Annotated in this window: 56 protein-coding genes, 1 tRNA gene and 1 pseudogene (2 of these 58 running past the window's edge); 25 read left to right on the top strand and 33 right to left on the bottom strand. The window is 73.6% G+C overall.

What is annotated here, in order from left to right; all coding sequences use genetic code 11:
- Together cobT and cobC are read right to left on the bottom strand one after the other, a co-directional pair.
- A protein-coding gene (gene cobT, locus ACIQG9_RS21700) for a nicotinate-nucleotide--dimethylbenzimidazole phosphoribosyltransferase (RefSeq protein ID WP_400405212.1) crosses the window boundary here: on the bottom strand, positions 1-418 show its 5' portion. The gene continues 674 nt to the left of window position 1, outside the view; only the first 418 of its 1,092 coding nucleotides appear in the window; its start codon is at positions 416-418; its stop codon lies off the left edge, out of view.
- Positions 418-1,521 (bottom strand): Rv2231c family pyridoxal phosphate-dependent protein CobC, encoded by a 1,104-nt coding sequence (gene cobC, locus ACIQG9_RS21695; protein ID WP_400405151.1) that lies wholly within the window; start codon positions 1,519-1,521, stop codon positions 418-420. Before cobC ends, cobT begins: the two co-directional genes overlap by 1 nt.
- A 134-nt stretch (positions 1,522-1,655) precedes the next feature.
- On the opposite strand from cobC, the gene ACIQG9_RS21690 reads away from it, so the two are divergent.
- Positions 1,656-3,788, top strand: coding sequence for a transglycosylase domain-containing protein (locus ACIQG9_RS21690; RefSeq protein WP_400405148.1), 2,133 nt, complete (start codon positions 1,656-1,658; stop codon positions 3,786-3,788).
- 172 nt (positions 3,789-3,960) lie between these two features.
- Here ACIQG9_RS21690 and ACIQG9_RS21685 read toward each other — a convergent pair whose 3' ends face one another.
- Both ACIQG9_RS21685 and ACIQG9_RS21680 read right to left on the bottom strand, forming a co-directional pair.
- Complete coding sequence (locus ACIQG9_RS21685; RefSeq protein WP_400405145.1) at positions 3,961-4,530, bottom strand: GNAT family N-acetyltransferase; 570 nt, start codon at positions 4,528-4,530, stop codon at positions 3,961-3,963.
- Entirely contained in the window at positions 4,527-5,903 is a 1,377-nt protein-coding gene (locus ACIQG9_RS21680) for a cobyrinate a,c-diamide synthase (RefSeq protein WP_400405142.1), read from the bottom strand. Before ACIQG9_RS21680 ends, ACIQG9_RS21685 begins: the two co-directional genes overlap by 4 nt.
- A gap of 171 nt (positions 5,904-6,074) precedes the next feature.
- Between ACIQG9_RS21680 and ACIQG9_RS21675 the strand changes: the two genes are divergently transcribed.
- On the top strand, positions 6,075-6,890 hold the full coding sequence (locus tag ACIQG9_RS21675) for an SURF1 family protein (RefSeq protein ID WP_400405139.1): 816 nt from the start codon (positions 6,075-6,077) through the stop codon (positions 6,888-6,890).
- Between the two features lie 29 nt (positions 6,891-6,919).
- Here ACIQG9_RS21675 and ACIQG9_RS21670 read toward each other — a convergent pair whose 3' ends face one another.
- From ACIQG9_RS21670 to ACIQG9_RS21655, 4 genes are all read right to left on the bottom strand, one after another.
- Entirely contained in the window at positions 6,920-8,503 is a 1,584-nt protein-coding gene (locus tag ACIQG9_RS21670) for an ATP-dependent DNA ligase (protein ID WP_400405136.1), read from the bottom strand.
- Between the two features lie 55 nt (positions 8,504-8,558).
- Entirely contained in the window at positions 8,559-8,765 is a 207-nt protein-coding gene (locus tag ACIQG9_RS21665) for a hypothetical protein (protein WP_400405134.1), read from the bottom strand.
- 77 nt (positions 8,766-8,842) lie between these two features.
- Positions 8,843-10,195, bottom strand: a complete 1,353-nt coding sequence (locus ACIQG9_RS21660; protein ID WP_400405209.1) for a dipeptidase — start codon at positions 10,193-10,195, stop codon at positions 8,843-8,845.
- Positions 10,196-10,231: 36 nt separating this feature from the next.
- Entirely contained in the window at positions 10,232-10,894 is a 663-nt protein-coding gene (locus ACIQG9_RS21655; RefSeq protein WP_400405131.1) for a uridine kinase, read from the bottom strand.
- A gap of 113 nt (positions 10,895-11,007) precedes the next feature.
- On the opposite strand from ACIQG9_RS21655, the gene ACIQG9_RS21650 reads away from it, so the two are divergent.
- A complete protein-coding gene (locus ACIQG9_RS21650) occupies positions 11,008-11,409 on the top strand; it encodes a rhodanese-like domain-containing protein (protein WP_400405207.1) in 402 nt (133 codons plus the stop codon).
- A gap of 146 nt (positions 11,410-11,555) precedes the next feature.
- Here ACIQG9_RS21650 and ACIQG9_RS21645 read toward each other — a convergent pair whose 3' ends face one another.
- From ACIQG9_RS21645 to ssb, 3 genes are all read right to left on the bottom strand, one after another.
- On the bottom strand, positions 11,556-13,100 hold the full coding sequence (locus ACIQG9_RS21645) for a cobyric acid synthase (RefSeq protein ID WP_400405128.1): 1,545 nt from the start codon (positions 13,098-13,100) through the stop codon (positions 11,556-11,558).
- On the bottom strand, positions 13,097-14,182 hold the full coding sequence (locus ACIQG9_RS21640; protein ID WP_400405205.1) for a cobalamin biosynthesis protein: 1,086 nt from the start codon (positions 14,180-14,182) through the stop codon (positions 13,097-13,099). The genes ACIQG9_RS21645 and ACIQG9_RS21640 overlap by 4 nt, the downstream gene beginning before the upstream one ends.
- Positions 14,183-14,318: 136 nt before the next feature.
- Entirely contained in the window at positions 14,319-15,101 is a 783-nt protein-coding gene (gene ssb, locus ACIQG9_RS21635) for a single-stranded DNA-binding protein (RefSeq protein ID WP_400405126.1), read from the bottom strand.
- 339 nt (positions 15,102-15,440) lie between these two features.
- On the opposite strand from ssb, the gene ACIQG9_RS21630 reads away from it, so the two are divergent.
- On the top strand, positions 15,441-15,857 hold the full coding sequence (locus tag ACIQG9_RS21630) for an HPF/RaiA family ribosome-associated protein (RefSeq protein WP_400405123.1): 417 nt from the start codon (positions 15,441-15,443) through the stop codon (positions 15,855-15,857).
- 181 nt (positions 15,858-16,038) lie between these two features.
- Positions 16,039-17,046: pseudogene (locus ACIQG9_RS21625) on the top strand (alpha/beta hydrolase); the annotation flags it as partial.
- A 422-nt stretch (positions 17,047-17,468) separates the two neighbouring features.
- Here the strand turns inward: ACIQG9_RS21625 and ACIQG9_RS21620 are convergent.
- On the bottom strand, positions 17,469-18,149 hold the full coding sequence (locus ACIQG9_RS21620) for a hypothetical protein (protein ID WP_400405121.1): 681 nt from the start codon (positions 18,147-18,149) through the stop codon (positions 17,469-17,471).
- 148 nt (positions 18,150-18,297) lie between these two features.
- On the opposite strand from ACIQG9_RS21620, the gene ACIQG9_RS21615 reads away from it, so the two are divergent.
- From ACIQG9_RS21615 to murF, 3 genes are all read left to right on the top strand, one after another.
- Positions 18,298-18,370, top strand: a tRNA-Arg gene (locus tag ACIQG9_RS21615).
- A 429-nt stretch (positions 18,371-18,799) separates the two neighbouring features.
- Entirely contained in the window at positions 18,800-19,060 is a 261-nt protein-coding gene (locus ACIQG9_RS21610; protein ID WP_400405118.1) for a hypothetical protein, read from the top strand.
- 291 nt (positions 19,061-19,351) lie between these two features.
- Complete coding sequence (gene murF, locus ACIQG9_RS21605) at positions 19,352-20,743, top strand: UDP-N-acetylmuramoyl-tripeptide--D-alanyl-D-alanine ligase (protein ID WP_400405116.1); 1,392 nt, start codon at positions 19,352-19,354, stop codon at positions 20,741-20,743.
- 11 nt (positions 20,744-20,754) lie between these two features.
- Here the strand turns inward: murF and murC are convergent, their stop codons facing one another.
- Entirely contained in the window at positions 20,755-22,200 is a 1,446-nt protein-coding gene (gene murC / locus ACIQG9_RS21600) for a UDP-N-acetylmuramate--L-alanine ligase (protein WP_400405113.1), read from the bottom strand.
- Between the two features lie 727 nt (positions 22,201-22,927).
- Between murC and ACIQG9_RS21595 the strand changes: the two genes are divergently transcribed.
- From ACIQG9_RS21595 to ACIQG9_RS21580, 4 genes are all read left to right on the top strand, one after another.
- On the top strand, positions 22,928-24,205 hold the full coding sequence (locus tag ACIQG9_RS21595; protein ID WP_400405108.1) for a helix-turn-helix domain-containing protein: 1,278 nt from the start codon (positions 22,928-22,930) through the stop codon (positions 24,203-24,205).
- A gap of 2 nt (positions 24,206-24,207) precedes the next feature.
- The gene (locus ACIQG9_RS21590; RefSeq protein WP_400405103.1) at positions 24,208-24,546 is read left to right on the top strand and encodes a PPC domain-containing DNA-binding protein; all 339 of its coding nucleotides are present in this window, start codon (positions 24,208-24,210) and stop codon (positions 24,544-24,546) included.
- A gap of 125 nt (positions 24,547-24,671) precedes the next feature.
- On the top strand, positions 24,672-25,481 hold the full coding sequence (locus tag ACIQG9_RS21585; protein ID WP_400405098.1) for a hypothetical protein: 810 nt from the start codon (positions 24,672-24,674) through the stop codon (positions 25,479-25,481).
- 7 nt (positions 25,482-25,488) lie between these two features.
- Entirely contained in the window at positions 25,489-26,166 is a 678-nt protein-coding gene (locus ACIQG9_RS21580) for a potassium channel family protein (RefSeq protein ID WP_400405094.1), read from the top strand.
- A gap of 150 nt (positions 26,167-26,316) precedes the next feature.
- Here ACIQG9_RS21580 and ACIQG9_RS21575 read toward each other — a convergent pair whose 3' ends face one another.
- A complete protein-coding gene (locus ACIQG9_RS21575; RefSeq protein ID WP_400405087.1) occupies positions 26,317-27,225 on the bottom strand; it encodes an aminoglycoside phosphotransferase family protein in 909 nt (302 codons plus the stop codon).
- Between the two features lie 248 nt (positions 27,226-27,473).
- On the opposite strand from ACIQG9_RS21575, the gene ACIQG9_RS21570 reads away from it, so the two are divergent.
- The 5 genes from ACIQG9_RS21570 (at position 27,474) to ACIQG9_RS21550 (ending at position 31,979) form a co-directional block, all read left to right on the top strand.
- The gene (locus ACIQG9_RS21570) at positions 27,474-28,058 is read left to right on the top strand and encodes a DUF4240 domain-containing protein (RefSeq protein ID WP_400405081.1); all 585 of its coding nucleotides are present in this window, start codon (positions 27,474-27,476) and stop codon (positions 28,056-28,058) included.
- An 83-nt stretch (positions 28,059-28,141) separates the two neighbouring features.
- Entirely contained in the window at positions 28,142-29,320 is a 1,179-nt protein-coding gene (locus tag ACIQG9_RS21565) for a sensor histidine kinase (RefSeq protein WP_400405076.1), read from the top strand.
- Entirely contained in the window at positions 29,310-30,488 is a 1,179-nt protein-coding gene (locus ACIQG9_RS21560; protein WP_400405071.1) for a hypothetical protein, read from the top strand. The genes ACIQG9_RS21565 and ACIQG9_RS21560 overlap by 11 nt, the downstream gene beginning before the upstream one ends.
- On the top strand, positions 30,458-31,174 hold the full coding sequence (locus tag ACIQG9_RS21555; protein ID WP_400405067.1) for a response regulator transcription factor: 717 nt from the start codon (positions 30,458-30,460) through the stop codon (positions 31,172-31,174). Before ACIQG9_RS21560 ends, ACIQG9_RS21555 begins: the two co-directional genes overlap by 31 nt.
- Positions 31,175-31,250: 76 nt before the next feature.
- Complete coding sequence (locus ACIQG9_RS21550) at positions 31,251-31,979, top strand: hypothetical protein (protein ID WP_400405063.1); 729 nt, start codon at positions 31,251-31,253, stop codon at positions 31,977-31,979.
- On the opposite strand, the gene ACIQG9_RS21545 is transcribed toward ACIQG9_RS21550, so the two are convergent.
- From ACIQG9_RS21545 to ACIQG9_RS21535, 3 genes are all read right to left on the bottom strand, one after another.
- Complete coding sequence (locus ACIQG9_RS21545; protein ID WP_400405061.1) at positions 31,934-32,905, bottom strand: GlxA family transcriptional regulator; 972 nt, start codon at positions 32,903-32,905, stop codon at positions 31,934-31,936. The two genes, ACIQG9_RS21550 and ACIQG9_RS21545, sit on opposite strands and share 46 nt — an antisense overlap.
- A gap of 5 nt (positions 32,906-32,910) precedes the next feature.
- Entirely contained in the window at positions 32,911-33,600 is a 690-nt protein-coding gene (locus ACIQG9_RS21540) for an isochorismatase family protein (RefSeq protein ID WP_400405059.1), read from the bottom strand.
- A 160-nt stretch (positions 33,601-33,760) separates the two neighbouring features.
- Positions 33,761-34,513 carry a lysophospholipid acyltransferase family protein gene (locus ACIQG9_RS21535; protein WP_400405057.1) on the bottom strand — a complete coding sequence of 251 codons (753 nt, stop codon included), beginning with the start codon at positions 34,511-34,513 and terminating at the stop codon, positions 33,761-33,763.
- An 83-nt stretch (positions 34,514-34,596) separates the two neighbouring features.
- Between ACIQG9_RS21535 and ACIQG9_RS21530 the strand changes: the two genes are divergently transcribed.
- Entirely contained in the window at positions 34,597-34,962 is a 366-nt protein-coding gene (locus ACIQG9_RS21530; protein ID WP_400405054.1) for a VOC family protein, read from the top strand.
- A 116-nt stretch (positions 34,963-35,078) separates the two neighbouring features.
- Here ACIQG9_RS21530 and ACIQG9_RS21525 read toward each other — a convergent pair whose 3' ends face one another.
- From ACIQG9_RS21525 to ACIQG9_RS21485, 9 genes are all read right to left on the bottom strand, one after another.
- Positions 35,079-37,139, bottom strand: a complete 2,061-nt coding sequence (locus tag ACIQG9_RS21525) for a glycogen debranching N-terminal domain-containing protein (protein WP_400405051.1) — start codon at positions 37,137-37,139, stop codon at positions 35,079-35,081.
- The gene (locus tag ACIQG9_RS21520) at positions 37,139-37,510 is read right to left on the bottom strand and encodes an SCP2 sterol-binding domain-containing protein (RefSeq protein ID WP_400405048.1); all 372 of its coding nucleotides are present in this window, start codon (positions 37,508-37,510) and stop codon (positions 37,139-37,141) included. The genes ACIQG9_RS21525 and ACIQG9_RS21520 overlap by 1 nt, the downstream gene beginning before the upstream one ends.
- 168 nt (positions 37,511-37,678) lie before the next feature.
- Positions 37,679-38,095 (bottom strand): CBS domain-containing protein, encoded by a 417-nt coding sequence (locus tag ACIQG9_RS21515; RefSeq protein WP_400405045.1) that lies wholly within the window; start codon positions 38,093-38,095, stop codon positions 37,679-37,681.
- A gap of 146 nt (positions 38,096-38,241) precedes the next feature.
- Positions 38,242-38,682: a PPOX class F420-dependent oxidoreductase gene (locus tag ACIQG9_RS21510; protein WP_400405042.1), complete on the bottom strand. Its 441-nt coding sequence runs from the start codon at positions 38,680-38,682 to the stop codon at positions 38,242-38,244.
- A 98-nt stretch (positions 38,683-38,780) separates the two neighbouring features.
- Entirely contained in the window at positions 38,781-39,806 is a 1,026-nt protein-coding gene (locus tag ACIQG9_RS21505) for an aspartate-semialdehyde dehydrogenase (RefSeq protein WP_400405039.1), read from the bottom strand.
- A gap of 380 nt (positions 39,807-40,186) precedes the next feature.
- Positions 40,187-41,533: a M16 family metallopeptidase gene (locus ACIQG9_RS21500; protein ID WP_400405036.1), complete on the bottom strand. Its 1,347-nt coding sequence runs from the start codon at positions 41,531-41,533 to the stop codon at positions 40,187-40,189.
- On the bottom strand, positions 41,530-42,822 hold the full coding sequence (locus ACIQG9_RS21495; protein ID WP_400405033.1) for a M16 family metallopeptidase: 1,293 nt from the start codon (positions 42,820-42,822) through the stop codon (positions 41,530-41,532). The genes ACIQG9_RS21500 and ACIQG9_RS21495 overlap by 4 nt, the downstream gene beginning before the upstream one ends.
- Positions 42,823-43,133: 311 nt before the next feature.
- On the bottom strand, positions 43,134-43,349 hold the full coding sequence (locus ACIQG9_RS21490; protein WP_400405030.1) for a hypothetical protein: 216 nt from the start codon (positions 43,347-43,349) through the stop codon (positions 43,134-43,136).
- Between the two features lie 439 nt (positions 43,350-43,788).
- Entirely contained in the window at positions 43,789-44,943 is a 1,155-nt protein-coding gene (locus ACIQG9_RS21485; protein WP_400405027.1) for an alkaline phosphatase PhoX, read from the bottom strand.
- Between the two features lie 316 nt (positions 44,944-45,259).
- Here ACIQG9_RS21485 and ACIQG9_RS21480 point away from each other — a divergent pair, with 316 nt between their 5' ends.
- The 3 genes from ACIQG9_RS21480 to ACIQG9_RS21470 are packed head-to-tail and all read left to right on the top strand — an operon-like array spanning position 45,260 to position 46,849.
- Positions 45,260-46,345 carry a 3-deoxy-7-phosphoheptulonate synthase gene (locus ACIQG9_RS21480; RefSeq protein ID WP_400405025.1) on the top strand — a complete coding sequence of 362 codons (1,086 nt, stop codon included), beginning with the start codon at positions 45,260-45,262 and terminating at the stop codon, positions 46,343-46,345.
- A 36-nt stretch (positions 46,346-46,381) separates the two neighbouring features.
- A complete protein-coding gene (locus ACIQG9_RS21475) occupies positions 46,382-46,606 on the top strand; it encodes a hypothetical protein (protein ID WP_400405022.1) in 225 nt (74 codons plus the stop codon).
- Positions 46,607-46,639: 33 nt separating this feature from the next.
- Positions 46,640-46,849, top strand: coding sequence for a hypothetical protein (locus ACIQG9_RS21470; protein ID WP_400405020.1), 210 nt, complete (start codon positions 46,640-46,642; stop codon positions 46,847-46,849).
- Between the two features lie 58 nt (positions 46,850-46,907).
- Here ACIQG9_RS21470 and ACIQG9_RS21465 read toward each other — a convergent pair whose 3' ends face one another.
- Genes ACIQG9_RS21465 through ACIQG9_RS21455 form a run of 3 tightly spaced genes read right to left on the bottom strand, consistent with a single transcriptional unit; the run spans position 46,908 to position 48,125 of the window.
- Positions 46,908-47,450 (bottom strand): DUF1360 domain-containing protein, encoded by a 543-nt coding sequence (locus ACIQG9_RS21465; RefSeq protein ID WP_400405017.1) that lies wholly within the window; start codon positions 47,448-47,450, stop codon positions 46,908-46,910.
- Positions 47,451-47,493: 43 nt separating this feature from the next.
- Positions 47,494-47,808 (bottom strand): hypothetical protein, encoded by a 315-nt coding sequence (locus ACIQG9_RS21460; protein WP_400405015.1) that lies wholly within the window; start codon positions 47,806-47,808, stop codon positions 47,494-47,496.
- Positions 47,808-48,125, bottom strand: coding sequence for a DUF6158 family protein (locus tag ACIQG9_RS21455; RefSeq protein WP_400405012.1), 318 nt, complete (start codon positions 48,123-48,125; stop codon positions 47,808-47,810). The genes ACIQG9_RS21460 and ACIQG9_RS21455 overlap by 1 nt, the downstream gene beginning before the upstream one ends.
- A gap of 129 nt (positions 48,126-48,254) precedes the next feature.
- Between ACIQG9_RS21455 and ACIQG9_RS21450 the strand changes: the two genes are divergently transcribed.
- Positions 48,255-48,680 (top strand): hypothetical protein, encoded by a 426-nt coding sequence (locus ACIQG9_RS21450; protein WP_400405010.1) that lies wholly within the window; start codon positions 48,255-48,257, stop codon positions 48,678-48,680.
- A gap of 24 nt (positions 48,681-48,704) precedes the next feature.
- On the top strand, positions 48,705-49,031 hold the full coding sequence (locus tag ACIQG9_RS21445; protein ID WP_400405008.1) for a DUF3817 domain-containing protein: 327 nt from the start codon (positions 48,705-48,707) through the stop codon (positions 49,029-49,031).
- Here the strand turns inward: ACIQG9_RS21445 and ACIQG9_RS21440 are convergent.
- Positions 49,021-49,542 carry a DUF6232 family protein gene (locus tag ACIQG9_RS21440; protein ID WP_400405006.1) on the bottom strand — a complete coding sequence of 174 codons (522 nt, stop codon included), beginning with the start codon at positions 49,540-49,542 and terminating at the stop codon, positions 49,021-49,023. The two genes, ACIQG9_RS21445 and ACIQG9_RS21440, sit on opposite strands and share 11 nt — an antisense overlap.
- A 482-nt stretch (positions 49,543-50,024) precedes the next feature.
- Here ACIQG9_RS21440 and ACIQG9_RS21435 point away from each other — a divergent pair, with 482 nt between their 5' ends.
- The gene (locus ACIQG9_RS21435; RefSeq protein ID WP_400405004.1) at positions 50,025-51,002 is read left to right on the top strand and encodes an NlpC/P60 family protein; all 978 of its coding nucleotides are present in this window, start codon (positions 50,025-50,027) and stop codon (positions 51,000-51,002) included.
- 161 nt (positions 51,003-51,163) lie between these two features.
- Here ACIQG9_RS21435 and ACIQG9_RS21430 read toward each other — a convergent pair whose 3' ends face one another.
- The 3 genes from ACIQG9_RS21430 to ACIQG9_RS21420 form a co-directional block, all read right to left on the bottom strand.
- Positions 51,164-52,153, bottom strand: a complete 990-nt coding sequence (locus ACIQG9_RS21430; RefSeq protein ID WP_400405002.1) for an RNA polymerase sigma factor RpoD/SigA — start codon at positions 52,151-52,153, stop codon at positions 51,164-51,166.
- A gap of 453 nt (positions 52,154-52,606) precedes the next feature.
- Positions 52,607-53,581: an N-acetylmuramic acid 6-phosphate etherase gene (murQ, locus tag ACIQG9_RS21425; RefSeq protein ID WP_400405000.1), complete on the bottom strand. Its 975-nt coding sequence runs from the start codon at positions 53,579-53,581 to the stop codon at positions 52,607-52,609.
- The gene (locus ACIQG9_RS21420; RefSeq protein ID WP_400404998.1) at positions 53,578-54,492 is read right to left on the bottom strand and encodes a MurR/RpiR family transcriptional regulator; all 915 of its coding nucleotides are present in this window, start codon (positions 54,490-54,492) and stop codon (positions 53,578-53,580) included. Before ACIQG9_RS21420 ends, murQ begins: the two co-directional genes overlap by 4 nt.
- Positions 54,493-54,652: 160 nt before the next feature.
- Here ACIQG9_RS21420 and ACIQG9_RS21415 point away from each other — a divergent pair, with 160 nt between their 5' ends.
- Positions 54,653-55,189 carry the 5' portion of an SDR family NAD(P)-dependent oxidoreductase gene (locus tag ACIQG9_RS21415; protein ID WP_400404995.1) on the top strand. The gene runs 156 nt beyond the window's last position, so only the first 537 of its 693 coding nucleotides appear in the window; the start codon lies at positions 54,653-54,655; its stop codon lies beyond the right edge, outside the window.

Genomic DNA, 55,189 nt, shown 5'->3' with positions numbered 1-55,189 from the left:
CCAGCCGGGGCACCACCGCCCCGGCAGCACCGGCGGCGGGCGCGGGGTCGGGGGTGAACGGCAGCGGGGTGGCCACCCCGACGTCGACCACGGTGACCGAGGCGCCGGCCTGGCGGGCGAACGCGTTGACCACCGCCCCGCCGGCCAGGAAGTTCCCGATCATCTGGGCGGTGACCTCCTGCGGCCACGGGGTGACACCCTGGGCGTGCACGCCGTGGTCACCGGCGAAGATCGCCACCGCGGCCGGTTCGGGCAGCGGCGGCGGGCAGGTGCCGGCCAGGCCGGCCAGGCGTACCGAGAGGTCCTCCAGGGCGCCGAGCGAGCCGGCGGGCTTGGTGAGCCGGCCCTGCAGGTCCCGGGCGGCGGCCATCGCCGTTCCGTCGAGCGGCCCGATCGCCGCGAGCGTCGTCTCCAACATCATGCCTCCAGGATCTCCGCCAGCACCTCGATGAACGCGTCGGTGGTCGCCGGGTCGCGCACGGCGATCCGCACCCAGTCCGGCCCCAGCCCGGGGAAGGTGTCGCCGCGCCGGACGGCCCAGCCGCGCCCGCGCAGGGTCTCCCGTACCCGGTCGGCGCCGGCCAGGTGGACCAGCACGAACGCGCTGGCCGGCCGGCCCGCGACGCGTACCCCGGGCAGGGCCGACAGGCGGGCGACCAGGTGGTCGCGGTCGGCGGCGAGCCGCGCGGCGATGGCGCGCTCGGCCGCGACGGCGGTCGGTGCCGCGACGGCGGTGGCGGCGGCCAGGGCCGGGGTGGAGACGGCCCACAGCGGTTGGCCGGCGGCGAACCGGTCCAGCAGCGCGGCCTCGCCGAGCAGGTAGCCGATCCGCAGGCCGGCCAGCCCCCAGGTCTTGGTGAGGCTGCGCACCACCACCAGGCCGGGCAGGTCGCGGCGGCCGGCCAGGGACTCCGGCTCGCCGTCGACGCCGGGTGCGCCGGTGGTGTCGGCGAACGCCTCGTCGACCACCAGGACGCGGCCGGGCCGGGCCAGTGCGGCCAGGTCGGCGGCGGGGTGCAGCACCGAGGTGGGGTTGGTCGGGTTGCCGACCATGACCAGGTCGGCGTCGGCCGGCACCCGGGCCGGGTCGAGCCGGAAGTCGTCGGCGTCGTCGAGCAGCAGCCGCTCGACGGCGTGACCGGCGGCCCGCAGCGCGGCCTCCGGCTCGGTGAACTGCGGGTGCACCACCACCGGCCGGCGTACCCCGGACAGGGCCCGGGCGATCAGCACGAAGCCCTCCGCGGCACCGGCGGTGAGCAGTACCTCCTCCGGCGGGCGGCCGTGCCGGGCGGCGACGGCGGCCCGGGCGGGACCGGGGTCCGGGTACGCGGCCAGGTCGGCCAGCGCGCCGACGACCGGGTCGGCCAGCCAGTCGGGCATCGGGTCCCGGCGGACGTTGACCGCCAGGTCGACCAGCCCGGGGGTGGCCTCGGCGTCCCCGTGGTGGGTGAGGTCCGGTTCGGACCGGGAACTGGCCGGTTCCCCGGCGTCGGGCTCCGCCCGGAGCAACTGACCACGCATGTCCGCGATCCTGCCGGGAAGCCGCCGCGTGGGACAGCGGATCCCGCCGTGGGCCGCGTCACGGCACTCGACCAGCCTTCGGAGGTTTATGGATTTTTCTCATTTCCGAATCGGAAATGTCATAACTTGACCAGGTGAGCAATCGACTCTTTGCCACCGCAGGTCGTTCCGTTCCTCTCCTCCGCGCCGGGCTGATCGCCGGCATCGTGATCGCCGCCGTCGCGTACCCGCTGGCCGCCTTCACCGGTCTCGGGGCCAAGGCCACCGCGCACGCCGTGGAGCAGAAGACCAACCTCCTGCGGACCGCGCTGCCCGCCGAGACGTCCTACCTCTACGCCCCGGACGGCAAGACGATCCTGACGATGTTCTACGAGGAGTACCGGCAGTACACCAAGTTGTCGGACATGTCGCCGAACATCCAGCAGGCCATCGTCGCCGCCGAGGACAACCGCTTCTACCAGCACCGGGGCGTCGACCCGAAGGGCGTCGCCCGGGCCTTCGTGGCCAACGCCCGCTCCAGCGGCGTCTCCCAGGGCGCCTCCACACTGACCATGCAGTACGTCCGGATGGCGCTGCGGGACAGCGCGCAGACCCCGAAGGAGGTCCAGGAGGCCACCCAGCAGACCAGCCTGCGCAAGGTCAAGGAGATGCGGATGGCGCTGGACATCGAGAAGGAGCTCACCAAGGAGCAGATCCTGGAGCGCTACCTCAACTCGGCGTACTTCGGCCACCGGGCGTACGGCATCTACGCCGCGTCGCAGATCTTCTTCTCCAAGACCCCGGCCACCCTCAGCCCCGTCGAGGCGGCCACCCTCGCCGGCCTGGTCAAGTCCCCCTCCGAGTACGACCCGATCAGCTCGGACCAGAAGGAGGCCACCGGCCGGCGCAACTACGTGCTCGACAAGATGTCCCAGCTCGGCTACCTGTCCCCGGACGCCGCCGCGGTGGCCAGGACCGAGCCGATCCGGACCAGGGTGACCAACCCGCCCAACGACTGCGCCTCGATCCCCGACAAGTACACCACCTGGGGTTTCTACTGCGACTACGTGAAGAACTGGTGGAGTTCGCAGCCCGCGTTCGGCGAGAACCGGCTGGAACGGATGGACAAGCTCCGCCGGGGCGGCTACCGGATCGTGCTGGCCCTGGACCCGAAGATCCAGGCGGCAGCGGAGAACAACGTCGGCGCGAAGGACAGCACCGGCAGCCCGTTCGCCAACGGCATCGTGGTCGCCGAACCGGGCACCGGCCGGATCAAGGCGATGGCGGTGAACCGGAACTACTCGCTGGACCTCAGCGAGAACGGGCCCAGCTCCAACCCCGAGGCCGGACCGAAGGTGAAGGCGAACTACCCGAACACCGTCGCCCCACTGCTCGGCGGCGGCAGCCTCCCCGGATACCAGGCCGGCTCGACGTTCAAGATGTTCCCGATGCTGGCCGCCCTCGACGCCGGGATGACGCTGTCCACCGCGTTCGACTCGCCGTACCGGTACCAGTCCGCGATCTACAACGGGTGGGCGCCGTCCAACGCCAGCGCCGCGATGACCGGGCGGCAGACCATGTGGTCCGGCTTCGGCAAGTCGGTCAACACCTACTTCGTCCAGCTTGAGGAGAAGATCGGCGCGGACCGGGGCGTACACCTCGCCGAACAGCTCGGCCTACGCTGGCGCACCGACGTCGACAAGGACCAGGCGTCCCCGTCCAAGGCGAGCAAGTGGGGCGCGTTCACCCTCGGTGTCTCCGACGCCACCCCGCTGGAGATGGCCAACGCGTACGCCGCGATCGCCGCCGACGGCCGGTACTGCGAGGCGATGCCCGTCACCTCGATCACCAACCGGGACGGCACCCCGACCACCTACCGGACGGCGGGTGGCATCGAACGGGAGGTCGCCAAGCCGCGCTGCCGGCAGGTGGTGAGCGCCGACGCGGCCCGGGCCGCCACCGACGCGGCGCGCTGCCCCACCGGCGACGCCCCGGCGAAGGGAAGCTGCGGCGGCTGGTCGACGGCGGACAGCGTCCGGGGCACGGTGGGCCGCCCGGTGGCCGGCAAGACCGGCACCACGGACAGCACCCGGTCCGCCTGGTTCGTCGGCTACACCCCGGAACTGGCGGCGGCGAGCTTCATCGCCGACCCGGACAACCCGTTCAACGCGGTCGGCGACGGGCAGTCCCAGGTACCGGTCAACGCGGTCGCCCAGACCCTGCGGGACGGGCTGAAGGGCACCCCGACCCGCCAGTTCGCCCCACCGTCCGACGCCATCGTCGGGTGACGGACCCGCCGTCCCCGGCTCCGCCAGGCCGGGGACGGTGAGCAGGAAGCTTCGCGTCAGGAACGGTGCGGTTCCTGACGCGAAGCTCCGGGCGGCACCCGCCGGCGGCCCTGGCCGCCCTCGACTGGGCCCGCAGCCGGCGGGGTGCCGGCGGCAGCGGGTGCGCGACGGATCAGTGCAGGTCGGCGGTGACCAGCGACCACAGCTCCAGGTCGACCCGGGCACCCCGGACGAAACCCGCGTTGCGCAGCAGCCCCTCGTAGCTGAAGCTGGCCTTCTCGGCCACCCGGCGCGACGCCACGTTCCCCGGCGCCACCCGCAGCTCCACCCGCTGGAACCCGTGCTCCAGCAGCAGCGCGATGGCCAGCGCGTCCACCGCCTCGGCGGCCAGCCCGTAGCCACGGGCGTGCGGGGCGAGGGCGTAGGACACCTCGGTCAACCGGGCGCCCCAGTCGGTGCGCCGGGTCCACAGGCAGCCCACCACCCGGTCGTCCTCCCGACGCACCACCGCGTAGTGGTCGCCGTCGCCGCTGTCCCGCCGCTGCCGGGCCAGGTCGGTGCACCAGGCATGGCCCTCGATCTGCCCGGACGCCTCGGCCAGCGGCAGCCAGCGCTGGGTCTGCCGGTCGGCGAAGACCTCGTCCACCGCGTCGGCGTCGGCGGCGACCAGCGGCCGTACCTCGGTGCGCGGGGTGGAGACCGTCAGCGCCGGGAACCGCCGGACGGCCACCTGCCCGATCACGCCGACGCCCCGACGCCCTCGACCCCCGCCGGCAGCGCCGCCGCCGTCACCAACCGGGTCGCGATCTCCGGATGCGCCCCCCAGTGCAGGCCGAGTTGCGAGGCGTGCACGCCCCGCCAGACGAAGCCCTCGGGCGCGCCGCCCTCCCAGCTCCACGCGGCCCGCTGCCCGGCCCGCGGGGTGAGCACCGCGCCGTGCTGCTTGTAACCCACCACCGTCGCCCCGGTGCCGGCGACCACGCTGTCGGACCGGGCGGTCGCCTCCCGGTAGCCCACCACCAGGCCGTCCCGGCTGGCGCCGATCGCGTCCAGCACCCCGCACATCGGCAGGCCGTCCAGCTCACGGGCCAGCCAGAGCAGGCCGGTGCCCTCGGCGACCACCGGCCGCCCGGTGCGGGCCAGCTCGGCCACCGCGATGCAGAGCCGGCGGTTGGCGGAGAGGTCCCGGGCGGACGACTCGGGCAGGGCCGCGCCCACGACCAGTGCCCGGGTGCCGGCCGGCAGCGCCTCGTCGCGCAGCGGGTCGACGGTCACCACCTCGGCGCCGGCGGCGCGCAGCAGCTCGGCGGTCTCGGCGTGGCCGTAGCTGCCGCCGGGACCACCGGCGAGCGCCACCACCGGGGCGTCCCCGGCCGGCGCGGCGGACGCCGGCGACCAGGGCTCGAAGGCCAACGCCGGGGCCGACCGGGCCAACGCGACCAGCCGTTCCAGGTCGACCGTGCCGGCGACGGCCTCACCGAGACGCCGCACCGCCCGGGACGCCTCGGCGTCCCCGGCGACCACCGGCACCACGCCGTGCCGACGCGACGGCAGCACCCGGGGCAGCTCGTGCCGACGCAGCGCGCCGTAGACCGGCACCCCGACGTCGTCGAGCGCCTCGCGCAGCATGGACTCGTGCCGACCGGAGGCGACCTGGGTGAGGATCACCCCGCCCAGCCAGAGCTGCTCGTCGTAGGAGCGGAAACCGTGCACCAGGGCGGCCACCGACTGACCCATCGCCGCCACGTCCACCACCAGCACGACCGGGCTGCGCAGCACGGTGGCCACGGCCGCCGTGGACTCCGCCTCGGGCCGGCCGGCGACCGAGTCGTACAGGCCCATGGTGCCCTGCACGACGGCCAGCGCGGCGCCCTCGGCCCCGTGCGCGAAGAGCGGCCCGAGCCGGTCCGCGCCGACCAGCCGCGGGTCGAGGTTGCGGCCGGGACGGCCGGCGGCCAGGCCGAGGTACGCGGCGTCGACGTGGTCCGGGCCGACCTTGAAACCGGCGACGTCGAGCCCCTGGTCGACCAGCGCCGCGAGCAGGCCGATGGCGAGCGTGTTGGTGCCGTGACCGGAGGAGGGCGCGCTGAGCACGAGGCGCGGCACGGCGGTCATCATCGACTCCTCGCTGGCGACGGGGATGGCGCGCGGACGGCCGGGAGGAACGCCGACGGCGATCCGCTCGCGTGACGATACTCGCCCGCACCGACGCGCGTCGGCCGCCGATCGCCCGGTCCCACGGGCCGTCGCGGCGGGTGGCGCGGGTCATACGGGTAGCCTCGTGCTGTGTACCGGTTCCTGCTGACCCCACGCTGGCTGGGCATCCTCGCGCTGACCCTGGTCGCCGCCGCCGTGATGGTGCTGCTCGGCAACTGGCAACTGGACCGCTACCGGGAACGCACGGCGGTCAACGAGCGCATCGACGCCGGCAGCCAGGGCACCGCCGTACCGCTGCGCGACGTGCTGCCCGCACCGGCCGGCGGCGCGGGCACCGTCGGCCCGGCCCCCGCCGAGCAGGTCGAGTGGAGCCGGGTCACCGCCACCGGCCGGTACGACGCCGCGAACGTCGTCCTGGTCCGGGGCCGGACGGTGGAGAGCAAGGTCGGCTTCGAGGTGCTCGCCCCGCTGCTGCTCGACGACGGCACGGCCGTGCTGGTCGACCGGGGCTGGGTCCCGCCCGCGCCCGGCGGGGCGATGGCCATGCCGCAGGTGCCCGCGCTGCCCACCGGCGAGGTGACCGTGGTCGGCCGGGTACACCCCACCGAGACCGGCGGGAACGGCGTGGACCGGCGCGACGGCCGGCTGGAGACCCGTCGGGTCACCGTGGCCAAGCTGGCCCGGGAGCTGCCGTACCCGGTGCACGGGGCATATCTGCTGCTCGACGGGCAGACCCCGGCCAACGACCCGGCGTTCCGGGCGGTGCCGATCGGGCATGCGAACAACTGGCAGAACTTCGGGTACGTCATCCAGTGGTGGCTCTTCGCCGCGATGACGCTCTTCGGGTACGGCTGGGTGGCCCGCCGGGAGGCCCGGCGGATGGCCGGGCTGGACGCGCCGAAGCTCCCGGTCGACCGGGCCGCCGAACCCGTCACCCCCGCCTGACGCGGGCCCACCGGGGAGGGTAGGGGCGTTCAGCCGCCGGCACGCCCGGCGTGCAGGGCCCGGACCATGTCGATGGTGTCGGCCTCGGCGGCCGACTTGTCGGCGCGGTACCGCACCACCCGGGCGAACCGCAGGGTCACTCCGCCTGGGTAGCGGGAGCTGGTCTGCACCCCGTCGAAGGCGATCTCGACCACCTGCTCGGGCCGGACCCGCACCACCCAGTCGCCGTGCTCCACGGCCAGCCCGAGGAAGCGTTCGGTCTGCCAGCGCAGGAGTTCGTCGGTGAGCCCCTTGAAGGTCTTGCCGAGCATGACGAAGTCACCGGTGCGGGGGTCGCGGGCGCCGAGGTGGAGGTTGGAGAGCCAGCCCTGCCGCCGGCCGCTGCCCCACTCGACCGCCAGCACCACCAGGTCCAGGGTGTGCCGTGGTTTGACCTTGACCCAGGACGCGCCCCGCCGGCCGGCGTCGTAGGGCGCGTCCGGTGACTTGACCACGACCCCCTCCTGGCCGGCGTCGAGCGCGGCGGCGAACGCCGTACCGGCCTGCTCGGGGTTGTCGACCTCGACCCGGCCGACCAGCAGTGACTCGTCGACCGCGCCGGCCAGCGCGGCCCACCGGTCCCGGCCGGGCAGGTCGATCAGGTCGTCGCCGTCGAGGTGCAGCAGGTCGAAGAAGTACGGCGTGAGCACCGTCGCGTCGGTGGTCTCGGCGGCGGCGAGCACGGCCGGGGCATCGCGGGTCACGTCGGGGGTGATCCGCCGGGCGGCCCGGCTGGAGGTCTGCTGGAACGGCAGCGGCCGACCGGCCGCGTCCAACCCGATCGCCTCGCCGTCGAGCACCAACTCCCGGGCGGGCAGCGCACGGACGGCGGCGACCACCTCGGGGACCCGGGTGGTGATCTCGTCCAGGCTGCGGGTGAAGACGGCGATGTCGCTGCCGGAACGGTGCACCTGGATCCGGATGCCGTCGAGCTTCACGTCGACCACCGCCGGGACGCCGGTGGCGTCGAGCGCGGCGTCGACCGACGGGGCGCTCGACGCCAGCATCGGCGCGAGCGGACGGCCCACCTGGAGCCCGAACCCGGCCAGCGCGGCAGCCCCGCCGGAGCGGGCGGCCACCGCGACCGCACGCAGGTCACCGGCGAGCAGCAGGGCCCGGCGGACCGCCGCCACCGGCACCTCGGCGGCCTTGGCGACAGCGTCGGCGAGCAGCCCGGCCTGAGCGCCCTGGCGCAGCTCGCCCCGGAACAGGCCGACCAGCAGCCGCTGTTCGTCGGCGGTCGCGGCGGCGAGCAGCGCGTCGAGCAGGTGCCGGCGGCGGGCCTGGGACCCGGGGCCCCGGATCGCGGCGATCTCGTCGACCGCCGCGTCCACGGCGGCCACGGTCAGGGTCGGCTCGGCCGCCGGTGGCGGCAGGTCACGCAGGCTGGCCCAGCCCACGCCGGTCTGCCGCTGACGCAGCTCACCGGCGAGGTAGCCGGACCCGGCCGACACCTCGGCCGGGTCGAGCGCCCGCAGCGCACCGGCGAGCAGCTCCACCTTGGCGCGCCGGCCAGTGGTGGCCGAGACGGCCGCGGAGGTGGCTGCCAGGTCGAGGAACCGCACGCACCTCATCCTGCCAGCCACCTCCGACATCACCCGGGTATTGCCGTACCCGGGCCGTACCCGGTCAGGCCGGGACGGGCTCCTCGATGCGCAGGCCACGGGCGCGGACCTCGTCGGCGACCCGGGAGAGCACCCCGTCGAGAGCGACCAGCGCGGCCGAGAGCTCGCCGAGCTGTTCCTTGAGCGTGGCCTCGGGCCACGCGGAGACGTCGACGTCCCCCAGAGCACTCACGGCGGCTTCCAGCCGCGTCATCACGTCGTTCGTACGCATGTTCGAAAGGCTATAACAAGGTGCTCCCCGACACGCCGCAAACTCTGACATCGACCCCGAAGTTATGGTTCCGCGACCTAACCGGCCTGCCGGCCCGCCTCGGCCACCTTCGCCAGCAGCAACGCCTCGGCGAGGCAGACCCGGGCGAACTCGCCGAGGTGCAGGCTCTCGTTCGGGCCGTGCGCCCGCGCGTGCGGGTCCTCCACGCCGGTGACCAGGATCGCCGCCCGGGGGAACATCTCCTGGAAGGTGGCGATGAACGGGATCGAGCCGCCGACCCCGATGTCCACCGGATCGGTGCCGTCCCAGGCGGTACGGAAGGCCGAGCGGGCCGCGTCGAACATCGGTCCGGCGGCGTCGATGACGCACGGGTCCCCGTCGTGCTCGAAGGTGACCGTCACCTGGGCACCCCACGGGGCGTGCTTCTCCAGGTGGGTACGGACCGCGTCGTACCCGCGCTTCCGGTCGTCGCCCGGCGCCAGCCGTACGCTCAGCTTGGCCTTCGCCGCCGGGACCAGCGCGTTCGGCGCCTCGCCGGTGGCCGGGGCGTCGACGCCGAGCACCGCCAGCGCCGGCTTGGTCCACAGCCGGTCGGTGATCCGGCCGGTGCCGAAGAGCGAGACCCCGTCGACCAGGCCGGCCTCGGCGCGGAACCGGTCCTCCGGGTAGTCCACGGTCGCGCCCTCCCGGCCGGTCAGGCCCTCGACGGCCACGTCACCGGCGTCGTCGTGCAGCGTCGCCAGGAGGCGGACCAGCGCGGTCAGCGCGTCCGGCACGGCACCGCCGAACATGCCGCTGTGCACGGCGTGGTCCAGGGTGCGCACCTCGACGAAGAGGTTGACGATGCCGCGCAGCGAGGTGGTCAGGGCCGGCACGCCGACGTCCCAGTTGGTGGAGTCGGCGATCACGATGACGTCCGAGGCGATCTCCTCGCGGTGCTCGGCGAGCAGCCGCTCCAGCGAGTCGGAGCCGTACTCCTCCTCGCCCTCGATGAAGAGGACCACGCCGACCGGGAGCTGGTCGCCGAAGGCGCGCAGCGCGGCGATGTGCGCCATGATGCCCGCCTTGTCGTCGGCGGCGCCGCGCCCGTAGAGGCGGCCGTCCCGCTCGACCGGCTCGAACGGGTCGGACTCCCACAGCGACAGGTCGCCGACCGGCTGGACGTCGTGGTGGGCGTACATCAGCACGGTGGGCGCGCCGGCCGGGGCGGCCTTCGTCCCGATCACCGCGGGCTGGCCGCCCGAACGCGCGATCCGCACGTCGAGGCCGCAACCGCGCAGCAGCTCGGCGACCGCCTCGGCGGAGCGTTCCAGGTGCGAGTGGTCGAAGCCCTCGAACGCGATGCCGGGGATGCGGACGAGGCGTTCCAGGTCGGCGCGGACACCGGGCAGTTCCCGCTCGACGGCGGCCCGCACCTGGGACTCGGACATGATCGGTGAGGTCATGACCGGCATCGTATGCCGGCCTTACCGGCGGATACCCGGCGAGCCCGCGTCGGGGCCGGTCAGCGGCCGGCGGAGGTAGTAGCGGTCCCGGTCGTGCGGCAGGGTCGGCGCCCCGTCGACCACCAGGTCGACCGCGGCGGCGGTGCCGTCGGCGGCGAAGTGGGCGCGCTCCCCGGCGTGCCACCGGCGCAGCTCCGGCAGGAGCTGTGGGCCGTCCCGGTCGAGCGCGCGGCGCAGCCGCAGCCCGGCGGGCGCGGTGACGTACACCGACAGGGTCAGCTCCGGCCGGATCGCCGCCCGCGCCGCGCTCACCCCCTCCAGCAGCAGCACCGGCGCGACCGGCACCGGCACCGCGCGGGACAGGAAGGACCGGCGCACCCAGCTGTACCGCTGGTACGCCCCGGGTCGTCCGGCCCGCAGCGGGGCGAGCACCCGCTCCTCCAGGCGGGCCCAGAAGGTGAGCTGGTCGTCCCAGCCGTCGAGCAGGTCGTCGGTGTGCACCACCGGCGGTCGACCGCCACCGGCGAGGCCCGCGAGGGCGTCCGCGAGGCGCGCGGCGAAGGCGCTCTTGCCCGCGCCGCTGGGGCCGTCGACGGCCACCAGTCGGGTACGCCCCAACCGCGCCGGCCCGGCGACCACCCGCCGGGCCAGCGTCGCGTACGCCTCGACCAGCGCCACCGTCACGGAGCTGACGCTAGCGGGTGTCCCCCGTGAGCCTGGTTCCACCGCCGGGAGCGGCCGTTCACCGGGCGGCCGGTCCGGGTGACCGGCATGATCTGGACGTGCTCAATGACGTGATGAGTCCGGGCGTGGACGCCCTGCTGGAACAGGCCCGTGCCGGGCTACGGCGGTTGAGTCCTCAGCAGACGGTCGAGGCGGTACGGGCGGGTGCGCTGCTGGTCGACACCCGCACCGAACGGCAACGCCGCGAGCAGGGCGAGTTGCCCGGCGCGATCGTCATCGACCGGACGGTGCTGGAGTGGCGGCTGGACCCGGCCAGCGAGTGGCGCATCCCCGAGGCGACCGGGTACGACCGGGAGATCGTGCTGGTGTGCCGGCAGGGCTACAGCTCCAGCCTGGCGGCGGCCAGCCTCCAGGCGTTGGGGCTGCGCAACGCCACCGACATGACCGGCGGGGCGCAGGCGTGGCGGGAGGCCGGGCTGCCCTTCTCCGACCAGCCCGCCGACATCCGCCCCTGACCCGCCGCCCGAACCGGCCGGGGCCGGGGCCGGAGCCGGACCCGGAGCCGGAGCCGGAGCCGGGGCTCGGGCCGGAGCCGGGGCTCGGGGGCCGGCGGGGCGGGCGGCTCTCGGCTGGTGAACGGCTCGACCGGGCCGGCGGCCGGTCAGCCCGCCGGTGGGGCGCCGGGTGGGATGAACGGCAGGTCGGCGGGGGCGCCGGTCTCGATGAGCCGCCACAGCGCGTCGGTGTCCAGGTGCTCCTCGACCAGGTCACCGAGCAGGTCCAGGGAGCGTTCGCGGGCGGCGGCGAAGGCGGTGTCCGGCGCGACCCGGAAGCCGTGCCGGCCGGCCGTACGGGCCACCTCGGTGAGGAACCGGCGGCGGAACTCGTCCGACTCGAACGCGCCGTGCCAGTGGGTGCCGTGCACCGCGCCGAGCCGGGCCCCCTCGGGGCTGCCGTCGGCGTAGCTGAGCAGCGGGGGCAGCTCCGGGTCGGCCGCGGAGACGTACCCGTGGTGGATCTCGTAGCCGCGCACCGGGACGCCGTCGCCCGCGGTGCCGACCGCCTGGCGGACGGTCTTGCGCGGGTCGAAGGTGATCTCGACGGGCAGCAGGCCGAGCCCGGGGACGCTGCCCCGGCGGCTCTCCACCCGGTCGTGGACCGCCCGGGCCAGCATCTGGAAGCCGCCGCAGATGCCGAGCAGCGGCCGGCCGGCGGCGGCGTGCGCGGTGACCGCGTCGGCGAGCCCGGTCTCCCGCAGCCAGGCCAGGTCGGCGACGGTGGACTTGGAACCGGGAAGGACGACCAGATCGGCGGCGGCCAACTCGGCGGGTTCGACGGTGAGCCGGACCCGCACGCCCGGTTCGGTGGCGAGCGCCTCCACGTCGGTGGCGTTGCTGATCCGGGGCAGCCGGACGACCGCCACGTCCAGCCACTCGGTGCCGTACGGGGCGGCGGGCCGACCCAGCACCCGGCCGTAGGCGAGCGAGTCCTCGGCGTCGAGCCAGAGGTCGAGGTGCCAGGGCAGCACCCCGTAGGTGGGTCGGCCGGTGACCTGGTGCAGCATGTCCAGACCAGGTCGGAGCAGACCGAGGTCGCCCCGGAACTTGTTGATCACGAAGCCGGCGACCAGCGCCTGGTCGGCCGGGTCGAGCAGGGCGACCGTGCCGAACATGGCGGCGAACACCCCGCCCCGGTCGATGTCGCCGACCACGATGGTGGGCAGGCCCGCGTGCCGGGCTAGCCCCAGGTTGACGTAGTCCCCGGCCCGCAGGTTGATCTCGGCGGGGCTGCCGGCGCCCTCGCAGATCACCACGTCGTACCCGGCGCGCAGCTCGGCCAGGGCCGCGTACGCCGTCTCGGCGAGCTTCGGGCGAAGCGCGCGGAAGTTGCCGGCGGTGACCGTGTCGACCGCCTCACCGAGCAGCACCACCTGGCTGGCCAGGTCGCTGCCCGGCTTGAGCAGCACCGGGTTGAACCGTAGGTCGGGGGCGAGCCCGCAGGCGGCGGCCTGCATCGCCTGGGCGCGGCCGATCTCGCCGCCCCGCCCGTCGGGGCCGACCACCACGGCCGAGTTGTTGGACATGTTCTGCGCCTTGAACGGTGCCACCGACACCCCGCGCCGGTGCAGCCAACGGCAGATGCCGGCGGTGAGCACGCTCTTGCCGGCGTCGGACGTGGTGCCCGCGACGAGCAGCCCGCCGCTCACCGTCCGCTCACCCGGCCGACGCCGCCCGGAGCGCCTAGCGCGCCCTGACCGGCGTCACCCCGGGCGGCGGCAGCGTCCCGGCCGAGGCCGACCCAGGCGGCGGCAGCCGCCCGGCCGAGGCCGACCCGGGCGGCGCGGCCGGCGGCGGCGACCAGCCGGCCCCCGGTCAGCGGCCAGGCCGCCGCCAGCCCGAGGGCGGCCAGGCCGACCGTCCCGGAGAGCCGGGCGGCCCGCTTCAGGTGCCGGCCCTCGGGGCGGGGGCCGTCGCCGAGGAACGGGCGCACCTCGGACCGTCCGAAGTAGACGTTCCGCCCGCCGAGCCGGACGCCGAGCGCGCCGGCCATGGCCGCCTCGCACTGCCCTGCGTTGGGGCTGGGGTGGTCGTTGCGGTCCCGCCGCCAGACCCGCCAGGCCCGGGCCCGGTCGCCGTGCACGATCGGCGCTGCGGCGACGGTGAGCAGGCCGGTCAGCCGGGCGGGCACCAGGTTGAGCAGGTCGTCGAGGCGGGCGGCCGGGGTGCCGAACCGGGCGTAGCGGGGTGACCGGTGCCCGACCATCGCGTCGAGGGTGTTCGCCGCCCGGTAGCCGAGCAGGCCGGGCAGCCCACCGACGGCACCCCACAGCAGTGGCGCGACCACCGCGTCGGAGGTGTTCTCGGCGACCGACTCGACGGTGGCCCGAGCCAGTTCCGCCTCGTCGAGCTGGGAGGGGTCCCGCCCGCAGAGGTTCCCGAGACGGCCCCGGGCCGCCGGCAGGTCACCGGCGCGCAGGGCGGACCCCATCACCGCCGCCTCGTGCCGCAGGGTACGGCCGCCGAGCACCGCCCAGGTGCCGGCCGCCACGAGCAGGGCGCGGGCCACCGGGTAGCGCCGGGTGGCCCGGCCGGCGGCCACGCCGAGCAGCACCGGAGCACCCACGGCGACGGCGGTGAAGACGGCCCCCGCCCGACGGTCGGCCCGGTAGACCCGGCGCTCCAGGGCACCGGCCGCCCGGCCGAAGCCAGCCACCGGATGCCAGCGGCGCGGGTCGCCGAGCAGGCTGTCCAGCGCGTAGCCGGCCACCAGTCCAGCCGTGTGCGCCACGGCGGTCCTCTGCGCCACCCGTCACCACCTCCGGCCGGCCAGCCTAGCCGTACGCGGGGTGACCACGTCCCCGTCGCCACCCCGCCCCCGTCCGTACGGCCCACGACCCGTCGCCGTCGCGGCGCGGGCGGTGGTCTCAGGCCGGCACCGGCACCCGACCGCGCCCGCGCCGCCCCCGGCCGGGCGGGGTGCCGGCCTCCTCCTCCGGCATCGGGTCGAGCGCGCCGCCCGCCCCGGCCCCGGCCCCGTCCCCGTCGACGGGCAACGCCGCGAACTCGTCTCCGGTGCCGTCCTCGTCGTCACCCACCGGCAACGGGGCCAGTTCGTCGTCGGAGTCGTCGGAGTCGGGGTCGGCGTCGAACGGGTCGGGTGCCGGGGCGCCGGGCAGGTCGTGGCCGGCGCGGGGTACGCCGAAGCCGGACAGCTCGAAGTCGTCGTCGAGCGGCCGTTCGGCCGGACCGACCGGGGCCTGCCCGGGTGGCACCGGCTCGGTCGGCTCGCCGTGCACCCGCTGGGCCGCCTCGTCGTCCTCCACCGCGCTGGTCGCCATGCTCGGCCGGTTGCGGAGGAAGCGGGCCCGGCCCCGGGAGAGGTCGTGCCCGACGGCGATCGCCTCCAGCTCGTACAGGACGCGGTGGTTGCCGGCGTCGTCGGTCCAGTCCCGGGTGTAGAGCCGCCCGACGACCACCACCGGGTCGCCGACCATGACCGAGGCGGCCACCCCCTCGGCCAGCTTCCGCCAGCAGTTGACCCGGACGCGGAGGCTGTTGCCGTCGACCCACCGACCGCTGTCCCGGTCGAGGCGGCGGGCGGTCGAGGCGACCTTGAAGTTGGCCACCAGGGTGTTGCTCTGGGTGGTGCGGCGCCACTCCGGCGCGGTCAGCACGTTGCCGACGATCGTGACGTGGGTATCGAACATCGTCCCCTCCCAGGGGTGCGGCGGATGCCATGGCGAGTCGACTCGGCCCGAGCCTGGCCGGAGTGCGGTGCCACCGCCAGCGGCCGGTGCCACCCCTGTGGACGAGCGGCGGGCCTGTGGACGACCACCTGATCAAGGTCCCGGTGTGCTAGGCCGATCGGCCCTGCCCGGGGCCGCCGGGGCGCACCAGAATCACCGGAGTGAGGCCGACCCCGACTGGGTATTGAGTTGATCAACCAAGCACCACCAGGCACGACGTCCGACGAGAAAGGCAGTGCTGATGACTCGGATCCCGCTCCGTACGACCGGCCCCGTCCGCAGCGAGCGGGAGGTGCGCCGATGAGCGCGGTGGCGAACCCGGCGACCGTGGCCGAGTGTCTGCGGATGGGCGCGGGCTTCTCCCAGGGCGACCGGAACTGGATCGTCGAGCAGTTCGGCACCCTGGACGCGCGGCTGGCCGCCTTCCACGCCGACGCCACCGAGCTGGAGGTGTCGGTCAAGGACCGGGAGGCACGCGGGCAGAAGGTCACCCTGGAGTGCTGGATCGCCGGCCGGCAGAAGATCGTCACCACCTCCAACGAGGAGGACCTGCGAGCCGCGCTGAACGACGCCCGGGACGACCTGCGCCGCCGGCTCAACGACGCGAAGACCCGGCAGGAGCCCCGGCACAACAAGCACGTCCGGGAGATGGGCCAGCCCGCCCCCGAGCAGGCCGGCGACCCCGACCCCGAACGGGCGGACGCCGAGACCGCCTGAGTGCCGCCCGAAGCGTCCCCGTCCACGCCCCACCCCCGGACGGGGACGCTTCGTCCTGCCGGCCCGCCGTCCGCGCGCGGGGGCGAGCGCCCCGTCCGGTGCGGCGTCCCGGCCGGTGTCGGCCAGCGCCGCACCCACCGAGGGCTACCGCCGGGTAGCCTGCGGGCGTACCGTCGCGGTCGTGGAACCGGACGTGCTGGGGCCGCCGTACGAGCGGCAGACGATCGACCTGGGCACCGACGACGAGGGGCCGGTGGTCGCGACGCTGGTCCGACGGCGTGCCGACCGCCCGACCGGCCGGGCCGTGCTCTACGTGCACGGCTTCGTCGACTACTTCTTCCAGACCCACCTGGCCGACTTCTTCGCCACCCGTGGCTGGGACTTCTACGCCCTCGACCTGCGCAAGTACGGCCGCAGCCTGCTACCGCACCAGACGCCGAACTTCTGCCGCGACGTGAGTGACTACTTCCCCGAGCTGGACGCCGCCGCCGAGATCATCCGCGAGGACGACGGGCACCACACCCTGCTCGCCATGGGCCACTCCACCGGTGGTCTGATCATCTCGCTCTGGGCGCACGCCCGACGCGCCGCCGGCCTGGTCGACGGGCTCGTCCTGAACAGCCCGTTCTTCGACATCAACGCCCCCTGGCTGGTCCGTCGACCCCTCGCGGCCGCCGTCTCCCGGCTCGGCCGCAGCGCGCCGCACCGCGTCCTCCCGTTCGGCCTGGGCACCGTGTACGGCGAGAGCCTGCACGCCGACCATCGCGGCGAGTGGACGTACGACCTGGCGTGGAAGCCGCTCGCCGGGTTCCCGGTCCGGGCCGGCTGGCTGGCCGCGATCCGTACCGCCCAGCGGCAGCTCCGCGCCGGGCTGGACATCCCGGTCCCGGTGCTGCTGGCCTGCTCGACCCGGAGCTTCCGGGGTACCAGGTGGCACGACTCGGCGGCCCTCGCCGACGCGGTGCTGGACGTGGAGCACATGGTCCGCTGGGCGCCCCGGCTGGGCCGGCACGTCACCCTGGCCCGCTTCGACGGCGGCAAGCACGACCTGACCCTCTCCGGCCCGGCCGTACGGGAGCAGGTCTTCACCGAGGTCGGACGCTGGGCCGAGGCGTTCCTCGGCGCCGGCCCGACGGAGGCCGCCGCCCCGCACCGGCCCGACCCGGCCGCGACCGAGGCCACCGCCCCGCACCCATTCCACCCGGCCACGACCGAGGCGACCACCCCGCACCCGGCCGACGGCGGCCCGCCGGAAGCCGCCCACCCGCACCTGGTCGGCACGGCCCCGACGGGGAGCGCCGAACCGCACCCGGTCCACCCGGCCACGACGGAGGCCGCCGCCCCTCGCCGGCCGGCGACGGAGGCCGTGGTGCCCACCGGCCGTGCCCCGGCGGACGCGGACCAGCCGGCCGCAGCGAGCCGCCAGGACGGCTGACCGGCCACCCCGACCCGCCGGACCGGCCGCCAGACCGACCCGCCGGGCCCGGACGCCGGGCCCGGACGCCGGGCCCGGACGCCGGGCCGGGACGCCCGCCGGTGATCGACTCCGTTACGGGGATGTGGCGGTATCCGGGGGCCCCGGACACCGCCACATCGCCGACGAGGTGTCGATCATGCCGCGCCGCCCGGCAGTGCGGCCACGATCCGGTCGAGGGTGGCCACCGGGTGGCCGGTATCGCCGGGGAGCAGCAGCCCGAGGCAGCGCAGGCCGACCTCCCCGGCGGCGTCGGGACGTACCCCGAAGACCGGGGCCCCGACGTAGCCGGTGGGGAGCGCGGCGGTGACCCGCAGCCCGTCGCCGTCGCGGACCGCTCGTTCCACCGCGACCTCCAGCGGCCGACCACCGTCGGCACCGACGCCGAGGGCCAGCACGATCGCGGTGACCGGCTCGGCGCCGAACCCGGCGACCTCGTCCGCCCGGACGGCGACCGTGGCCGGCACCGGCTGGAGCCGCCACCGCCAGCCCCGCTCGGCGGCGAGCCCGTGCAGGTCGTCGGGCCGCATGATCGCCACCCCGAGCCCGGGTGGACGTACCCACCACGACCGGAACTCCGGCAGCACCAGCACGTCACCGGCCACACCGGCCGGCTCGGTGACGCTGGCCCGCAGGCCGACCTCCCCGACCTCGGCGGCGGTCACGGCGTCCGCGGTCAGCAGGAACTCGCCGGACGGGTGCGCGAGGAAGAAGGCGGTGCCCACCCCGCCCGCCGCCCTGACCGGCAGGATCGCCCGCCCCAGGAGCTGGCACAACTCGTAGGCGACCTCATTCTCGGCGTCGGGTTCCAGCAGCACGGACCGAGGGTACGGCCCCGACGCGGCCGGAACCCGGATGCCCGGAACGGGGGTGGCGTGCGACGCTGATCACGCGGGTCCGGACGCGACCCGTTCCCCCGCGCGCCCGGGGGTCGGCGGTACCCTCTTGGCGCGACACGTACGCCGCGCGCCCGTAGCTCAGCGGATAGAGCAGGGGACTTCTAATCCCAAGGCCGCAGGTTCGAATCCTGCCGGGCGCACCCTCCCCCACCGCAGGTCAGCGGCTCGGCACGCCCGGCCCCGTCGATCACCACGACTCGCATACAGCCATTCGTACAGCCAAGTCAGCCGAAGAGGTCCCGCAGGCGTACCGCGGGTCGTGCAGCCGCAGCCAGTCCAGGCCGGCCACGCTTCGGGACGACACGGTCGGAAGACCTCGGGGCTCCGCCCCGAACCCCGGCCCTGCTCAGAAATGCCGGGCGGATCACCTCGTCGGGCACCACAAGGGCTGCCAGCTCCCCGGACGCGGCCAAGATCGTTCGTCCGGTAGGGCGCTCCACCTTGTCCCCCGTCCGGGGAGCCTGGAAGGTCCGAGACTGCCCGACGAGGAGATCCGCAGGACAGCCAAGCTGGGGGGTAGGCGATAAAGTCAGCGCCGCCAGACACCAGTGTTCACAATGGAGGCCGGTTTGCGTAGGGCCCTGTCCGTCATCGGAACCGTCTTCGGCCTGATCATCGCTCTGTACTTCATCGTTCGAGCCGTGATCGAGCTATTCATCATCGACTTTTCCGACCCTGCCAGCTACCAGAATGACTGGGGCGGGCCGAGCCTGCCAGGGGTCCTTGCCGTCCACTGCGGTCCCGGTCTCCTGGCGGCTGCCATCATCGTCCTCGTCATGATGCGCCGATCACGGGTCAAGCTGAGACGCCCTGACGAAGAACCCACCTGAACAGCTATCCGCGATCTTCTGCTAATCCCAAGGCCGCAGGTTCGAATCCTGCCGGGTGCACCTGCACATCACAGGGTAGGGGACGGGACGGGCAGCGATTCGGCCGCTCCATCCCAGCTCGGGCACGACGATGGGTGCACGCATACGCAGTCGGAGCGCGTGACGAGTGCTGCGCGCATGCTCGGACCACCGGAACGGCTGGTCCGCACCCTGGCGATGCCCTTCCGCGTAAACCGATTCCAGCGCGGCACCCCGACAATCCTCGCACGGTAGGTTCTTCTCGTGCTTGCGATGACGCTGCAGGAGATCACGGCCGCCATTGGTGGAGCCGTGCACGACGCTGCCGGAAGTGTGGCGGTGACCGCCCCCGTGGTGTTCGACAGCCGCCGTGTCGAGCCGGGCGGGATGTTCGTGGCGTTGCCCGGTGAGCGCGTCGACGGGCACGACTACGCCACCCAGGCGATCGGGTCCGGCGCGGTCGCGGTGCTGGCGTCACGCCCGGTCGGGGTGCCGGCGGTGGTCGTCGAGGACGTGCCGACCGCGTACGGACGGCTGGCCCGCGCCGTGGTGGACCGGTTGCCACAGACCACGGTGATCGGGGTAACCGGTTCGGTGGGCAAGACGTCGACCAAGGACATCCTTGCCCAGGTGCTGCCGACCTGGGGTGAGACGGTGGCCAACCGGGCGTCGAACAACAACGAGCTTGGCTTGCCGTACACGGTCACCCGCGCCACCGCCGACACCCGCTATCTCGTGTTGGAGATGGGAGCGCGCGGTGTCGGCCACGTGGCCTATCTGACCCGGATCGCCCCGCCCACGATCAGCGTCGTCACCCGCGTCGGGCACGCACACCTTGGCGAGTTCGGGTCGGTGGAGAACATCGCCCAGGCCAAGGGCGAGATCGTGGAAGCGCTGCCGGACGCGCTCGACGGCGGGTTGGCGGTGCTCAATGCCGACGATGCGTTGGTGCCCGCCATGGCAAGCCGCACCCGTGCCCGCGTACTCACCTACGGCATCGAGAAACCGGCGGAGGTACGTGCCGAGGACGTGACCATGGACGAGCTGGGCCGCGCCGGTTTCCGGCTCGTCCACGACGGGCAGGCCGCCGAGGTGCGGTTGCGCCTGTACGGGCTGCACCAGGCGTCCAACGCGCTTGCCGCCGCTACCGTGGCGTTGGGGCTCGGCCACCCGATCGAGGCGGTAGCCGAGGCGGTGTCGCAGGCGGAGGCGGTGTCCCCGGGCCGGATGCAGGTCACCACCCGCGCGGACGGGGTGACGGTCATCAATGATGCCTACAACGCCGCGCCGGACGCGATGCGTGCCGCGTTACGCGCGCTGCACGCGATGACCGGGGACGGCCAGCGGGCCGTCGCGGTGCTCGGGGAGATGGCCGAGTTGGGCGACCACGCCCGGCAGGTGCACCGCGAGATCGGGCAGCAGGTGGCCGAGATCGGGGCCGGGTGGCTGGTGGCGATCGGCGGGAAGGACGCCGATCAGTACGCGGCCGGAGCCACCGGCAACAGCACGGTCGTGGATCGTGCGGCGGACGCGGCCGAGGCGTGGGATCTGCTGAACGCCGGACTCCGGCCTGGGGACGTGGTGTTGGTCAAGGCAGCCAACAGCGCCGGACTCCTCACGCTCGCGAGCAAGCTGATCGATGAACCCGGCGCTGTCACCGCTTGACGGGGAAGGAATCAGGCGGACAAGGTGACCTCGGATCGGCTGCTCAGGGCGTCCAGGATCGCCGCGCCGTAGCCGGTCACGTCACCGGTTCCCATTGTCAACACGACGTCACCGCGCCCGGCCATTCGCGCGATCACCCGGGCCGCGTGGTCGTGTCCAAGGGGCAGGCAGTAGGCACCGTCACGCAGACAGGCCATGACGGCGGTGGCGTCCGCGGCAGGCAGTCCGGACGGAACGGTGCCGTGCACATCGAGCAGCAGCACGTAATCGGCCTTGTCCGCCAGAACCCGCCCGATGCGTTCTCCGCAGGCCAGGACGCGGGCGTGTCCGGACGGCTGGAACACCACGAACACCCGCCCCCGGGCCAGGGTGCGCGCGGCTTCCAGGTCGGCGGCGATCTCGTTTGGGTGGTCGGCGTAGGAGTCGATCACCGTCACCCCGGCCCGGGTGTCGATGTGCTCGAACCGGCGGCGCACCCCGGCGAAGGTGCATGTCGCCCCGGCCACATCGGCGGGGTCCAGACCCAGGGCCACCGCGCAGGCCATGGCCGCCGCCGCGTTGTCCAGGTGGTGTGCCGCCGGGGTCGGCAGGTTCAGCCGAACCTCGGTGCCGTTCGGCATCTGCACCGTCGCGGACGCCGACCAGCCCTCGGCGTGCACGTCCAGGAGCCGAACGTCCGCCGTCCGGTTTCGGCCGTACCTCAGCACCGTCAGGTCGGGCCGCTCGGCGGCGATGACCTCGGCGGCCACCGTCGCACCCACGCAGTCCGCGTTGACGACCAGGAACCCGTCCGGCGCGATCCGGCAGCCGAACCCGACGTAGGCGCGCATCACGTCGGCGTGGTTGACGAAGTTCTCCGGGTGGTCGTCGGTCACGTTGGTGATGACCGCCATCGACGGGGCGAGGAAGTGGAACGAGCGGTCCGCCTCGTCGGCCTCGGCGACCAGCAGCCGGGACCGCCCGAGGTGGGCGCCGGACCCCGGCCCGATCAGGTCGGCACCGATCACGTAGGTCGGTTCCTGTCCGAGGGTGCGCAGGATGTGGGCCAGCATGCCGGCCGTGGTGGACTTGCCGTGCGATCCGGCCACCGCCACCAGCCGGCGCGTGGTGGCCAGCCTGTCGATGACCTGTGCCCGGTGCAGCACCGGGATGCCGGCGGCGCGGGCCGCGTGGACCTCTGGCGCGTCCTGCGCGACGGTGGTGTAGACGACGCAGGGCGCGCCCTCGATGTGCGAGGCGTGGTGCCCCAGGTGTACCAGGACGCCGGCCGTGCGCAGGGTCGACAGAGTGGCCAGGTCGTGCATGTCGCTACCGCTGACCTGGTGGCCCAGGTCGGCCAGCAGCCGGGCCAGACCGGACATCGCGGACCCGCCGACGCCCACGAAGTACGGGCGGGACAGGTCCACCGGGCCGGTGTACGCCTCGATGGTCGGGTTACCGGTGATCGTGTCGGTCATGGTGCCGTGTCTCCTTCGACAGAGTTGACGAGTTGGTGCTGCCACGAGCTGACGTGCGAGGGGGTCCGCTTCTTTCCACCGGTCCGATTCCTTGCGCTCGGGCGAGTTGCCCTCGGGTCGCCATTTCGGCCGCACGGGTCCAATCGATCTGCGTCGACAGGCGCACCGCCGCAGCCGGCGGCATCGCCCCGGCACCAGGAACCCGAGCGGAGCCGGGCGGGGGTGCCGCAGGGCCGGGAACCTGTTGCTGCCGCTTCCGAGTGCAGGCTGTTTGGCACGAGGGACAGGTACAGGGCCGACCGCCCGGGAACCTGCGCGACCGATACGGGCGATGCCTCGGCCGGATCCGGTCCGTGTCGTCGTCATCCAAGAAAACTCCCGTTGCTCTTTTGGGGCCGGCCAGCACGACACGCTGTCGACTCACGGCGGCCACGCCATCTCCGCCAATCACCACGCGAGACGGTCAGGCGTCTTAGAGCCCGCGCCGCGCGCTGACCGATCACCCGTTCGTACGGAGCCACCAGCCGGCTACAGATGGAGGCGAAAGCGCGGTAGCTGGACGAACGCTTACCGTTAGCAACACGATGCCGAAGGCCCGGTATTGGGCAGCATGGCGAAGAGCGGATGTCGATATGCGTTCCATGCATGAACCCGACCGGTACTCGGATGAGATATTGGAGGCGAGCCAACTAGCATCTAGGTTTGACTCCCACCCAAGGACGCCACGATGACAGCGACCCACAAGGCGCGGTGCTGCCGCTGCGGCGCGCGACTTGCACGCGACAACAACAGCGGACGCTGCTCGCCCTGCTCCTCTCACCACCGGCAACACCCTGATACCGCGCCGGAGGTGCCAGCGGGCTTCTGGGATGAGACCGTCATCAGCGCAGCGCTCCAAAGCCGGCACATGGGTCGAGTGATCCGAGCATGGCGAACGCATCCGTCCCACGGGCGGCATCCCATGTCCCAGGACCAGACCGCTTCCTGGATGGGCATGAGCCAAGCTCAGTTAAGCCGAATAGAGAATGGGCCCCCCATGGTCCATCTTGATCGTCTGATGCAGTGGGCGGCAGCGTTGCACATGCCGGCCGAACGATTGTGGTTTGCCATGCCAGCCACTAGCAGTGAGCCGGGCAAGAAAGAGGACAAAGTGAACCGGCGTCATTTCTTCGCATCAACGGCCGCTACTGCGGTAAGCGGCTTCATGCACGGGCAATCCGGGTCAGGCGACCAGGAAGCCGTCGAATGGCTCGCTTGGCACCTCTGGCAACACCGGAGGACCGAACTGGAACCGTCGCAGATCCCACAGGCGACTGCCGTACGCTTGAATCGACATCCACACGTCAGCCGAAGAGCAGACGGCTCCTACTTCTTCACCGATCCTGCACTTACTGACGTGCTGGTCGCCCAGCGATTGTTTGGCGACATCATGCAAGGCAGCGGTCACCTTCTCGCGACCGCACAGACAAGCCACATCACCGATCTGACAATCAGCGCACTAGCCGCGGAGAACGAAGGGGCGCGACGAGGCTTGGCCGCCTGGATGCGGAGCGGTGCTACGGCAGTCCTCCGGGTCAACTCTGCCGGAATACTTGCCAAGGTCGGAACGCCCGAACTGGGCGACGCAGCAATTTGTTCGATCCGGAACGACCCCGACACTCGGCACCTTTACATAACCGCCGTCGCTAGCCGGGTTTTGGAACTGTCCTGGGAGCAAGCGGCGCACCTGGCCGCTGGCGCAGGAAGACCAGCGGCCAACCGCAGGCTCGGCGCGGGCGACGGCGGAGACGGATGGGCATCGCGTCGCCTCTCGGTCGAACTTGCGAATACCCGTGATGCCGCTGCCCGTTGGTGTAGCGCTGTACTGCTTGCCGAATGCGTCGATACCAACGACGCCCACACGCGATCCGCTCTCGCGGCGTCCGTCAAACGTGAAACATGCCGCGAGAACCTGCGGGCATACGCCACAGTACTGGCCGGCACCACACCTCTAGCGATTGGATAGGCATGAAGCTCCTGAGCGTCAAGCCCGGGGAAGAGTTGATTGAAACGCTGACGCGACGAGCAGCGGAGGAAGGGATAACCGATGGTGCCATCGTTTCTCTTGTCGGCGCAGTCGACGAATGCGCGATCAGCAACATGCACGCCAGCGACGCCAACATCGACATTGTCAGCGAATACCGACAGCCGTTTGAACTAAGCGGAACCGGCGAAATTCGTGGCGGGAAGGTCCACCTGCATGTGGTGCTTGGCCGACAGGGTGACACCGCACTTGCAGGTCACCTGCACTGGGCACGGGTCGAAACCTTCTTCGTACACGCGTACACCCTCGCGTTGCGCGAGTAGTAACGCAGGCAATCAGCAACGGGAAACGCCGGCAGACCCGGTCGAGGCGCGTCCGGCGATGTTTCTGCCCACGTACCCGGGGTAGGCGGCGCCGTGGTGTCGACACCGAGACTGGCGGCGGGTCCGTGACCGAAACGGACCTGCCCGTACGGCTCCCCCAGGCGATCCGGGGCGAGCTGCGCCGGGCGTTCCACAAGCCGTTCGAGACACCGGTCATCGTCGCGCTCAACGGCACCACCATGACGCTCGCCTGGTTCCTCCTGCCCCCGAGCCTGACCAACCTGCTGTTCACCTTCCACGGGCCGTTGGCGTTCCCGATGATCCTCGCCGGGTGGATGTACTCGGACGTGCCGGCGACCAACCTGCTCGGCGCCGACGCCCGGCGCAGCATCGGCATGCTGGGCGACCGGACGGCGCTGCGCCGCTCGCAGCGGGCCAAGAACCTGGTGCTGTGGCTGCTCGTCTCGCCGCTCGCGGCGGCGATCGCGCTCGTGGTGGGGATCCACGACCACCGCCCGCTGGTCACGATCTTCACGGTGGTGTGGATCGCCGTGGTGCCGCTCGGCGCGCTGGGCGTCGCGGCCTGGCTCGGCGTGTTCTTCCCGTACCACGCGGTTGCGCTGAGCCAACGGTGGGCGCACCGCAGGCCGTTCGGCCGCAAGATCGTCCGCTGGCTGGTCGTCGCGTTGGCGCCGTGGCTGCTGGTACCGGGGCTGGTGTTGCTGATCAGCCTGCCCACCGTCGGGCTGTGGGCGGCCACCTACCACACCTGGCGCGGCCAGCGGATTCCGGAGAACCTGTTCGTCACCGGTGTGCTGATGGGCTGCGCCACGGCGGTGCTGTTCTGGATCTTCGGCGCCCGGCTGGGCGCCCGGTTCGCGCAGCGGCGCCGGGACAGGCTGGCCAGCTTCCTCGCCGACCCGGATCGGGGTTGACCGGGCGGTGGGAGAGCGGGCCGCGCCGAAGGATCCCGGCCGGGGCGTCGCCGCACCGGACCGCTACGGTCTGGTGCTCGCGCTACTGACGGTCAGCTTCCTGCTGACCGCGTTCCTGCCCGGCGACCGCACGCGTCCCCTGCCCCTGCTGCTCTACCTGGCCGCGTTGACGTTGGCGCTGCGCAGCGCGCATCCGGACCGACCAGGATCCCGCCGGCTGCTCTGGGTCCTGGCGGTGCCGTCGGCGGTCGCCGTCGTGCTGCTCGTCGTGGCGCCGATCCGCGTCGTGCACGGGCTGGTCTCGCTGTGGATGGCCACGATCCTGGCACTGGCGATAGTGGCGGTGGTACGCCGGGTGCTGGCTCACCCGGTGGTCACGCTACAGACGATCTTCGGCGCCCTGAGCGCGTACCTGCTGATCGGCTTCTTCTATGCCGCGCTGTTCGCGGCCCTGGCGCAGTTCCAGGGCACCCCGCTGTTCGCCGACGGTCAGCCGGCCAGCAACAACACCATCCAGTACTTCAGCTTCATCACCATGACCACAGTGGGGTACGGCGACTTCACGGCCGCCAGCGAGCCCGGCCGCACGCTGGCCGTGTTCGACGCGCTGACCGGCCAGATTTTCCTGCTCACCCTGGTCGCCCGGCTCGTGTCGACGTTCGGGATCGCGCCCCGGGGGCAGTGAACCGGGCCACCGGCAGGCGGTGCCACTCCCCCGCCCGGCGGCGCGGCGACCGGGAAAGGAAGGCCGGCCCCGAAGGCGGCGCGGGCCAGATGCCAGCGGAAGCGGGGGTCGGCGAGGGCCAACTGCCACCGGGAAGGGGAGTCGGCGAGGTCAATGCCAGTGGGAGCGGGAGTCGGCGAGCACCTGGGCCAGGGCGTGCGACACCTGCCGGATCATCCCCGGGTTGGTGTCCCAGTAGTAGGGCAACGCGGACACCGCCTGGCAGAGCGCCCAGCCCCGGCCGCGCAGCCACGACGCGTCGTCCACGTCGAGCGCCGCGCGGAACCGACGACGGCTGTCGCCGGCGAAGATGTTCCACGCGGGTTGCAGGTCGCAGGCGGGATCGCCGACGTTGAGGCCACCGAAGTCGATCACCGCCGACAGCCGCCCGTCGACCACGAGCAGGTTGCCGGGGAGCAGGTCGCCGTGCACCCAGACGGCCGGGCCGTCCCAGGCCGGCGCGTCGAGCGACTCCTGCCAGGATCGGAGGGTGGCCGGCCCGTCGATCCGGTCGCCGAGCTGCCCGACCGAGGACCGGACGCCCTCGTCGAGCTCCCGCAGCGGTCCCCCACGACCACCGGGCGGACGCGGGAAGGCGTCGGTGGTGTCGATCCGGCGTAGCGCGGCGACGAACGCGGCGAGATCCACGGCGGCCCGGTCGAGGTCGTCGATGGTGCCGTTGGCGTTGTCGCCGGGCAGCCACTCGCACACCGACCAGTCGAAGGGGTACCCGGCGGCGGGGCGGCCCAGGGCCACCGGCACGGGCAGCGCCAGCGGCAGGTGCGGGGCGAGCTTCGGCAGCCACTCGGCCTCCCGCGCCGCCTGCTTCGTCGCCCAGCCGATGCGGGGCAGCCGGACCACCAGGTGCTCGCCGAGCCGGTAGATGTGGTGGTCGGTCCCGTACGACTCGACCGGGCGGAGCGGTAGCCGCGCCCACTGCGGGAACTGGCCGGCCAGCAGCCGGCGTACCAGGTCGAGGTCGACGTCGACCTCGTCGGCGTGCATCCGGAGTGCGCTCATCCCGGTCATCCTCGGTGCGCGAGCCCGATGCGGCAACCGAGTTCGTCCCGGCACCGGGGGTCGACGGGCAGGTCGGAGACGGTGGCCCGGCCGACCCGCGCCGGCCGGCGGGGCCAGGCCGCCGGTCGGGGCGGTGCCGGTGAGCGCGCCGGCTCCACGGCAGGTGGGACCGGCTGTTCGCCGCGCCCGTCCGGCATCGTGGCGGCGGCAACCCGGAAACGTCGGAGCCGCTGGCTATCGTCCGCCGCATGAGTGATGTGAACACGTCGACCCGACTGCCCACGGTGGAGGAGGAGGCCCGGTTCTGGGGCCTGGTGGAGGCCGCCTGGGAGCGGCTCGGCCCCGAGCCGGCCGCGCTGCGCCGGGCGCTGCTCACCCGCGACCCGGCCCTGGACGACGACGGGGTGTACGCGGTCGACGCCTGGTGGAGCGCCTTCTTCGACTCCCTGGGCACGCTCTGCGCCGACCTGTCCGGCGCGGAACTGACCGACCTCGACCGGGTGGTCGAGCGGAAGCTGTACGACATCGACCGGGTCGACGTCCACGAGGTGACCGACGGCTCCGACGACGGCTTCCTCTACGCCCGGGGCCACATCGTGGCGTTGGGGCGGGAGTTCTACGAGGCGGTGCGGGCCGACCCGACGCGGGCGTTGCCGGACGGCTACGTCGAGACGATCTGCTACTACTTCGCCCACCTGCACGACAAGCGGTTCGGCGAGTGGCCGCAGACCGGCTCCGGCATCTCGCGGGAGTCGTGCAGCAACCGGGCGGGCTGGGCCGAGCAGGCGGCGGAGTCGGTCAGCGACGCGCCGCGCACCGACGGTGATCATTAAGGGTGCCGCATGTTATTCTCCGGCGTCGATAGACCGTCGTACGGACCCGGACGGGTCGATTCCCCGAAGGACGCCCTCCCCCGATGTCGGCCGTACCCGCTCCGACCTCGTCACCGTCGTTGCTGGACCGGCCGGCCGGTGGCGCTTTCCACCTCATCTTCACCACCCTGCCGGCGCTGCTCCGGCTGACCTGCGGGCTGTTCGGCGCGGTGACCGCACTGGCCGTACGCACCCCGCCGGTGCGGGTCTCCCTGCTGCTGGCGGCCGTCGCGGCACTGACCTGCTGGTCCGTCTGGTACGCGGTGCGCGCCCTGCGGGTCGGCATCGGTCCCGGGCTGGTCGCCGGCGACGTCGCGTTCACCACGGCGGCGGCCCTGCTCGCCCCGGTGCTGGTCGCACCCGAGGTGCTGCCGGGCGAGGGTAGCTGGCTCGCCGTCCTGGCCAGCACCACTGTGATCAACACGCAGGCCACCGCGCCGGTCCGCTGGTCGGTGCCGGCGGGCCTGCTGGTCGCCGCCGGGTACGCGGCCGGCGCGTCGGCCGCCGGCAACACCGCCGAGGCGACGGCGCACGCGTCCACCCTGCTGATGCAGACCGGCTGCGCGGCGATGATGACGGCGGTGATGCGCCGGTGGATCGGACGCGCCGACGCCACCTTCGCCGACCTCCAACGGCTGCGTCGGGAGGCGGTGCTGGCCCGGGCCGCCCGGGAGGCGGAGCGGCGGCAGAACCGGGACCTGCACGACACCGTCCTGTCCACGCTCACCATGGTCGGGTTGGGTGCGCTGCCGGCCGGGTCGGCGGCGCTGCGCGAGCGGGCGGCGGCGGACCTGCGCACCCTGATCGGGCTCACCGACGCCCGGTCCGCGCCGGCCTCCGGCCCGGTCGACGTCGACGCGGGCCTGCGCACGCTGCTCGCCGCCCACCCGGAGCTGACCGTCAGCGCCGAACTGGCCGCCTGCGCGGCACCGGCCGGGGTGACCGCCGCGCTCGTCGACGCCACCGCCGCCGCGCTGGCCAACGTGGCCCGGCACGCGCCGGGCGCGTCGGTCACCCTGCGGCTGACCCGGGGCGCCGGCACCGTCGTGGTCGAGGTGGTCGACGACGGTCCCGGTTTCGACCCGGCCACCGTCCCGGCCCACCGGTACGGGCTGCGCGAGTCGGTCCGTGGCCGGCTGGCCGAGATCGGCGGGCGGGCGGAGGTGACCTCCGCCCCTGGCGAGGGCACCCGGATCAGGCTGGAATGGCCGCATGTCGGCTGACACGGCGACGCGGATCCGGGTACCCCGGCCGATCGTGCGGGCCACGGACGCGTCCGGCGGCACGGCGGCCGAGGTGGCCCGCGCCTCGGACCGGGGCGCCCGGATCGCGGCGGTGGTCATCGCGCTGGCCTGGCACACCGCGATCGGGCTGCCGGCGCTGCTCGGCGCGTGGTCCGGGCTGGCCGCCCCGGCCGTGGTCGCGGTGGGCTGGCTGGCCGCCGCCGGCACCGGCGGGTACGCCGCCGTCCGGTTGCTGCGCGACACCCTCCCGCCGGTGCTGCCGCTGGCGGTGGTGCTGCTGGCGGTCGACGCGGCGGTGTTCGCGGCGGTCGGGCGGCAGCAGCTCTTCGCCGCCGCGAACTGGGTGTGGACCGGGCTGGCCTGGTTCTTCGTGGTGGTGCTCTGGGGCCGGCGGATCCGGTGGCTGCTCGTCCTGCTGGCCGGCCACGCGGTGATCGCGCTCGCCGCGCTGCTCGGCGTCGGCGCGACCGCGCCCGCCGACCTGACCCGCTACGCGATGTACGTCTACGGCACCTCGTCGCTGCCGGTGGCGCTCTTCACCGGCGCGGCGGTGATCGCCAACCTCGCCCGGGACCGGGCGGACACCGCCGCCGCGACCCTGACGGTGACCGCCGAACGGGACGCCGCCGAACGGGCCCGGGCCGACCGGCGGGTCCGACTGGCGCTGGTCGGCGGCGCGGCCGAGCAGGTGCTGGCGGAGCTGTCCGACGGGCGGGCCGATCCGGCCGACCCGCTGGTGCAGCGCCGGTGTGTGCTGGCGGCGGCCCGGCTACGCCGGCTGATCGCCGAGTCGGACGACGCGCCGGATCCGCTGCTGCACGAGCTGCGGGCCGCCGCCGACCTGGCCGAACGAAACGGGCTGCCGATCGAACTGGTCGCCGTCGGCACGCCGCCACCGCTGCCGGTGGAGGTTCGCCGCCGGCTGGCCGACCCGCTCGCCGCCGCGCTGGCGGACGCCAGGGACTGGGCCAGGTTGACGGTGGTCGCCGGTCCGGACGAGGTGGCGGTCAGCCTGGTGACCCCCGACGCGGCCGGTCCCGGGGGGATCGATCCACCCGCCCCGGTCGGCGACGACTTCCAGGTGGAGCACGTGCAGGAGTGGGACGGGGAGATCAGGTGGACGCAGACCCGGTGGCGCAGGCCGTGAGCGGGGAGAACCCGATCGGGGTGTCGATCGTCGACGACCACCCGGTGGTGATCGACGGGGTGCGGGCCTGGCTGGCCAGCGAGCCCCGGCTGCGGGTGCTGGCCACCGGGGACGACCCGGACCTGGTGCTGCGGGCCGCGCCGGAGGCCGCCGTGATCCTGCTGGACCTGCGGTTGCGGGGCCGGATGGTGATCGACAAGCTGGCCGAGTTGAGCGCCGCCGGGCGGCGGGTGGTGGTCTACTCGGAACACACCGATCCGGCGACGATGCTCGCCGCGCTGGACGCCGGGGCCGCCGCGTTCCTGGCCAAGCACGAGGGGCGGGAGCACTGCGTGGCGACCGTGCTGGCCGCCGCCACCGACCGCCCGTACGTGCCGCCGACCCTGGCCGGGGCGATGGTGGGCGACCCGCGCCCGGACCGGCCGACGCTGTCGGACAAGGAACGCGAGGCGCTGCTGCTGTGGTTCCAGTCGATGTCGAAGGCGTCGGTGGCCCGGCGGATGCGGATCAGCGAGCACACCGTGAAGCAGTACGTGGACCGGGCGCGGATCAAGTACACCCGAGCGGGTCGACCGGCCGCCACGAAGGCCGCGCTACTGGCCCGTGCGATTGAGGACGGCCTCGTCCGGCCGGAGGAGATCGGCATCTACCGGTCACAGGCGTCGTACGACCGGCCGACCCCCTAACAGGTGTCATGACAGCGGGTAGGGGCGGCGGCGAGGCTTGCGGGCAGGAGACCAACTGCCCCGTAAGGTCGTGACGATGCGCGAGGACATGTCCCCGTTCTTCATCGCACCGCACCGGTTCGACGCGCCGGAGGACGAGTTCCGACCCGTGCTCGACCGGCGCTACGAGCTGGTCCCGGAGCCCGGCGAGCGGCTGCTCGACCGGGTCCCGGCGTCGGTGGCGGGCTGCCTGCTCAGCCCGACCGGCGCCCGCCAGCACTGGGTGCTGCCCGCGCCCGCCACGGTCACCGTCACCGACCGGCGGCTCGCCTACGTCTCCGTGGCCGGCGAGCTGTCCCTGGTCGCCGGGCGGGGCGACCGGACGCACGCCCGGCACCGGCCCGGCGTCCGGTTGCCCCGCCTGGTCAGCGGGCAGATTCGCTGGCAGTGGCCGTCCCGGTTGGAGCTACGCACGGCCGACGTGGCCTCCCCGCAGGGGGTGGAGCCGGGCGCGGAGCTGCTGGTGGTCTGCGACGCGCTGCGGACGATCCAGCAGCCGACCCTGGCGCTGGGTGGCCCGGTGGGGCCGATGTCCGAACTGGCCCGGCTGGTCCGGCAGACGGTGGCCTCCTTCCGGGTCATCCACCCGGAGCTGGTGGAGCTGGCACCGCCGGAGCGGGACGTGCTGATCCGGCGGGCCACCGCCGCCCCGCTGACCGGTGAGGCGCGGGTGACCCTGCCCGGTTCACTGCCGGTGGAGTTCCTGTCCCGGGACGACTACTACCGCACGACGGAGCCGCCGACCCGGGGCGCGGTCGGCGGCTGAGCCCCGGGAACGGCCGGCGGTCGGGTCCTGGCCCGCAGCCGGCGCAGCATCCGGGCATCGGTGAAACCGACGGCCCGGGCGGCGGCCTCGACGGTGGCCCCGTGCCCGATCAGGTGTTCGGCCCGCTCCACCCGGAGCAGTTGCTGGTAGCCGAGCGGGGTGAGCCCGGTGGCCTGACGGAACAGCCGGGTCAGGGTCCGTTCGGCGACCCCACCGGCGGCGGCCAGGTCGGCCAGTGGCAGTGGCTCGGCGTACCGGCTGTCGATCAGGTCCTGCACCCGGTGGGTGACGTCGGAGAGGTGCGACCGGTGCCGCAGCAGCGCGCTGGCCTGGCGTTCGTGCCCGTTCCGGCGGGAGTGCACGACCAGGGCGCGGGCCACCCGGGCGGCCACCGCCGGCCCGTGCCGGGTCGCCAACAGGTGCAGCGCCACGTCGATGCCGCTGGCGATGCCGGCGGAGGTGACCACCCGGTCGTCCACCACGTACAGCACGTCGCGGACGACCCGGGCGGCCGGGAAGCTACCGGCGAGCCGGTCCTGCACCTCGTGGTGGGTGGTGCAGCGCCGCCCGTCGAGCAGCCCTGCCCGGCCGAGCGCGAGGGCCCCGGCGCAGACGCTCGCCACCGTGCCGCCCCGGGCGTGGTGGTCGGCCAGCCGCCGCAGGTCGTCCACCCCGACCGGCCCCGCCGGGCCGTGCGCGGACGGCCGCCATCCGGGTACGACCACCAGGTCGCCGGCGTCCAGCTCGGGCCACCGGGTGTCCGCCCCCAGCGGTACGCCCTGCACGGTCGGCACGCTGGCCGCCTCGGCGACGTAGTGCAGGCGGTAGTCGTACCCGTGGTCGGCGGCGGTGGAGAAGACCTGGGCCGGGCCGGCCAGGTCCAGCAGGTGCAGGTACGGCACCAGCAGGAAGACGACCCGGGCCACCGGTCTCAGCCCCGCAGCCCCACCGGCACCGCGCCGGCCGCCCCGTCGACCGGCACCGTGCCCGTGACCCCGTCGGCCGGCACCACGGCGGTGACCCCGTCGACCGGTACCACGGCGGTGACCTCGTCGACGGTCCGGACGGTGGCGAACCGGCCGGCGAGGGCGTACTCGGTGCGGGCCACGATCTCGTCGGTGGACAGGGTGCGCGGGTCGGCGAGCACCTCGGCCAGGGTGGCGTCGGCCGGCAGGTCCCGATGCGGGATCGGGAAGGTGGCCGTCGCGTCGGTCACGAAGGTCATCCGGTAGCCCAGGTCGCTGCCGAGCCGGGCGGTGGTCTCCACGCACTGTTCGGTGCGGATGCCGCAGACGGTGACGTCACCGACGCCGGCCGAGGTGAGCCGCTGCTGGAGGTTGGTGGTGGTGAACGCGTTGTGCGACGTCTTGACCAGCGTCGGCTCCCCGTCTACCGGGGCCAGGCCGTCGAGCAGGCGGACGTGCCCGTGGACGGGGTCGAAGACGCCGCCGCTGCCGGGTTCGGCGTGCAGCACCCAGACCACCAGGTCCCCCCGGCGACGGGCGGCCCGGACGAGCCGGTCGACCTGACCGACGAGGTCGGGGTTGGAGGTGTACGCCCAGATCGGGCGCTGGCGGAAGGATTCCTGGACGTCGATGACGACGAGTGCGGCACTGCTCATGGCTCCGATCCTGGCCGGGTACGCGCGGCGACGGCAGGCACCATCCTGCCCCGCTGCGGAACGATCCGGCCACCGTCCGTCCCCTGACGTCAGGGGACGGCGGCCACCCACGTGGTACGCCCCCACCCCGGGGGCCAGGTCCAGGGCGGGCGACGACCGGTCAGGAGGCGGCGGGGCGGCGCGGGCGGCGACGGTCCAGTTCGACGGCCTCCTGCGGGGTGGGCGCGGTGCCGCCCAGGTGGGCCGGCTGCCACCAGGCGTCGTCCGGGCCGGCCGGCTTGTCGGGGTACTCCTGCTGGGCCCGCTCGACCAGGGCGGAGAGTCGGCTCTTCAGCTCCGCCGTCATCGCGTTGGTGTCCGGATAGGCCGTCGGGTCCATCGGCTCGCCGAGCAGGATGGTGATCGGCGTGTGTCGCCGGGTGAGGGTCTTCGGCCGACCCTTGGTCCACAGCCGCTGGGTGCCCCACAGCGCCACCGGAAGCAGCGGCACCGCCGCCTCCTGCGCCATCCGGGCGGCCCCGCTCTTCAACTCCTTGACGGTGAAGGAGCGACTGATCGTCGCCTCCGGGAAGACGCCGACCACCTCACCGCGACGCAGCGCGTCCACCGCCGTGTTGTACGACCCGGCACCCGCCGACCGGTTCACCGGGATGTGCTTCATGCCGCGCATCAGCGGGCCGGAGACCTTGTGCGCGAAGACCTCGTGTTTGGCCATGAACCGCACCAGCCGCCGGGACTCGTGCGCGCCGTAGCCGCAGAAGATGAAGTCCAGGTAGCTGACATGGTTGCTGGCCAGCACCGCCCCACCCGTACGCGGGACGTTCTCACTCCCCTCGACGGTCAGGCGCAGGTCGAGGACCCGGAACAGCGTCTTGGCGGCGGTGATCACGGGTGGGTACACGAGTTCCGGCATCCGGTTACTTTACCCTGCGTAGGTTACGGCACCGTAGGACGAAACCCGCTCCCCGGCGAAGTCCGGACGGCTACCGTCGGCCCATGCCGGAGCTGCACGCCATCGTGATCCACTGCCGCGACCCGTACCTGCTGGCACCGTTCTGGAGCCTGGTCACCGGGCTGCCGGTGGCAGCGGAGGACGAGGCGAAGCTGGCCGACCGGACGCTCGCGCCGGGCGAGCCGGTGCTGCTCCGCGACCCGCACCACCGGCACCGGCCGGGCGTCTGGATCGCTCCCGCCGACGATCTGCCCGGACCGGGACGGATCCACCTCGACCTGGTGGGCGACGCGGAGGAACGGGCCGCCGTGCTGGAGGCCGGTGCCACCGTGGTCCGGGAGCTACCCCGCTGGACGGTCTTCGCCGACCCGGAGGGCAACGAGTTCTGCCTGCTCCCCCACCGGACCTGAGGGCGACGGACACCCGGGCCTGAGGACGACAGGCACCGGCCTGAGGGCGACGGACACCGGGCGGGCCGGCGCGCGCACCCGGGGGCGGCGCGGTGGAGGGCCGGCGCGCGCCGCCGTCAGTCGGCCAGCTTGTGCAGGTCGAGCCGGCCCCGGGCGAAAGCGTCCACCCGGCCCCACCGGCCCGGGATGTCCAGCACCTCGATCCGCCCCATCCCCACCGGCAGCACCGGATCCACCGCCAGGTGCCCCTCGTGCGGCTCCAGGCCGAGCATGGTGCGCAGCAGCAGCAGCGGAGCACCCGTCGACCATGCCTGCGGGCTGCACGCCGTCGGATACTCGACCGGGAACCTGGTCTGCTCCCGTGGGTAGCCGCCGAACGCCTCCGGCAGCCGGCCGTCGAAGTAGGTGGCGGCGTCGAGGATGCCGTTGGCGATGGTCGCGGCCTCCTCGGCGAAGCCGTACCGGCGCAGTCCCCAGGCGATGAAGGAGTTGTCGAACGGCCAGATCGTGCCGTTGTGGTAGCCGATCGGGTTGTACCGCACCTCCCCCTCGGCGAGGGTGCGCACGCCCCAGCCGGTGAAGAGCCGGGGCCCGACCAGGTGGTGGGCGATCTTCTCGGCCCGGCCCTGGTCGACGATCCCGCTCCACAGCAGGTGCCCGATGTTGGAGCTGAGGATGTCGCACTGCCGGCCGGCCGGGTCCAGGGCCAACGCGTAGAACTCGCCGTCGGCGACCCACCAGTCCCGGTTGAACCGTTCCTTCAGCGCCGCCGCCTCCCGCTCCAGCCGGTCGGCGTACGCCGGGTCGCCCCAGAACTCGCGGGCCATCCGGGCGGCCCGCACCTTCGCGTCGTACGCGTAACCCTGCACCTCGCAGGTGGCCCGGGGGAACGGCGGCAACGTGCCGTCGGCGTACGAGATCGAGTCCCAGGAGTCCTTCCAGCACTGGTTCTCCAGGCCGGTGTCGGTGTTCCGCCGCTCGTACCAGATGTAGCCGTTGCCGACCAGGTCGGCGTAGTCGTCGATCCACTTCAGCGCGGCCCGGCACTCCCGTTCCAGCTCTCTGACCAGGGCTGCGTCGCCGCTCCACTTCTCGTACTCGTCGAGCAGGACCACGAAGAGCGGGGTGGCGTCCACCGAGCCGTAGTAGGGCGAGTGCGGCTGCTCCTCGAAGGCGGCCGTCTCGCCGTAGCGCATCTCGTGCAGGATCCGGCCGGGGTCCTCGTCCCGGAAGTCGTCGAACCGGACGCCCTGTAGCGCGGCCAGGATCCGCAGCGTGGTCTTGGACAGCTCCGGCGCGAACGGCAGCACCTGGAGGCAGGTCAGGATGCTGTCCCGGCCGAACATGGTCATGAACCAGGGCAGGCCGGCCGCCGGCAGGGTCTGACCGCCGAGCGACAGCGGCGCGAAGCGCAGCGCGGCCAGGTCGATCAGGCTGCGCTGGTAGGTGGCGGCCACCCGGCCGTGCTCACTGTTGACCTTGGGAGCCTTGGCGATCCACTCCTCCAGGTCGTGCTGGAGGGCGAGCCGCTCGGTGCCGTGCACGCTCAACCCCATCCGCAGGTCCCGACCGCCCGGGCCGACCGCGAAGGTCTGCACGTCGATGTCGGCCTCCCACTGCTCGTTCGGCTCCAGGTGCACCGAGTACGCGAAGCCGTTCTTGTCGTACCGGGCGGGCCGGGACGACGAGATGACCGTCTCCCGCCGGAAGTTGCCCCGCCGATAGCCCAGCCGCAGCCGATCCGACTCGACCTCGGTGTACAGCTCGCCCTTCTTGTTGAGGATCTCGTCCTTGACCTGGAACAGGTCGGCGAAGTCGGCGCCGGCGTCCATCCGGACCTCCAGGTCGACCGGCTGCTCGTCGTGGTTCAGAATGGTCAACTGCTCGCGGAAGCTACCGCCGACCGCGCGCTCCCGGATGATCGACAGCTTCGCGTCGACGTAGTGGGTGGCCATCCCCGGCACCAGGAAGAACCGCGCCTCGTAGTACTGCAGGTCGTCGTAGGAGAGGGCGTTGAGCCGTTCGCCGTTGACGGTGAGCACCCACCGGGACAGGAACCGGGTGTCGATGGAGAAGAGCCCGGTGGGCTCCGTCGGCGTCGCCTCGATGTCGCCGGTCTCCTCGGAGACGACGAAGGTGTTGCCGTCCAGGATCCGGATCGTGTTGCTCTGCGCCATCAGTGCACCTCCCTGCGGCAGAGCCGGCGCTGACCCTGGACGTCCGGCGAGCTGGGGAAGATCCGCTCGACCTGGACCACCAGCCGGGCGTCGCCGGTCACCGTCATGTCCCCGCGCAGCAGCGCGGCCAGGCCGTGCTCCCGGCCCCCGGCCAGCTCCTCGAACAGCGCCGGCGTCGTCCCGACGACCGTGTCCGCCTCCCGGTCCTCCTGGCTCACCGCCAGCTTTCCCCGATCGATCCGCAGCAGCCAGTGCGTGGTCTGCGCCCCCTCGTGCAGATCGAAGCGGAGCGTTCCGGTGGCCTTGTCCAGCAGGGGTTCGTACCCCTGTCGGTCCAGGCCCTCGAAGAACCTCGTGGTCGCGTCCACCATCGGGTCCTCTCCCCCCGTCGTCCCACCGTTGCGTACCCGCGAGGGGTCCCCGGCCGGCACGGCGTCAACCTCGCCCGGATCGGGTGAGTCGCCTCCGGCCCGGCCGGGGACGGACGACGCCGGCCCCCGGAAACCCGGGGGCCGGCGTCGCGTCGTCCGCGGCGGACGTCAGTTGTTGGGCTCGTCGGCGCTGATGTCCGCGAGCACCGACTGGGGTTCCCGCTCCACCGCGAGGTCACCCATCGACACCAGGCCGATCAACCGACCGTCGTCGATCACCGGCAGCCGGCGTACGGCGTAGGTGCGCATCAGGTCGGCGGCGGCCACGGCGTCGTCGTACTGGCTGACCGTGATCACGTCGCTGCTGGTGATCTGGTTCAGCGTGGTGCTGTTCGGGTTCCGGTCCTCGGCCACGCCCCGGACGGTGATGTCCCGGTCCGTGACGATGCCGATCACGTTGTCGCCGTCGGTCACCACCACGTCACCTATCGCGCTGTCCCGCATCTCCTGCGCCGCGGCGGTGAGCGTGTCGTTGCCGTCCATCGTCACCAACCGGGTCGTCATGAACTCTCCGACCGTTGTCATGGTGCTCCCCTCTCGGTGTCGGCACGGCCCGTCTACCCGCCGCTCCCGAGCAGGTAACCCCACCGTCGGCGCGGCCCGGGTGTGGTAGCGCCCCGGATCGCACCACCCGACCGCGCCGCCGCCGGTCCGGCGGGCGGGGCAGGCGGTCAGCCGCGTGGGGGCATGCCGTAGAGCCGCTCGACGTGCAGGCGCAGCACGAGCCGACGCTCGGCCACCATGGCCGTCCGGTAGTCGTCCCAGTCGGGGTGTTCGCCCTGCACCGCGCGGTACAGCTCGACCAGTTCCCCGACGGTGGGATCGTCCGGTCGCCCCGCCACCGGGGTCAGCTCGGCCCGCGCCTCGGCCACCGCGTACGCCCAGCCGTCATCGCTCGCGACGTGGAAGCTGGCCCGTGGGTCGCGGCGCAGGTTGGCGGTCTTCGCCCGCCCGTCGGTCACCGACACCCGGATCAGCCCGCGCGCCCGGTCGAAGGAGTAGACCACGGTGGAGAGCTGTGGCCGCCCGTCCCGTTTGTTGGTGGCCAGCACGCCGAGCCACCGGCCGGCGACGAGGTCGGTCAGGGCCTGCTGGGTCTGGTCGTCCGCCATGGTGTCCTCCGATTCGGCGTCGTACCGCCCCATCCCACCGCACCGGCGCCGCCCGCGCACTGCTTCGCGGGCGGCGCGTCGTCCGGCCGGGGGGTCGGTCAGCGGAGTTCGGCGGCGACCAGCTCGGCGAGCTGCACCGCGTTCAGCGCGGCGCCCTTGCGCAGGTTGTCGTTGGCGCAGAACAGCGCCAGCCCGTGCGCGACGGTCTCGTCGGCCCGGATCCGGCCGACGTAGGTCGGGTCCTGGCCGGCCGCCTCCAACGGGGTCGGTACGTCCGACAGTGCCACGCCGGGCGCGCCGGCGAGCAGTTCCCGGGCCCGCTGCGGGGTGACCGGCCGGGCGAACCGGGCGTTGATCTGCAACGAGTGGCCGGTGAACACGGGCACCCGTACGCAGGTGCCGGAGACTTTCAGCTCGGGGATCTCCAGGATCTTGCGGCTCTCGTTGCGCAGCTTCTGCTCCTCGTCGGTCTCGAACGAGCCGTCGTCGACGATCGAGCCGGCGAGCGGGAGCACGTTGAAGGCGATCGGCCGGGCGAACGAGCGCGGCGCGGGGAAGTCGACGGCCGTCCCGTCGAAGGCCAGGCCGGCGGCGTCCTCGGCGACCTTGCGCACCTGCTCGTCCAGCTCGGCGACGCCGGCCAGCCCGGCGCCGGAGACTGCCTGGTAGGTGGCGACGACCAGGCTGACCAGGCCGGCCTCGTCGTGCAGCGGGCGCAGCACCGGCATCGCGGCCATCGTGGTGCAGTTCGGGTTGGCGATCACGCCCTTGGGCCGGTCGGCGATCGCGTGCGGGTTGACCTCGGCGACGACCAGCGGCACCTGCGGGTCCATCCGGTACGCCGACGAGTTGTCGATGACCACCGCACCGGCGGCGGCGACCCGGGGGGCCAGCTCCTTCGCGGTGTCCTTGCCGGCGGAGAAGAGCACGATGTCCAGCCCGGCGTAGTCGGCGGTGGCCGCGTCCTCGACCGTCACCTCACCGTCCCGCCAGGGCAGGGTGCGCCCGGCCGACCGGGCCGAGGCGAACAACCGCACCTGCTCCGCCGGGAACTCGCGTTCCGCCAACACCTGCCGCATCACGCCACCGACCTGGCCGGTGGCCCCCACAATGCCGATCCTCATGCCCGCGAGGCTACCCAGCCCGGCGGCCTGAGCGGGAAGCCTTTCCCACCGCGCGGGCCGCCGGGCACCCGCCGGGCCGCCCCCGCCGGCCGCAAACCACCCGGCGGTACGCCCCGGCGGCGCGGAAGATCAGGCGTGCGCGGGCTGTCCGGCCGGAGCATCCGCGTGAGCGGCCCGAACGGCGGTGCCGGGGCGGCGCGACCGGAATCACACCGCCCCGTCCTCTCGACCGGCCACCTGGCCGCCGGCGCACCCGACCACCGACAGCTCAGCCGGCGTGGCCGGTCACCCCGTCGGCGCGGTCAGCCGACGTGGTCGGCGGCGTGGTCGGTCACCCCGTCGGCGTGGTCAGCCGGCGTGGCCGACCCCCGTCGACGTGGTCAGTCGGCGTGGTCGGTCACCTCGCCGAGGTCGGAGGCGACCAGCTCGTCCCGGATCAGCGCCGCGTCACCCTCGACGACCAGGGTGAGCGCCTCCGGGTGCAGGTGGGTGGCGGCGGCGGCGGAGACCTGCGCCACGTCGGCGGCGAGCAGCGACTCGCGCAGCCCCGCGTGGTAGTCGTCCGGCAGGTCGTGCACGACCAGGGTGGTCAGCGCCGAGGCGATCGCCCGGGGGCTCTGCAGCTCGACCGAGAGCTGGCCGGCCCGCCAGGAGCGGGCCACCGCCAGCTCGTCCTCGGTCACCCCGCCGACCTGGGTACGGCTGATCTCGCCGACCGCCTCCACCAGGGCCGGCGCGGTCACCGCGGTCTGCACCCCGGAGCTGACCGCGAACCGCCCGAACCGGCGGGACGAGGCGAAGTCGCCCCGGATCCCGTACGTGTAGCCACGCACCTCGCGGATCAGGTGGTTGAGCCGGGAGGTGAACGCCCCGCCGAGGACCGTGCCGGCGAGCGTCATCGGCACGTGGTCGGGGTGGGCGCGGTGCGGCGACGGGTGGCCCAGCCGCAGCGTGGACTGCACCGAGCCGGGCCGGTCGACCAGGATGATCCGCCGCCCGGCGGGCGGTGGCACCTCGATCGGGCCGCCCCGCTCGACCGGGCCCCCGCCGGTGCCGGCGAACGCCGCCGCGCCGAGCGCGTCCAGGTCGAGCCGGTCCAGGTCACCGGCGACGACCAGGGTGCCGGGACGGAGGAACCACTCGGAGTGGAAGACGGTGACGTCCTCCACGTCCAGGCCGGCCACCGACGCCGGGTCGCCGTACATCGGGCGGCCCCACCGGTTCTCGGCGCCGAACAGGTCGGCGCGGAGCACCGCGTCGGCGCGCGGGCCGGGGTTGGCCCAGTCCATCCGCAGCGCGGTGGCCTCGTCGTCGCGGACCCGGCGCACGTCGTCCGGGTCGAGCCGGGGCGTACGCACCGCCTCGGCGAGCAGCCCCACCGCCGCGCCCAGCCGGTCCACCGGCACCTGGACGCTGACCTGGAACGAGTCCCAGTCCAGCCCGGTCACCAGCTCGGTGCCGAGCCCCTCCACGGCCAGCGCGAAGGTGGTGGCGTCCCGCTGCGCGGTGCCCTCCTCCAGCGCCTTGGCCAGCACCGCGCCGAGCCCCTCCTTGCCCACCGGCTCCCGCCCGGCACCGGCGTCGAGCAGCAGCACCGCGACGGCGAGGTTCTGACCGGGCAGGTGCGCGGCGACCACCCGGCCACCGGCGACGTCCCGCCGGACCACCGTCGGGAAGCGGTACGGGCGGGCGGTGCCCGGGCCGGGACGGGCGGCGATCAGCGTCATGGGGTCTCCTCCGGCAGGTAGGTCAGGGTCACCCGGTCGGCGGCGCCGAGGACGTCGGCGGCCAGCTCGGCGATCTGCTCGGCGGTCACCGACAGCCAGGCGGGCAGTCGCTCGGCGGTCCGCGCCGGGTCGCCGAACTGGGTGGCGTACCGGCCGAGGACGTCGGCCCGACCGTCGACCGTGGACATCTGCCGCCACCAGGCGGTGCTCAGCAGCGCCTTGGCCCGGTCCAGCTCGGCGGCGGTGACCGGCACGGTGGCGAGTTCGTCGACCACCTCGGCGACCCCGGCGGCGAGCCGCTCGGCGGTCACCCCGGGGCGGGCGGTGGCGGTGGCGATCAGCGGCGCCGGGGCGTGCGCCAGGTCCACCCCGTACGCCCCGACCAGGTCGGGCTGGGCCAGCCGTTCCCCGTCGGCGAGCCGCTGGTAGAGCCGGCTGCCCCGGCCGCTGCCGAGGACCGTGGCGGCCACCGTCGCCACGTCGTACCCGAGGGTGCCGAACGGGTGGGTGCGGTGCGCGACGTAGACCCGGGGGGCGGGCACCTCGGCGGTGACCGTCTCGACGGCGGGCCGGCCGGTGGCCGGGACGGCGCGGCCGTCCGGCGCGGCGGGGATGTCACCGCGGGCGGGGATCGCGCCGAAGTACTTGTCGGCCAGGGCGAAGACCTCGGCGGGTACGGCGTCGCCGGCCACCGTGAGCACGGCGTTGTCCGGCGCGTAGTAGGTCTGGTGGAACGCCTGGAAGGTGGCCAGGTCGGCGGCGTTCAGGTCGGCCATCGAACCGATCGTCGCGTGGTGGTACGGGTGCCCCGGCGGGTAGAGCAACGGGAGCAGCCGCAGCCAGGCGTCGCCGTACGGGACGTTCTCGTAGCGCTGCCGGCGCTCGTTCTTCACCACGTCCCGCTGGTTGTCCAGGGTCTCCTGGGTCAGCGCGGGCACCAGGCCGCCCATCCGGTCGGCCTCCAGCCAGAGGGCCAGTTCCAGGTGCTCGGCCGGGACGGTCTCGAAGTAGTTCGTCCGGTCCGGGTTGGTGGTGGCGTTGAGCGAGCCGCCGGAGCCCTGGATCAGTTTCATGTGCTCGGTCTTGGCGACGTTGACGGAGCCCTCGAACATCAGGTGCTCGAAGAGGTGGGCGAAACCGGTCTGTCCCGCCGGCTCGTGACGGGAACCCACGTCGTACCAGAGGTTGACCGCGACCGCCGGGGCGGTGCGGTCCTCGCTCACCACCACGCGCAGGCCGTTGTCCAGTCGGGTGGTCTCGATGGGCCAGGGGTAACCGCTGTCGGGCATGACCCGACGCTATCCGATCTCCGCAGCGGAGCGGGGACGTGTCGTCGTCCGACGCCACGCGGCGGATGTCGACGGGGCCGCCGTCGCCGACCGCCGACCGCCGCCGACCCCGGGCCGGGGGCGGGGCGGGGCGGGGCCGGGGCGGCGCGGGGCGGGGGCCGGGGCGGCGCGGGGCGGGGCGGGGGCCGGGGCGGCGCGGGGCGGGGCGGGGGCCGGGGCGGGGCGGGGCGGGGGCGGCGCGGACCGAGTGGGGCGTCCGCGCCGGCACTCAACGGGGTGTGGGGTCGGTTCGGTCCAGGGTCGGGGTCGGTTCAGTCCGGGGGTTCGATCGGGGTGACGGTCTGCTCGGACGTCCGGTGCTCCAGCACCGCGTCCGGGGCGGCGTTCCGGTCGGCCTCCCGGAGGTCGGACTCGGCGAGGATCGCCGCGGCCTGCGCCTGCGGGTCGTCACTGCCGACCGCCGCCTCCTCGGGCAGCAGGTGGGCCCGGGACGCCACCCGTTCCTGGTCGCTCTGTTCGCGCGTCATGCGGATGTCGTACCCCGCCGGCACCCCCGCCACGCCACAAGATCGCCCGCGCCCACGGACGATAGGAATCGCCAGCGCCGCCCCGGTATGGGAATCGCCCGCGCCCGCCCGCAGTGTGGACCCGCGACTGCCCGCGCCATAGGCAAGATCACGCTCGAACATGGAAGTAGTGGCCTCCCCGCGAACCGGAGGCCACTACTTCCTGGATCGAGCACGATCATGGACGGGACACCCCCGCCCGCGACGCCCAGGCATGAGACCGCGACGGCCCACCCGGACCGCGACAGCCCACCCGGGACCTCGACAGCCCACCCCAACCGCGGCAGCCAGGCACCGGAACGGAACGGCCAGGCACCGGACCCGGACAGCCCGCACGGGACACCCGTCCGGACCGCCCGCCCCCACCCCCACCCGGGACGGCGCGGGAGCCGGCCGGAGGTCAGCGGAACGGGCCGCGTACCTCGTAGGTGATGCCGCCGGAGGAGGAGCCGGCGGTGCCGCGCTGCGACGAGAAGTAGAGCCGGCTGCCGTCCGGTGAGAACGCCGGCCCGGTGATCTCCGACGCGGACTGTCCGGTGAGCCGGACGAACGGCGTGACCACGGCGGTCGGCGTGATCAGGTTGATCTCCATGTTGCCGCCGTCCTCGGCGACGTAGAGGTCGCCGGAGCGGGAGCCGGTGATGTTGTCGACCCCGGTCAGCGGGGCGGTCCCGCCGGTCACCAGGGAGTCGTCGTACGCGAGGTCGATCCGCTGGTTGACCGCGTCGTACGCCCAGACCCGGTTGTCGCCCTTGGTGGTGAACCAGCAGGTGCCGTCGGCGTACCAGCAGCCCTCGCCGCCGTTGAACTTCTTCGCGCCGGAGACCTGGCTGCGGGTCACGGTCGGCGAGCCGTCCGGGTCGGGCACCTGGGCCCAGCTCACCGGGCCGCTGGTGGCGGTGCCGGCGACCAGCACCTCCAGGGTGCCGGCGGAGAGGTCGCCCCAGACGGTGGGCCGGAACCGGTAGAAGCAGCCGCTGGTCTCGTCCTCGGTCAGGTAGATCACCTTGCGGACCGGGTCGGCCGCCGCCGCCTCGTGCTTGAACCGGCCCAGCGCCGGCCGCTGCACCGCGCCGGTGCCGCCCTGCGGGTACGTCTCGTAGACGAAGCCGCGCGTGACCTCCTCGCAGGAGAGCCAGGTCCCCCACGGAGTGGCGCCACCCGCGCAGTTCTGGTTGGTGCCGGACAGGATCCGGTACGCCGTGGCGACGGTGCCGTCCGCGTTGAACCGGACCGCCGACGCCCCGCCACCGGGGGTGATCTCGGAGTTGGAGACGTAGATCCAGCCGGTGCCGGCCGGGAAGCAGGCTCCGCCGTCGGGCGCGTCGTGCCAGGCGTACGAGGTGCCCGGCACGACCTGCCGGGAGCGGGCGATCACCCGGCTGGTGAAGCCGGCGGGGAGCTGGACGCCGTTGGCGTCGGCGGTGCCGAGCGGTCCGTACGGGCCGACGCCGGGTTGGGCCGGGGCGGCCAGTGCCGCGCCGGACCAGAGGCTGCCGGCGAAGGCGGCGGCCCCACCGGCGACGGTGGCGCGCAGGACGGTACGACGGTCCATTCGGACACCTCCGGGGGAAGCGGTTGGTGGCGACGACGTTACCGCTGGTAGCATCGATGAACGTGAACATCGGGCGAGAGTTTCCGGACGACCCGGTGAGCCCCACCCGTCCGGTCGGGTACGCTTGCCGGCGTGACGCGCACGTATCGATGGTTTAGGCAGCCGGCTGCGGAGCCGGTGACCTCGCCATGAGCTGACGTCACCGCGTTTCGAGCCGGCCGGGCAGGAGCTTGAGCTTCCTGCCCTTCTGTTTACGAGCAGCCGGCTCGACCCGGGCACCGGCCCCGGGGCACGGTCGGCGAAAGGACAAGCCACCGTGACGAACCCGGAGAACGGCGCGGTCATCGACCAACGGATCGACCGCGTCGTACCCCTCACCACCCCCGCCCTGCTCCTGCACGAGCTACCCCTGGACGCCTCGCTCACCTCGGCCGTGCTGGCCGGCCGGCGGGCGGTCGGCCGGGTGCTGGACCGCGCCGACGACCGCCTGCTGGTGGTGGTCGGCCCGTGCTCGGTGCACGACCCGGCGGCGGCCCTGGAGTACGCCCACCGGCTGCGCGAGGCCGCCGACCGGCACGCCGGGGACCTGCTGGTGGTGATGCGGGTCTACTTCGAGAAGCCGCGCTCCACGGTCGGTTGGAAGGGCCTGATCAACGACCCGGCGCTGGACGGCTCCGGCGACGTGAACACCGGCCTGCGGACCGCCCGCGCGCTGCTGCGTGACGTGGTCCGGCTGGGGCTGCCGGTGGGCTGCGAGTTCCTCGACCCGATCACCCCGCAGTACATCGCCGACACGGTGGCCTGGGGCGCGATCGGCGCCCGGACGGTGGAGAGCCAGGTGCACCGGCAGCTCGCCTCCGGCCTGTCCATGCCGATCGGCATGAAGAACCGTCCGGACGGCAGCATCGCCACCGCGGTGGACGCGATCCGGGCTGCCGAGGTGCCGCACGTCTTCCCCGGCATCGACGTCTCCGGCACCCCGGCGATCATGCACACCCGGGGCAACGCCGACGGTCACCTGGTGCTGCGCGGCGGCGGTGGCCGGCCGAACTACGACGCCGAGTCGGTGGCCGGGGCGCTGGACCTGCTGCGCGCGGCGGGGCTGCCGGAGCGGCTGGTGGTCGACGCCAGCCACGCCAACAGCGGCAAGGACCACCGTAACCAGCCGAGGGTGGCGGCCGACGTGGCCGGGCAGCTCGCCGCCGGGCAGCGCGGCATCGTCGGCATCATGCTGGAGAGCTTCCTGCTGGAGGGGCGGCAGGACCTCGACCCCACCCGCGCGCTCACCTACGGCCGGTCCGTCACCGACGCCTGCATCGGCTGGGACACCACCGCCGAGGTGCTGGCGCACCTCGCCGCCGCCGTCCGGACCCGAAGGGCCACCCTGCCGACCCCCGCCTGAGGGGTTTGACCGTTTCGGCCGGGGGTAGCTGGCGGGGTGACCGACGACGCACCCGTGACCGAGCAGCCGGACACCCGGCCGATCGACGAACTGTTGGACGAGATCTACCACGGCCAGGAACGGATCAGCCAGGCCGACATCTACCGCCGGGCGGTCAGCGCGGATCTCCCGGCGGAGCTGCTCACCCGGATCGCCGCGCTCCCCGAGGGCGAGTACGCGGTGGACGAGGCGGCCGACCTGCTGTGCGGGTCGGCGGGCTGAGACGCGGGCGGTTCCCGGCGAGAGGAGATCGAGATGTCGCACCACGAGGAGCACCACGAGAGGCTGCCGTCCCTCGGCCAACCCGCCGAGGGGCAGGACACCCTCCCCGAACCGGACTTCGCCGACGAACACGACCGGACCGCGGTCGACCGCGACATCGTCACCGGCGCGGACGACGACGAGCGGGAGCCGGAGGCGTCACGCGGCTGGGCGGGCGAGGACCACGGGACCACCCCCACCTGACCGGGCCGACGGGTAAGGGGCCGGCGGACACGATCCGCCGGCCCCTTGCGCGTACGGGTCACTTCCCGTCGTGGTGCCTGCCCTCGGCGGCCTGCTGGGCCACCGCGTACCCCATCTGGAGGAAGTCGGACGCGGCGACGGCGGTCAGCGCGGTCGCCACCAGCCGGGTCAGCCGGGGGGCCAGCACGAGGCCGCCGGTGAGCCCGGTGGCCACCCAGACGGCCAGGCAGAACGGGCAGCTCAGCAGCTCACCGATGGCGTGCCGGGTGGAGCTGCCCTGGTCGCGGACCTGCTCCATCACCTCGCCACTGCCGATCGGGCGGTCGTAGCGGGTGAAGGGTGCCCGCAGCGGGCTGGTGATCGCGTCCTTGGAGAGCAGCCGGCTCAGCTTGTGGGTGGCGACGGCGAGCAGCACCACGTCGGCCGGGGCCGGCCGGTCCGGCACCGGCCGGCCGGTCGCCTTCACCAGCGCGGCGATGGACGCGGTCACCCCGGCGTAGGTGCCCATCGCCGCCAGGTAGCCGCCCAGCGGCCGGTGTTCGTGCGGCGCGTACGCCTGGCGCAGCCGCGCCACCTTCTGCTTCAGGCCACTGTCGGTCACCGGGTCTCCTCGTTCGTCGTTCACGGGTGGTCAGCGGCGGCGCTCAGCCCGCGGTCAGGTTCTCGGCGACCTCGCGTTCGAGGTTGACCAGTGACTCCTCGGCCAGCCCGTCGACGGATCCGGCGGGCAGCCTCAGCCGGACCCGGGACCCGCCGGTGTTCCCCGGCTCCACCCGCAGCTCGGCCGGGCCGGTGGTGCTGTTCCAGCGGGCCAGCAGTTCCCCGTCGACCCGGGCCGGTGTCCCGCCGCCGGCGCGCAACTCCTCGGGCAGCCAGGCGTCGGCCCGGTCGGGGTCGGTGGCGGTGTTGAACACCACCTCCGGCGGCGCGGACATGCCCCGCTCGGCGTACCCGCCCATCAGACGTCCCGCAGCCGGCTCGGGTCGACCTCGCGTCCCGGGTGCCGGGCCAGGTACTCGGTCTCCAGTTCGGCGGTGCGCCGCAGGTGGTTGGCGAGCGCCGAGTCGGCGGCGTGCCGCAGCGTGTCGAGCCGGGTGCGGTGCAGGCTGCGCAGCTCGCGGATCAGGTCCTCGTCGGCGAGTTCGGCCGGGTCCACCCCGAGCAGCTCGCCGTCGACCTCGGTGACCGTGGTCTGCGCGTGGGCGTGGTCACCGTCCCACTCGGTCACCCGCTGCTCCGGACTGGCGTCGCCGGGCCGGCGTACTGATTCGGTCATGTCGCCCCCCTCGGGTTCGGCTGGGCTGGCGTCTAGACGGTTGCCCAGCCGGCGTGTCACCAAACCCTCCGACGGCGTGGCTACGACGCCGCGTCGGAGACGCCGGGCGGTCCCGGTACCCTCGACGGCATGAAGCGGCTCTGGACACGGGCGTGGATCGCCCGCCATGTGGCCATGGTCGTGCTGGTGGCGGGTTTCCTGGCGCTGGGCTGGTGGCAGATCAGCCGGGCCGCCTCGGGCAACACGCTGAGCTGGGCGTACGCGGTGGAGTGGCCGATCTTCGCCGGCTTCGTGGTCTTCGTCTGGTGGCGTGAGGTACGGCACACGCTGCGCGGGCCGGAGGCCGCCGGGCCGGAGCGGGCCGACCCGCCGGACGGGGTGGTCGCCGCCGCGCCGTCACCGGGCACCCCGGCGGTACGCCGTCCGGTGCGGGTCGCCCGGGTCCCGGCCGCCCCGCCGGCCGGGTCGGACGACGCCGACCTGGCCGCATACAACCACTACCTGACATGGTTGAACGCCAACCCGGGCGCGAGGCCCGGTGACTATCCCGGCTGAGGCCGGTCGGAAGGACGGACGACGGTGGGCGGAGCCCTTACCCGGTACCGCGTGATCGCCTGGATCGTGGGCGTGGCGCTGGCCGTGCTGGTGCTGATCGGCATGCCGCTGAAGTACGCGTTCGACGAGCCGGCCGTGGTGGCGGTCGTCGGCACCGCGCACGGCTGGCTCTACATGCTCTACCTGGCCGCCACCTTCGACCTGGGGCGGCGGGTGAACTGGCCGCTGAAGCGGATGCTGCTGGTGATGCTCGCCGGCACGGTGCCGTTCGTGTCGTTCGTGGCGGAGCGCAGGGTGACCCGCGAGTTGTCGGCCGAGCGCCCGCGTACCCCGGAGCCGGTCACCCTCTGACGGTCGGCCGCCAGTGGTCGGCCCCGGCCGGCGGGTCGTCGGCGCCGGCGTACCGGTGCAGCTCGCGGGCCCGGCGCACGGCTTGGACGACCTGGTCGAACTGCGCCCGGTCGTCGCTGCCGAACAGCAGCAGCTCGGTGCCCTGACAGTGTCCGTGCAGCTCGTGGGCGGGGGGTCGCCACCGGTCCCCGGCGAGTACCAGCAGCGCCGGCAGCAGGCACACCGCGCCCAGCGCCAGGTACGCCCCGGCGGTGAGCCGTGCCAGCCCACCGGTGAAGCCGAGCAGGACCCCGGCCGCGCCGACGAGCACCGCGCTGACCACCACGGCGCGGACCGCGAGCCGGTCGTGCGGCCCACGGCCGGTGCGCAGGTGGGTGAGGTCGGCGACGGCGAAGCTGCGCCGGCCGACGGTGAACCGTTCGGTGGTCACCACGATCCCGGGCCGGGCGTAGAGGAGCGTGGTCGATCGGGACCAACGCGGCGGTCGGGTGGTGGCGCGGTCTGCCTGCACGGCGTCCTCCCAGGGCCGGCGACACCGGGTGCTCCCACCGCGACGCCCCTGCGTCCGGCGGGATTCCCGGCTGGGGCTCCATTCTGTTGCCGGTGGGCCACCGCCGCGGGCCGATTTCCGACAGATCCGGCGAGCACGACCTCCCTTCTTCGTCGGCATCTAGCCACCATTTCGGTTTTGTCCGTCGTTTCTCCCCCGATTGCCGTCGGTATCCGCCTGGAACGACGAATCAGACCTTCTTCACCAAGCACCCAATCGACGGCGACACGCCGAAGCGATGCCTCACGGATAGTCATCAGTAGCCGTGGCACTTCCTACCTCTTTGCCAACATTCGCCCCTGCTTCATCTGCGGATGACTCCCGTCACACGTTAGGTTGAGGGGCCGACCCGGTAAGCCGCCGTCCATCCGGACGACCCCGGGCCGGTGTCACCGGAGCCGCGAGCACCCCCCGGTGACCGGTGGGAGAGGAGCCTTCCGCTCTTGTCGTCCTTACGGATGCTGCTGCGCACCCTCGCGGTCGCCGGCCTGTCGGCCGCGCTGATCGCCCCGTCGGCGCCCGTCCGGGCCGAACCCTCGGTCGCCGACCTGACCGCGCGGATCGAGAGGTCCTCGGCGGAGCTGGAACGGATCGTCGAGTCGTACAACAAGCTCAACGAGGAGATCAAGACGAACCAGGCCAGCGCCGCCGAGCTGCACGCGCGGATCGGCCCGCTGGAGGCCCAGGCCGCCCGGAGCCGCGCCGAGGTGGGTCGGATCGCCGCCACGGCGTACAAGACCGGCGGGTTGCGGACGGCCGAGGCGGTCCTCGACCCGGCCGGCGGCTCGCTGGTGGACCGGCTGGGCACCCTCGACCGGCTCACCCGGCAGCGCCAGCAGCAGATCGACGGCTACACCGCCGACCAGCGGGCCCTGCTCGACGAGAAGGGCCGGCTGGACGCCACGCTGGTCCGGCAGGGCGCCCAGTCCCGGGCGATGGCCAGGACCAAGAAGCGGATCGAGCAGGACCTGGCGAACCTGTACGACCTGCGCCGGGCGGCGTACGGCCGGGCCACCGAGGCCCCGGCGGCCACGCCGGCCCGCTCCGCACCCGCCGCCGCCGCGCCGGCCGTCTCCGGCAGCGCCGGCACCGCCGTGCGGTACGCGTACGGGGCGATCGGCCGGCCGTACGTCTGGGGCGCCGAGGGTCCGGGCGGCTACGACTGCTCGGGCCTGACCCTCGCCGCCTGGCGGGCGGCCGGGAAGTCGCTGCCGCACAACGCGGCGATGCAGTGGGACGCCACCTCCCGGGTCAGCCGCAGCGCGCTGCGCCCCGGCGACCTGGTCTTCTACTCCGGGCTGGGGCACGTCGCCCTGTACGTCGGCGGCGGGCAGGTGATCGACGCGCCGAGCGCCGGCCGCAACGTGCTCAAGCGGGACATGAACATGATGAGCATCGCCGGCTACGGCCGGGTCGGCTGATCCACCCGGCGCGGACGGGGCCTGCGCGGAACCGGCGAACGGCCGGCGTCCCCCTATCGGACGCCGGCCGTTCGCCGTCATTGATACCAGGTCAGACGGCCTGTGGCCGCTTCACGGACCCGGGTCGGGCGGCCGGTGGCCGCTCCGCACGACCCACCCGGTCAGGCCGCCTGCAACCCCTCGGCCCGGGCCAGCTCGCGGAGCCGGCCGAGGGCCTGGATCTCCAGTTGACGGATCCGCTCCCGGGAGAGCGAGAAGCGCGACGCGACCTCGGTCAGCGAGTGCTCCCGCCCGTCCTCCAGGCCGTACCGGGCCCGCATGATGCCGGCGGACCGGTCGTCGAGGTGGTTGAGCAGGCCCTCGATGCGCTGCCGCTCCAGGCCGGTGAGGACGATGTCCTCCGGCGACGGGGCGTCGCTGTCGGCGACCAGGTCGCCCAGGTTGGTGTCACCGTCGTCGCCCACCGGAGTGTCCAGCGACACGGTGTCCTGCGACCAGCGGACCAGCTCGTTGACCCGCTCGACGGTGACGCCGAGGGCCGTCGCGATCTGCTCCGGCTCCGGGTCGCCGCCCAGCTCGCGGGTGAGCTGCCGGGCCACGTTGCGCATCCGGTTGACGTCCTCGACCAGGTGCACGGGCAGCCGCACCGTCCGCTCCTGCTGGGCGATCGCCCGGCTGATGGCCTGACGGATCCACCAGGTGGCGTAGGTGGAGAACTTGTAGCCGCGCTCGTAGTCGAACTTCTCGACCGCGCGCACCAGGCCGGTGTTGCCCTCCTGGATCAGGTCCAGCATGGGCATCCCGGACCGCACGTAGCGGCGGGCGATCGAGACGACCAACCGCAGGTTGGCCCGGATGAAGAGGTCCTTCGCCCGCTCCCCCTCGACGACCAGACGCTCCAGGTCGTCCCGGTCGACGCCGGCGGGGACGCGGTCCTCACCGAGCAGGTGCTCGGCGTAGAGGCCGGCCTCGATCGCCTTGGAGAGATCGACCTCCTTGGCGGCGTCCAGCAGTGGCGTCCGGGAGATCTCGTGAAGGTAGACGCCGACCAGGTCACGCTCCTCGGCGACCTCGTCGGTTCGCATGCCGATGTTCTTGTCCACGGTGTCCACGGTCCCCTCGCTCGCGCCGGTTGCCCGGTTCCTTGCCATCCCCACGTCCATCAGCCCCTCCCCCGCAACTTCCCGCCGTGCCCTCGGTGCTGACACCTGCACAACAGTTGAGACGTGTCGGGGATTCCATGTCGTGAGTCGAAAGTGTCACGAATGCCTGAGTAAGAGCTGAAAGCACGGTCCACGTTTGCTGTCAGCGACCCGTCGGGGGTGCACCGATGGGCACCACGATCGCCGCTGGTGGGACGGGGTGCCGTCAGCCGTTCGACGGCATCGCATCATTGCGATTCCCAAGAACACAGCGATCCTCGTCACCGGCCGGCTGCGATCCTGGTCACTGCCAGATACGCGCCGGTGGACCGGTCGGTTCATCCATGCGTGCTGGATTACCCCACGCCCTGGACAACAATCCGTGGCGTGGTGGACGTCCCGGCTACACCGTGTCTCCCGTCACGCCCGGCCGGCGCGACCCGGCCGGCGACCGGCGGCGGGTCAGGAGGCGAGCAGGGCGATCGCGCCCCGGACCTGGTGCGCGGAGCGGGCCAGGGCGGCCCGGGCGGCGCTGACCCCGGCCCCGGACACCAGGGAGACGAGGGCGGTCTTCAAGTCGCCGTCGGCCTCGTGCAGGGCCCCCCGGGAGACCTCCTCGGAGCAGCCGGTCGCCTCCACCAGGATCGAGATCATGCGGCCCCGAAGCTTGGCGTTGGTGGCCACCATGTCGATCATGAGGTTCGAGTAGACCCGGCCGAGACGCACCATCACCGCCGTGGAGAAGGTGTTCAGCACCAGCTTCTGCGCGGTGCCCGCCTTCATCCGGGTCGACCCGGTGACCACCTCGGGTCCGGTGTCCACCCCGATGAACACGTCGACCGAGGACGCGGCACCGGCCTCCGGATTGGCGCACAGCAGCACCGTCGAGGCGTCCCCCTCCCGGGCGGCGTCGAGTGCCCCGAGGACGTACGGGGTGCGACCGCTGGCCGCCAGCCCGACCACCAGGTCGCCCGCCCGGACGCACTCGGCGGCGTCGGCCGCCCCGCCGCGACGATCGTCCTCGGCGTCCTCGACGGCCCGCCACATCGCGTCCGGACCGCCGGCCAGGTGGGCGCAGAACCAGTCACCCGGGGAGTTGAAGGTGGGGGCCAGTTCGGCGGCGTCGATCACCCCGAGCCGGCCGGAGGTGCCGGCCCCGAAGTAGTGCACCCGGTGCCCGCCACGCAGGGCGGCCACCGCGAGGTCGACGGTCGCGGCGATCTCGTCCAGCACGGCGGCCACCGCGGCCGGCACCCGGCGGTCGGCGTCGTTGATGACGGTGAGCACGTCCCGGGTCGACATCAGGTCGAGGTCGACGCTGTGCGGGTTGCGCCGTTCGGTGGGGGCGCCGACCCGGACCACGGGACGCAGGTCGACCACGCCCTCGGTCCCCCGCTGCTCCACCACGCCGTCCGGCTCGACCCGGCCGGCGGTCACGAGCGCCTCCGGCCGCCGCCGACCCGGTGTGTCCGGACCGCCTCGGCGGTGACCTCCAGTGCCTTGCGGGCCCGGGCCCGGTTCCGGGCGGCCACCCCGACGAAGAGGCAGTCCACGACGGTGAGCTGGGCCAGCCGGCTGGCCATCGCGCCCGAGCGGTACGTCGTCTCCCGGGCGGCGGTGGTGAGCACGAAGTCGGCGACCTCGGTGATCGGCGACCGGGGGAAGTTGGTCAGCGCGACGGTGGCGGCGCCCCGCGACCGGGCCTGTTCGAGCACCTCGATCACGTCGGAGGTGGTGCCGGTGTGCGAGATGCCGACTGCCACGTCGCCCCTGCCGAGCAGCGCGGCGGAGGTCAACGCGGTGTGCACGTCCGGGAAGTAGAAGGCGGTGCGGCCGATGCGGTGCAGCTTCTGCTGGAAGTCGGAGGCGACGAAGCCGCTGGCCCCGGCGCCGTAGACGTCGATCCGGCCGGCCCCGACGATCGCCTCGACCACCTGCTCGCAGACCGCCGGGTCGAGCTGCTCGGCGGTCTCTTCCACGGCCCGGGCGTCGTTGAACGCGATGGTGGCGATGATCTGGGCCAGGTCGGCGCCGGGCGGGATGTCGCCACCGACCACCCGGGCGTCCGGCGGCTCGACCCGGCGGGCCGCCTCGGCGGCGAGCCGGATCCGGAGCTGCGGGTAGCCGTCCATGCCGACCGACCGGCAGAACCGGATGACGGTGGCCTCGGAGGTCTCGGCGGCGGTGGCGAGGTCGGTGATGGTCCGCCGGGCGGCGTCGGCGGGGTCGGCGACGACCAGCCGGGCGACCCGCTGCTCGGCGGGGGACAGCGACGGGAGCAGGCCGCTGATGTGGACGATCAGCCCACCCGGCTCGTGACTCGCAGAAATCTTCGTACTCTTCGCCACGGATGAAACTTACTTTCACGAGCCGCGAGCGTCAACCATGACCACGCGGATCCGACAGAAGTATCCCCCGCCCGGGGGACCGTTCCGGCACAGAGTGCCATTCCCGCAGCCTGACCCGCCTCGGCCGGTCCGGTGGAATCGGCCACGCTACGGTGTGCCCATGGCGGAGCGAAGCGTCCTGGTCACCGGCGGAACGGGTGGGCTCGGCCCCGCGGTCGTCTCCGCCTTCCGCCAGACCGGCTGGCGGGTGGTCGTACCGCGGCGGGAGAGCGCGACCGGGCCGGAGCCGGCGGCGGCCGGACCGGACCGGCCGGTCGCGGACCTGATGGACCCGGCCGGCGTGGCCCGCGCGGTGGCGGTCGCCGCCGGCGACCCGGCCGCGCCGCTGCGCGCCGTGGTCAACCTGGTCGGCGGGTACGCCGACGGCGGCCGGGTGCACGAGACGCCGGTCGAGGAGTTCGAACGGATGCTCGCGCTCAACCTGCGCCCGACCTATTTGGTCACCCAGGCGGCGCTGCCGCACCTGGTGGCGGCCGGCGGCGGCGCGGTGGTCTGCGTGTCGTCCCGGGCCGCGCTCGCCCCCTTCCCCGGCGCGGCCGGGTACGTCACCGCCAAGGCGGCCGTGCTGGCCTTCGCCAACGCCGTGGCGGTGGAGTACCGGGCGTCCGGGGTGCGCTGCAACACCGTGCTGCCCAGC

This window comes from Micromonospora sp. NPDC092111 (genome assembly GCF_044755745.1).
GTDB lineage: Bacteria > Actinomycetota > Actinomycetes > Mycobacteriales > Micromonosporaceae > Micromonospora.
This window is presented reverse-complemented; position numbering and strand designations above follow the sequence as displayed.

Excerpts from the sequence above, each read along its gene's own strand:
- cobC (WP_400405151.1), bottom strand. The coding sequence starts at position 1,521 with ATGCGTGGTCAGTTGCTCCGGGCGGAGCCCGACGCCGGGGAACCGGCC.
- ACIQG9_RS21680 (WP_400405142.1), bottom strand. The coding sequence starts at position 5,903 with ATGACCGCCGTGCCGCGCCTCGTGCTCAGCGCGCCCTCCTCCGGTCAC.
- ACIQG9_RS21670 (WP_400405136.1), bottom strand. The coding sequence starts at position 8,503 with ATGAGGTGCGTGCGGTTCCTCGACCTGGCAGCCACCTCCGCGGCCGTC.
- ACIQG9_RS21665 (WP_400405134.1), bottom strand. The coding sequence starts at position 8,765 with ATGCGTACGAACGACGTGATGACGCGGCTGGAAGCCGCCGTGAGTGCT.
- ACIQG9_RS21660 (WP_400405209.1), bottom strand. The coding sequence starts at position 10,195 with ATGTCCGAGTCCCAGGTGCGGGCCGCCGTCGAGCGGGAACTGCCCGGT.
- ACIQG9_RS21650 (WP_400405207.1), top strand. The coding sequence starts at position 11,008 with ATGAGTCCGGGCGTGGACGCCCTGCTGGAACAGGCCCGTGCCGGGCTA.
- ssb (WP_400405126.1), bottom strand. The coding sequence starts at position 15,101 with ATGTTCGATACCCACGTCACGATCGTCGGCAACGTGCTGACCGCGCCG.
- ACIQG9_RS21630 (WP_400405123.1), top strand. The coding sequence starts at position 15,441 with ATGAGCGCGGTGGCGAACCCGGCGACCGTGGCCGAGTGTCTGCGGATG.
- murF (WP_400405116.1), top strand. The coding sequence starts at position 19,352 with ATGACGCTGCAGGAGATCACGGCCGCCATTGGTGGAGCCGTGCACGAC.
- murC (WP_400405113.1), bottom strand. The coding sequence starts at position 22,200 with ATGACCGACACGATCACCGGTAACCCGACCATCGAGGCGTACACCGGC.
- ACIQG9_RS21595 (WP_400405108.1), top strand. The coding sequence starts at position 22,928 with ATGACAGCGACCCACAAGGCGCGGTGCTGCCGCTGCGGCGCGCGACTT.
- ACIQG9_RS21590 (WP_400405103.1), top strand. The coding sequence starts at position 24,208 with ATGAAGCTCCTGAGCGTCAAGCCCGGGGAAGAGTTGATTGAAACGCTG.
- ACIQG9_RS21575 (WP_400405087.1), bottom strand. The coding sequence starts at position 27,225 with ATGAGCGCACTCCGGATGCACGCCGACGAGGTCGACGTCGACCTCGAC.
- ACIQG9_RS21570 (WP_400405081.1), top strand. The coding sequence starts at position 27,474 with ATGAGTGATGTGAACACGTCGACCCGACTGCCCACGGTGGAGGAGGAG.
- ACIQG9_RS21565 (WP_400405076.1), top strand. The coding sequence starts at position 28,142 with ATGTCGGCCGTACCCGCTCCGACCTCGTCACCGTCGTTGCTGGACCGG.
- ACIQG9_RS21560 (WP_400405071.1), top strand. The coding sequence starts at position 29,310 with ATGTCGGCTGACACGGCGACGCGGATCCGGGTACCCCGGCCGATCGTG.
- ACIQG9_RS21550 (WP_400405063.1), top strand. The coding sequence starts at position 31,251 with ATGCGCGAGGACATGTCCCCGTTCTTCATCGCACCGCACCGGTTCGAC.
- ACIQG9_RS21540 (WP_400405059.1), bottom strand. The coding sequence starts at position 33,600 with ATGAGCAGTGCCGCACTCGTCGTCATCGACGTCCAGGAATCCTTCCGC.
- ACIQG9_RS21535 (WP_400405057.1), bottom strand. The coding sequence starts at position 34,513 with ATGCCGGAACTCGTGTACCCACCCGTGATCACCGCCGCCAAGACGCTG.
- ACIQG9_RS21530 (WP_400405054.1), top strand. The coding sequence starts at position 34,597 with ATGCCGGAGCTGCACGCCATCGTGATCCACTGCCGCGACCCGTACCTG.
- ACIQG9_RS21525 (WP_400405051.1), bottom strand. The coding sequence starts at position 37,139 with ATGGCGCAGAGCAACACGATCCGGATCCTGGACGGCAACACCTTCGTC.
- ACIQG9_RS21520 (WP_400405048.1), bottom strand. The coding sequence starts at position 37,510 with ATGGTGGACGCGACCACGAGGTTCTTCGAGGGCCTGGACCGACAGGGG.
- ACIQG9_RS21515 (WP_400405045.1), bottom strand. The coding sequence starts at position 38,095 with ATGACAACGGTCGGAGAGTTCATGACGACCCGGTTGGTGACGATGGAC.
- ACIQG9_RS21510 (WP_400405042.1), bottom strand. The coding sequence starts at position 38,682 with ATGGCGGACGACCAGACCCAGCAGGCCCTGACCGACCTCGTCGCCGGC.
- ACIQG9_RS21505 (WP_400405039.1), bottom strand. The coding sequence starts at position 39,806 with ATGAGGATCGGCATTGTGGGGGCCACCGGCCAGGTCGGTGGCGTGATG.
- ACIQG9_RS21500 (WP_400405036.1), bottom strand. The coding sequence starts at position 41,533 with ATGACGCTGATCGCCGCCCGTCCCGGCCCGGGCACCGCCCGCCCGTAC.
- ACIQG9_RS21495 (WP_400405033.1), bottom strand. The coding sequence starts at position 42,822 with ATGCCCGACAGCGGTTACCCCTGGCCCATCGAGACCACCCGACTGGAC.
- ACIQG9_RS21490 (WP_400405030.1), bottom strand. The coding sequence starts at position 43,349 with ATGACGCGCGAACAGAGCGACCAGGAACGGGTGGCGTCCCGGGCCCAC.
- ACIQG9_RS21485 (WP_400405027.1), bottom strand. The coding sequence starts at position 44,943 with ATGGACCGTCGTACCGTCCTGCGCGCCACCGTCGCCGGTGGGGCCGCC.
- ACIQG9_RS21470 (WP_400405020.1), top strand. The coding sequence starts at position 46,640 with ATGTCGCACCACGAGGAGCACCACGAGAGGCTGCCGTCCCTCGGCCAA.
- ACIQG9_RS21460 (WP_400405015.1), bottom strand. The coding sequence starts at position 47,808 with ATGGGCGGGTACGCCGAGCGGGGCATGTCCGCGCCGCCGGAGGTGGTG.
- ACIQG9_RS21455 (WP_400405012.1), bottom strand. The coding sequence starts at position 48,125 with ATGACCGAATCAGTACGCCGGCCCGGCGACGCCAGTCCGGAGCAGCGG.
- ACIQG9_RS21450 (WP_400405010.1), top strand. The coding sequence starts at position 48,255 with ATGAAGCGGCTCTGGACACGGGCGTGGATCGCCCGCCATGTGGCCATG.
- ACIQG9_RS21430 (WP_400405002.1), bottom strand. The coding sequence starts at position 52,153 with ATGGCAAGGAACCGGGCAACCGGCGCGAGCGAGGGGACCGTGGACACC.